Origin of the sequence: Streptomyces sp. PTY087I2, from assembly GCF_001687325.1 — a bacterium.
GTDB lineage: Bacteria > Actinomycetota > Actinomycetes > Streptomycetales > Streptomycetaceae > Streptomyces.
In genome coordinates this window covers 56,276-112,686 of record NZ_LZRD01000019.1, presented here as the reverse complement: position 1 = coordinate 112,686, position 56,411 = coordinate 56,276, and the positions used below count along the sequence as shown (strand labels likewise).

Below are 56,411 nucleotides of genomic sequence, written 5' to 3'. Positions count from 1 at the left end.
CCCGTACCCGAAGGATCTCCTGATCACGACGAAGGTCGGGGTGATCCGCTCCGCCGAGACGGGCGAGTGGGCCCTGAACGGCCGCCCGGAGTCCCTGCGCGCGGAGGTGGACCAGGCCCTGCGCCGCCTCCGCGTCGACCGCCTGGAGCTGCTCCAGCTCCACCGCATCGACCCGGAGACCCCGCTCGCCGACCAGCTCGGCACCCTGCGGGACCTGCGCGAGGAGGGCAAGGTGGGCCGGATCGGCCTGTCCGAGGTGACAGCGGCCGAGCTGGCCGAGGCCCGGAAGACCGTCGACATCGCGAGCGTCCAGAACCGCTACAACCTCACCGACCGCGAACACGAGCCGGTCCTCGCGGCGTGCGAGGCGGCGGACATCGCGTTCCTGCCCTGGCGCACGGTGGCCTGGGGCAAGGCGGGCGACCGTACGGAGGTGGCAGCGGTGGCCGCCGAGCTGAACGCCACCCCCACCCAGGTCTGCCTGGCCTGGCTGCTGGACCACTCCCCGGTGATGCTCCCGATCCCGGGCACGTCGAGCATCGCCCACCTGGAGGAGAACACGGCGGCGGCGGACCTGGTCCTCACGCCGGAGCTGCGGGCGCGGCTGGACGGGATCGCGGGGGCGGCATGACCTCGTCGGCCGACCGGCGTTCCGCGACGCAGGCGGATGCGTGATACGCACCAGAGCCCGGCACCGTACTCAGATCCTGGGCCCCACGCACGCGATGGGGTACCTCCAGGCCGCCTGCTCGTTAGGAGACCACGAACACTTCAACTCGTAGACAGGGAACCCATGGGCAGGAAGAAGCCTGGCAAGCCGCGGCGCCCCAGGAGCAGCATCCCCCGCCAGTACACCCTCCAGGAGCTCCAGCCGCCCGGAGTCGCCTACGACGAGTGGTACCAGGTCGAGCGCGGCATGGACGCCTCGAAGGTGGACGATCCGCGGCTGGGTCCGGAGGCCATCGACCTGATGCGCCGCCTGGCTCTTCTCGCCCCCTCGTACGACCACGTCGTGCCCAGGGCCGCCTTGCTGCTGGACACGATCATCGACACCGGTCAGCTCCCGGTGATCTCACAGGACGGCGCCACCGAGGCGACGCTCGTGCCGATCGGCAAAGTGGCCTCCGAGCGGCCGGGAATGAGCGCAGCGGACGTACGGGAGTCGCTGCACACCCTCCACGCCCATGGCGCCTTCCTCGTCATCCCCGACGAGGAACACGGTGTGCCTCTCATCCGCTTCGTCGCGAAGAAGCCCACCGAGCCCGGCGGAACCTGGCACTTCCAGGGCGAACCGGGTCTGTCCACCCGCCAGGTCTGCATGCCCACCGAGATGTGGGACGAACTGCCCACCGATGTGGCGGCGGCCGTGGGCTTCATCCGCGCCCACAAGGCCCAGCTCAGCGAGCCTGACCCGGAGGTCTACGGAACCCACGCCGGCGTCAACGGCACCCGGCACGCCCGCAAGCTGTTCGCGGCCGCACGGGCTTCCGGGTATGTCGAGTACGCGGGCTGCGACGCCTGCCCCGCCGGCCACCTGTGCACACGAACCGCCGAGGACGACGCCTAGGCCCTGTCCGGGCGATCATGGTCGCTCCCCTGCGGGTTCAGGCGGTGGCGAGGCGGGCGAGGGTGTCCTGGAGCCGAAGGTGTGACTGTGCCGGGCGGGCACGGCACGCCAGTGCAGGATCGGCGTGAGGGCGGTGGTAGCCGCACCGAGGAACCAGGCCATGGGTCCGTGTACGTGACGCACCTTCGTGCGAGCCGGCCCCGCGCAGCCTCACATCCTGGACCTCAGTACGTCGACCTCGCAGCCCGGCGCGAACGGATCGAAGCCGTGCTCGATCAGCCAGCGAACGGCCAGCAGGCTGCGCAACGCCCACCACGCGCCGATCACTTCGAGGTCGACGTCACCGCCGTAGCCGGCGAGGACGTCGTCGAGGTGTTCCTCGTGTCCGAGCGTGAAGGTGGCGAGGTCGTACAGGGCATCGCCCCGGCCCGCCTCGGACCAGTCGATGATGCCGGTGACCTGGTCGCCTTCGAGGAAGATGTGCGCGATCTGAAGGTCGCCATGCGTGAACGCCGGAGTCCACGGCCGGAGCGCGCCCTCGGCGACCTGGCGATTGCGGGTCACCAGCTCGGCGGGCAGAAGACCGTTCCCCACGAGCAGCCCGCACTCGGCGTCGAGCTCCGCAGCCAGCTCGCCGATGTCTCGGCCTGCCCGGCCGGACCTGGGCGGCAGCGGCGCGTCGTGGAGCTTCCGGATGACGGCACCCGCCGCGGCCCACGCCGCCGGTGACCCGGTCGACGGTCCGCCGAGGCGGCCGAGGGTCGTCCCCGGGACCGCGGCGATCGCGAGCACGGGCGGCTTGCGCCACAGGACTTCCGGGGTCGGGACGGGCGCGAGCGACATCGCCCGGACCTCGGCGTCGATACGCGCCTGATCGGCGTCCACCTTCAGGAACACGTCACCGACGCGCAGAGTCACCCGCTCGGAGTGGGCGACGACGACGTGGACCTCATCCATGGGGACCGCCACCTCGGCAGGACCCCTAGAGGGAGCCGTCCTGAACGGCGGCGACGAAGGCCTGCCACTGCTCGGGACCGAAGGTGTGCGCGCCGAGGGTGCGGTCCTTGCTGTCGCGGACCGCGTGGCGGCCGGAGGCCAGGAAGGCATGCTCGACGCAGTTGTTGTTCGACCCGCTGTACGTGCTCTTGTGCCAGCGCGCGCACTCAAGCTCGGTCTTCGGAACGCGAGCCGATCCCTCGATCATGATCTGCTTTCCTCGATAAGGTCGCGAATGTACTGCCGGGATGCGGTGGGCGACAGCGCTGCGGCAGTCAGTTCGTCCCATGCCTTGCCGTACGCCTGCACATCGGGGTTCCGCTCCAGCAACGTACCACCGGTGATGTGCTCCAACCACACCACTTCCACCGGCGGATCGGCTTGCAGCCCGAGGATGGAGAACGACACGTACTGCTCGATCGGCAGGGCAGAGTTCAGCGGCAGCACCTGAATGGTGACGTTCGGCGACGAGCCCGCTTCCAGCAGATGAGCCAACTGCCCCGCAACGAGGTCCGGTCCACCGCCGATGCGGTGCAGGGCAGGGGCGTCGATCACGGCTCGGAGCCGGAAGCCGAGCTTGTTGTCGAGCAACACCTTGCGCTTCATGCGGGTATCGACAAGCGCCTCCACTTGGTCGGCCGGTACCGCCTCCTCGTACAAACGGCGCATGTACGCCTCGGTTTGGAGCAGCCCCGGAATGACCATCGGCTCGAACGCGCGGACCGCCTGGGAGTCCGCCTCCAGCATCAGGTAGTCCTTCAGGGCGTCATGGAGAAACGGCCCCTGCCCGGTCCACCAGTCGACCTTGTGGATCTCCTTCGCCAGCCGCTTGAGACTGGCCCGCTGGCGCTCGTCCTCCAACCCGTACAGGTTGAGCAACGTCGTCAGGTCCAGCGGCCGGATCCCCCGCTTGCCGTTCTCGATCTGGCTGATCTTCGGCTGCCCGCACTCCAGAGCCTCCGCCGCGTCCTGCACCTTGAGGCCGGCGTTCAGTCGGAGCTGTCGCAGTTCGCCGCCGAGTCGGCGGCTCCGCATCGTGGGCATGTCGCTCTGAGCCATGCCGTCATCCTGGCGGCCAAGTTCACCCAGGCACAACACACTTCAGGAACTTGCACCCGCTCGGATGACATCACGTAGGAATATTTGCCTAAGCGATGCTTCACGCTGCACCATCCTCCTCGTGACCGAAAGCACCTGCCCGATCACGGAATGCGAAGCAGCAGGTGCACCACGCACGTCGTTCTGGAGGAACCCATGGCCCCCACCACCGAGCCCGACCCGCCCGACTACCGCCAGGAACTCGTCGCCCGCCCCGAGACGCTCGCGATCATGCGGCGCATCGTCAGCGCCCACCTCGACCTCTGGGACCTGGGCGAACTGAGCGACGCCGCCACGCTCTGCGCCCACGAGTTACTCACCAACGTCATGCGGCACACCGGCTCACCGCTCTGCACCATCACCCTGCGCCGCAGGCCCGACGGCGTACGCGTCACGGTCAGCGACTCCGACACCGCACCGCCCGAGCGGCGCGATCCCGAGTGGAGCGAGGAGAGCGGGCGCGGGGTCCTCCTGATCGCCGCGCTCGCGGCGCAGTGCGGCACAGTGATGCGCCGGGACGGCAAGGACGTCTGGGCCGACATCCGCACCACGACACCGGCGTACGCCACGTGAACGCGAACAGGCCCCTGCCCCGCACCTATTGGTGTCACGCGGACACCGACAGCGCGCCGACCGCGCCACCCCCGGACGACCTCCTCACCACCGCGCCCGGTCAGGCCCTGGCCTGGCTCCGCGCATCCGTGCGACGGCTGACACCGGGGCTCGACCGTGACGCCCGGCACCGGGCCAAGTCCTGGCTCGGCGATCGCCGCGTCGCCGAGGCCGCCATCCGCAGCCTGCGTCGCGGACAGGGTTACGCCTACGAGCTGCCCGCCGCCGACGGAACCTGGCGCTGGACGGCGTACCCGGTCTCCGCCCTCCCCCTGTTACCGAACGACCAGCCACCCAGGAGCCACGCATGACCGACACCGACACGCACACACGCCCGTCGGCCCCGCCGTCACCTTCCTCGGAGCTGCGCGCCGCGCTCAGCGAAGCGGGGCTGCGTGCAGGGGTCGCCGACACCGAGGCGGGGAACCTCGTACGGATCACACCTCTCGACCCGGTCGACGCACAGCAGTTGGCCCGCCTCATCCGCACCGGAACCAAGCGCGCCCTCAAAGCCGCCCGCGCCCTGCGGGAGATCTGCGAGGGGTACCGGATCGACCTCCCCGGCCTCCGGGTCGAGCAAGGCCGCATCACCCTCGGCACCGTCCGGATCGACGACGCGGCACGGCTGGCCCGGCTGCTCGGCGCGGTGCCGCAGACCACCGAACAGCCGAGCACGGCCGCGAACGCCGCCACCGTCAGGACCATGCTCGACCAGGCCTTCCCGCAGGCCACCGGCGGGGCCCTCTCCGTATCCGTACGGGAGAACGCCCCCGACCTCCTGGACCTGGGCTCGATCGACGCCAGGACCGCGCGACGCCTGATCCGCGCCCTTCAGTTCTGAACAGCCGGGCTCAGGCATCACCCGACGGCGGCAACGACAAGGCGTTCAGGAAGACGGCTTATCGGTCGAGGAAGGTTCCTTGCCCCGACCATCAGGCTGGTTCGTGAAGACAACGAGATGCCAGGCCTTCTTCTCCCGTACGGCAGTGAAGGTTTCACGCAGCGGCTTTCCCGACTTGTCCTCGGCCGAGAGGCGGACCGAGGCGACATCCGGCCCCATGTCCTGCTGGGTCTGCACGTCCTTGACCGTGAAGCCGCGTCCACCTCGTTCGGAGAGGATCTGGCCGGCCTCCTGCCGGGACCACTCCTCGTCCTTCACACCTCCGACCGAGACCAGTCCGGAGACGCTACGGGAGTTGAGAGCCTGCACGTAGGCCTCAACTGCCCGGCGTACGCCGCCGGCGGAGCCCGACTCGGAGGGCGAGGCAGCCGAACCTCCGGACGGGCCGCCGTCGTTCTGCGGCGAGCAGGCGCACGCGACGACGAGCGCGGCCGCCACGGCAATGAGGCGTCGACGTTGCACGACACACTCCTGTTCTCTCATGAAGGACGGCGGCGGCAGGGCGCGTCCGGTCCCCCTCGTCGGCACACCCCGTCAGTGGCCTTTACGACGCTCCACGTCGAAGCGGTACAGCACCACTACCAGACGCCATACTCCGACCGCCGCTCCCACCAGGGCTCCCCCGATCAGTACACCTTTGGCCGCCGAACCGGACAGGTCAAAGGCGAGAGTGAGCGCCAGCGCGACGGCGAAGACCGTCGCGGCGAGGACCGCAGCAGTCACCAGGGCGAAGACGATCTCCACCGTCATCGCGTCCTTCTCCCACCGCGACTCGCGACCCATGTCCATGCCGGAAGTCTCGCAGCAAGTTCAGGACCCACCCCGGTCATTGACAGGTCTCGCCCCCGGCGGGATTCTGCGAGAGCGCTCTTCTATCGATGTAAATCGTCACCGCCGCCGCCGTCGCCGTCCGCCGTCCGCCGTCCGCCGTCATCGAATCCCCCCACCCCAGGAGCGAGCCTCATGAGCGACCCCACGCGCAAGCCCCTGCCCCAGTCCAAGAGACCCTTCCGCCGCTCGTCCGCCCTCGGCGCGCTCGCGCTGGTCGGTGCCCTCGCCGCGACGCTCTTCCTGTCACCGCCCGACACCGCCCAGGGCGCACCGCCTGCCCGCGAGGCGACTCCGCAGGGGCAGACCAGTCTGCGGGCGGCCGACCCCAGCGTGCTGCGGGTGGGCAGTACGTACGTCGGCGTCCAGTCGACCGGCGGCGGCATCGTCGTACGGCAGGCGTCGTCCACGGACGGGCTTGCCACCGCGCCCGCCCGGCAGGTCTGGGCCGACAGCCGGGGGCGCGGGGAGGTCTGGGCTCCGGAGATCGTGATGGACGGCGGGCGGTACTACATCTACTTCACGGCCGGTGTCGGGGCCGCCCACCGTATGTTCGTCATCAGCTCAGCCTCGCCGGACAGCGGGTACGGGGCCGAGACCCAACTCGCCCTCCCCGACGACAAATGGGCCATCGACGGCACCCTGTTCACCTTCGAGGGGCAGCGCTGGTTCGTCTGGTCCGGGTGGGCGGGCGACACCAACGTCGAGCAGAACCTCTACATCGCCCGGATGAGCAGCCCGACCCAGCCCACCGGCGCGCGGTACGTCATCTCGCAGCCGCGCGAGAGCTGGGAGCGGGTGGTCGGCAATCCGTTCATCAACGAGAGCCCCGAGGCGATCAAGGACCCGAACGGGCAGCTGCACATCGTGTACTCCGCCAACGGCAGTTGGAGCGAGCAGTACTGTCTGGCGGACCTGCGCCTCCGCAAGGGCGGTGATCCCACGTACGTATGGGACTGGTACAAGTCCAACGGCTGCCTGTTCGGCTCCAACCGGTCGACGATGATGGCGGGTTGGGACCCGACGCTGTACGTGAACGGGCCCGGGCACCACACCTTCGTCCTGCTGCACGGCGACATCGCCACCAGCCCGCCCGCCGGCCCGAAGTTCCCGTCGATGTACCACGCGGTGGCGAAGGGAACCCCGTACTCCTGGGCCAACCGCCATTGGTACACGGGCACGTTCGTCTGGTGGGGCGACACGACGTACTCGCGAGCCAATGTTCCGGGGCCCACGTCCGACAAGGGGTGGAGTCTGAAGTTCTTCGAGTGAGCCGTACGGTCGTCGACCTGGTCACGGTGATGGCGTCGCTGCGCGGCCTCCTGCCCGTCGGCGACACCGGGCGGCCCGGTCAGCCCCGCGTGTTCTCCCTGACCGCCCCGGCCGTCTCCGCTCCCACGGGACGGCGGACGGCAGGGTCCGGCTCATCGGACAAGCCCTAGCCGACGGTGAGGTGTCCGCTCGCCACCATGTCGCGGACGTACGCCGGCCAGTCCGCGTCCAGCTTGTGCTCGAATGCCTCGTGCACCGCTTGGCGTTCTTCGTCGGTCAGCACCTCGCTGCGCCCGTCGGTGTACGTCACCCGGAAGCGCTCGGCCGTATTGATCAGATGGTGGTACGCCCGGCGGCCGACCGTCATGTACAACCCGAGGAAGGGGGGACGCGTCAGTTGTGCGAGTGCGCGCTCCCAGTCCACTCCGAGCGCGCTCCAACTGCTGTCCTTCTCCCACTCCAGCCACCGCGTGACGTCGGTGAACCAGATCACGCGCTGGTCCGGATGCTCGCTCGCGTACACGCCGACGAACCCGAGGAGATCGGCCACATCCGGGGGCAGGCGATCCCGCTGTCCGACCGGGACGGTCGGGGGCGCGATCACGTGGGCCGCCTCCGCCATATCGGCATCCGGGTCCGTCTCCGGCCATGGCAGCGCGTACATCAACCAGTAGCGCGGGTGAGCCAAAAAGCGCTCTGTCTCCGTGTCCAACGACGCTTCCCCCCTTGGTGATTCGGCGACCCTACCCGATCGCCGGAAGGGGCGTCCGCCGATCCCGAACGCGATCGTCCCGGTGATCGGGGAGGGGCTCGCACTGCATACGCACATCGGCCCGCACGGAAGCGAGCAGAGGCGTCAGCGCTCGGCCTCGCCCCACTCCTCCACCGCCACCTCGTCGCCCACCGACAGCTTCCCCGGGCGGACCACGGCGAACTTCGCGCCGAACACCACCCCGCCCGCCGAGAAGCGCCGGTAGTCCGCGAGCGTCCGCAGTGGTTCCGGGCCGCCCCGGGCGCCCGCCTCCTGGTCGACCAGGGTGACCGCGCAGCGTACGGCGAGCTTGGTGTAGCCCAGTTCGGACGCGCCGATGGTCGCGCGGCGGATCCGGTCCTCGGCGTGGGGTTCGGCCGCCCAGTCCGCCGCCCTGTCCTCCCCCTGGCACCCCTCGGGGAGGCTGTCGATGACGATGTTCGGGCGGAAGCGGTCCATGGCCAGGGGCGGGGCGCCGCGCTCCGCCAGCCGCGTGTGCAGGTGGGTCAGGGAGGCGCGGGAGAGCAGGTGGACGGCGCTGCTGTCGGCGTAACCGGAGGTGCCGGGGGTCAGGCCGTCGGTCTTCCGGTCGTGCTCCGGCGGTACGCGGACCAGACGGCTCGGGGTGCCGAGGAAGTCCGTGAGCCAGGCGGCGGCCTCGTCGCCCTGGTCGATGCCCTGGTACGCCGTACCGAACAGGTCGACGTCGCGCCGGGGCGCGGAGGTGGTGACGTCGAGGTGCAGTGCCCCGTGCCCGCCCTCCGGCTCCGGCTCCGCCGAGGCGAGCGTGAGCCTGCTGCCGTCGGCGCTGACGGTGGGCCGGACGAGGGCGAGGCGGGGGTCGCGGCGCTGGGTGCGGTAGACCCCGTCGACGCTGACGACCATGAAACTGCGGTCATGGGCGAGCCCTGCCGGGGTGAGGTGCGTACTGTCCACGGACGTTCCCGCGCAGCCCTTGACGGGGTAGGTGATCAGTTCGACGACCGTGGCCATGCGGCCTCTCCTTCGCAGCGCCCTGCCCGCGGATCTGCTGCCGTCGGGCCCTTACGCCCAGGGTGCCAGGCCGCGCGGACGATGATCGACGGGTTTTGCGCCAGGCTGCGAGGAAGCCCCGGCACCGCGGTACCGGGGTGCCGGGGTGCCGGGGCCGGGGCCACGCGTCAGCAGTTCGGGATCACCGTCCCGTTGTTGTCGCGGGCCTCGTCGTTGCCCCAGCGGGAGAGGTAGTACGCGGAGACGTACGCGTTGCGGCCGTTCTTGCCCGCGTACACGACGTCGAGGTCGGTGCGCAGCCACCAGTGGTTGAACTGGCTCGCCGTGCCGACCCGCGCTCCCCACACCTTGCAGTAGACGTAGTTGGTACCGGCGTTCAGGACGCCCTGCGCGTCCGCCGTGTTGGCGGCGGCGTAGCCGATGGCGTTGGCGAAGGTGTCGACCCAGTACTTGCCGCCTCCGCCGCCACCGCAACCGTTGTCGCTGGTCAGGTACTTGCTGTAGTACGAGCCCGGATACGGCGCGAGAGACTGGCCGTTGATCACGATGGTCTGGCCGACGCCGTTGTAGAGCTGCTCGTAGTGGATGTGCGCGCCGGAGCTGTTGCCGGTGGAGCCGGTGGTGCCGATCTGCTGGCCCTGGGCGACCTGGGCCCCGTTGGCGACGGAGAACGCGGCGAGGTGGAAGTAGTACGTCTTCCAGCCGCCGCCGTGCTCGACGGCGATGTAGTTGCCCGCGCCGCTCGGCTGCGAGTAGCGGTACGCGGTCCCGGCGGCCGAGGCGAGAACCGGGGCGCCGGCCGTGCCCCCGCCGTCGGTGCGGACGAAGTCGAGAGCCTGTCTGACCTCGGCGGAGTGATGGCTGTAGGTCCACTGCTGGCCGCAGGCGTAGGGCGCCTTGAAGTTCGGGGCGGCCGCGGCGGGTGACGCGGTGGCGGTGACGGTGAGCAGGCCTCCGAGGAGCGCGAGCAGGGCCAGGAGGCAGGTGCGGGACGAGCGCATGGGGAATCCTTCGGGGTCGACGACCGAGCCGTGACGAGGGGCAGCTGGTGGCGAAGTGCCCATGGATCTACGCGGGTTGAACGGGATCAGGATGCCGCAACTTCGACGCGGGCGACAGACCGCCCGAGCGTTCGCCCCCGGTACGCCGTCCAGGTCGGGCTGTTCCTCCGCGACCGCGAACATCAGGGCGTGCGGCCCGCGGTCCGGCGGCCCGAACGGGGGGCGGTACGGGCGCCGATGCGGGAGGAGTCCTCGGCGGTCAGCGCATCCATGGCAAGCGCGGTGGGCGAAGGCGTGTCCTTTGCGGTCGCCCCTCGTTCGGATACGCGACCCCCGACGCAGACCGGATACGAGGATCTCCTTGCAGGCACAAGCGGTGTTGACAGGCGCCCGTAGGCCCTACGGCGGGACGACGGGGCGGGGCCGGCGGATGAACTCCGTGGACCGCGCGATCGCGCTCATCCCGAGCACCACGCGTCCGCCCTTGCTGGTGGGGCACGTTCTGGATTTCCCTGCCGGTTCGTTCACACTGGACGAGGTACGCGCCCGGGTGGCCGAGCGAGCGGCGCGTCTTGAAACCCTGCGCATCGCCGCGGTCCGGGGCGGGCGTTCGTGGGTGCTGACCGGTCCGCCCGAAGTCGGGCTGCATGTACGCGAGATGCGGGTGGACGGCCGACTCGGTGAGGAATTGGGTGAGAGAACGGACGCGGTTCTGCGCAGCCCCCTGCCCGGTGGTGCGGCGCCCGGCCGTGCGGCGCCCGGTGACCCGCTGTCCCGCGACCCGGCCCCGGGATGGGATCTGCACCTGCTGACGTGCCCCGCCGAAGGGGTGCAGCGCGTGTGTTTCCGTATCGACCACGCCCTCGCGGACGGCATCGGTACAGCTCATCTGGCGGCCGCTCTTCTGGCCGACGGGCCCGTGCGCGGGCCGCACGCCTACCGCCCTGTCCCGAGGGGCCGGACCTCATCGGCCTGGCTGCGCAACCTGCCGCTCAGGAGGCTCCCTCCGGAGGAGACGGTTCCGCAGGGGTTCGGCGCGGCTCCCGACGGGCTCGAGACCCTGGCGTACGCGGATGTCCCCGACTCCTCGCTGCGGACGCCGGCGTCGCGGCGGGGCGTGTCCGTCAACGACGTCTTCCTCACCGCCGTGACCGGCGCGCTCACGGCCTGGCAGCGTCAGCACGGGGACGGCGTGCGTGACCTCGCGGTGATGATGCCGATGTCGGTCCGCGAGAAGGGGGCGGAACTCGCTCCGGGGAACGCGTCGGTGTCGGTCGTCGTCCGGTTGCCGTGCACTCTCGCGACGCCCGACGACCAGCTGTGCTCCCTCATCGGCCAGAGCACGCTGCACAAGGAGTCCGGGATGCGCGACAGCGGCTGGAGAGCCCTCCTGAAAGCACCTCCCGGACTGCTGCTCCGGTCCGTGCTCCGCCCTGAACTCCGCCTTGCCACCAGCCACATCAACATCAACGACGCTTACAGCGTTCTCGGCGCCCCGCTGGTCGCAGCGAGCGTTCTGGCCCTGAACGGGCCCGGTCTGCTGGGCTACTTCTCCCTCACCCGGACGACGGAGACCGCCCGCATCGCCCTTCTCCACGACCGGGCCCATCCAGAGGCGGCCGAGTTGCCCGGCGCGTGCGTGCGAGCCGTCGAAGAGCTCGCGGAACTCACAGAGGGGCCGTAGGCCGCCCCCGTACCCCTGTACCCCCGTACGCCCATAGGTCAGTTGTACGCCCATAGGTCAGTTGAGCCCCAGGAGGCTGAAGAGCGTGTCCGATGAGGAAGGTTCCGGGAAGTGCCCGGGCGCGAATGGGGAGTCGCGGGTCACGTACTCCCGCGCTCTGCGTTTCTGGCTGGATCCGGCGAATCTCGCGGTGAAGCTCCGGCGGGCGGGTCCCGTCGTCCGCACGAAGAACGGTCCGGCGGTCGCGTTCCAGATGAACGACCCGTCGCTCATCCGGAAAGTCGGGTGCACGGAGGACACCTTCCAGTTCTGGGGCGCGGACCCGAGCCTCCGGGAGGTCGCCGGACGTGGTCTTCCCGGTTCCGAGGGCCAGGCCCACCGTGACCGGCGGGCGGTGATGAGGCCGGCGCTCTCGGCTCCCCACCTGACGGACCTGGGAACGTCCGTGTGGTCCCGGGCCCGGGGCCTGCTCGCCGAGATTCCTGCCGACCGCCCCGTCGACATGCGCTTCGAGATGGGGCGCCTCGTGTCCGGGCTCGTCGCGGAGTGCGTCCTGAACAGCGCGCTGTCCTCGGACACCCTCTCCGCGCTCTCGCGGGCGCGTTCCGCGCTGTCGGGCGGGATGATCTGGAAGTACGCGCTGGCACCGTGGCCATGGGTTCCCGTGCCACGGCAGCGCGCCTTCCGCCGCGCCGTCGCGACACTCCACGAGGCCGCCCGCGAGGTGTACGACCGTCATCAACCGTCCCCGGACGGCGGCGATGTCGTCTCTCTGCTCAAACGCGCCTCCGGTGACGATCAGGACGTGGTGCTGCACGATCTGCACGCGCTGCTGCTGGCGGGCATCGAGGCCACGACGGGGACACTCGCCTGGTCCTGCTACGAACTGGGCCGTCACCCGGAGCACCAGGAAGCCCTCCGGGCCGAGGCCGACGCCCTCCTCGGTCCGGAAGCCTCCGCCGATGCGGTCCGGACCGACCTGATGCCCCGCACGACCGGCTTCATCAGGGAGGTCACGCGTATGCACGGCATCCCGTTCCTGGTCCGCCGCACACGTCACGCCACCTGTCTGGGCGGTCAGACGGTGCCCGCCCGGGCCGTGGTGACCCTGCCGTTGGGGGCGCTGCGCCGCGATCCCGCCCGCTATGCGCGGCCGGACGATTTCGACCCCCTGCGCTGGTCGCCCGACGCCAGTCCGCCGCTCTCCCCCAACGCGCTGTTCGCCTACGGGCTGGGGCCGCGCTACTGCCCCGGCGCCGCGGTGGCCGACATCCTGGTGCCCGTCGCCCTGGCGAGTCTCGTCCACGCACGGACCCTCCGCATGGCACGGCCCGGCGGAACGGTCCGCGTCAGTCTGGAGCTCACCCCCACCCCCAGGGGCCTGTCCATGGTCGCCGCACCCCGCGAGCCGAGCCCCGTTCGTCCCCCGGGCCGTTCGGTCCCGGACCGGTCGGTCCCGGACCGGTCCCGACGGACGAACCACCCCCGCCCGACGCCCCTGAGCGAAAGCGATCCCCTATGACCGGCGCCCTCCTGACCGCGGGTGACGCCCTGCCCGCCCCGATGGCGGCACCCGACGTGCTCCAGCAGCGCATCGACCGGACGGTCCAGCGCCTCGACCACCACATCGACCGCCTCTGTCCCCGTGCACCGGCACAAGCCCGCGCCGCGTGGCTACCGCTCGGCCACCCGGTCGAGACCGAGCCGGCCGACGCGCCGAGCCTCGACGACCGGCTCCACCGCGCGCTGAGCGCACCCGTCCGCCACCTGACCGATGCGGCGGGCCGCCGGTGGAGACCCGCGATGATCTGGGAGACCGTCGGTCTGCTCGGTGGCGACAGCGAACACTGCGGGCCGCTGATCGCCGCGACGGAGCTGCTGCACACCGGGTCCCTCATGGTCGACGACGTCCAGGACGCCTCACCGCTGCGCCGCGGAAAGCCGGCCGCCCACACCGTCTTCGGCACGCCGACGGCCCTGAACGCCGGAACAGCCGCCTACTTCCTGTGGGACCGGGCGGTCGAACTCACCTACCCCGACGACGTACGGCGTGGTGGGGACCTGCGCGCACTGCTGCTCACGGCTCTGCGGGCCGGGCACGCCGGGCAGGCCCTGGATCTCCAGGGGCACCGTGAGGAGATGGACCGGGCGGTGGCCAGGGGTGACCGGGACGTGGTGCTGAACGTCGTCCGCCTGACCCACCGGCTGAAGTCCGGCGCCCCGGTCTCGGCGGGCATGGAGATGGCCGCCGTCGTCACCGGCGCCGCACCGGAGTTGCGTGCGGCGCTCGTGGCCTTCGGCTCGGCGGTCGGCACGGCCTACCAGATCGCCGATGACATCGCCGATCTCCGGGGTGTGACCCGCGCCGGGCAGCCGACCAAGCAGGCCGCCGAGGACCTGCGGAACGGCAAGGTGACCATGCCTCTCGCCCACGCCGTGGGCAGGCTTCCGCAGTCGTGCCTGGAGCGTCTCTGGCACCGGATCGGAGAAGGTTCGCTCGACGACGAGGAGGTGGGCCGGGCACGCGAGCAACTGGAGGACTGCGGAGCCGTCCGGGCCGGCCGCGAAGAAGCCGATCACATGGTCCGCGACGCGTGGGACCGGCTCGCCCCTCTGCTTCCTCGTCCGAACCGCCACCTGCTGCTCGACCTGGCCCTGCTGATCGTCCGGAGCAAGCAGGTCGCCTGAACGGGCGGGGCGGCCTCCCTTGAGGCGGCCTCCCTCGCGGCTGCCATCGAGAGGGGCCTCTGACGCCACCCCCGGCCGGTCTCCATGTAGTACCACGTACTACATGGAGACCACGGCCCGCGAATTCAACCAGCGATCCTCACAGATCCTCGCTGCGGCGGCACGCGGCGAGACCATCACCGTCACCAAGAACGGCACCGCGGTAGCGCGCGTCGTTCCCATCACCGACGACGACATCCCTCCCTACCCCACCGATCCGATGGGCGCCATGGACCTCCCTGACCTCGGCCTCCCCGACCTCACGGACGAGGACATCGAGGACGTGCTCAAGGGGATGGGGTCGTGAGCCTGATCGCCATTGCCGACGCCAACGCCCTCTACAGGCTCCTCGGACCGCCACTTCCGTAGGGTCCGGCCCCTGACCGGCCACAAGGCGTTCAGGTTGCTCCCCGACGACATGTGACAAGGGGCCCGGCCCCCGCCGAAGCCCTACCTCCGGTACAACCCCTCGATCTCCCCCGCGAAGTCCCGCGCGATCGCCTCCCGTTTCAGCTTCAGCGACGGCGTCAAGTGGCCGTTCTCCTCCGTGAAGTCCACCGGCAGGACCGTGAACTTGCGGATCGACTCGGCCCGCGAGACCAGGCGGTTCGCCTCGTCCACCGCCTTCTGCAAGGACGTGCGCAGGTCCTCGTCGTGGATCAGGTCGCGCATCGGGATGTCCTGCTTCTTGGTCATCTGGCGCCAGTGCCGGAGGCCGTCCGGCTCCAGGGTGATCAGGGCGGTGATGAACGAGCGGTTGTCGCCGACCACCATGCACTGGCTGACCAGGGGGTGGGCGCGCAGCCAGTCCTCCAGAGGGGCCGGGGTGACGTTCTTGCCGCCCGACGTGATGATGATGTCCTTCTTGCGGCCCGTGATCGTCAGGTAGCCGTCCTCGTCCAGCGCGCCCAGGTCGCCCGTCGGGAACCAGTCGTCCGCCAGCAGCGCCGGGGCCACCTCCGCCCGCTCCCCGTCCCAGTAGCCCTGGAATACCTGGCCACCCCTCAGCAGCACCTCGCCGTCCTCCGCGATGCGCACCGAGGTCCCGGGCAAGGGCCAACCCACCGTGCCCAGGCGGGGTTTGAGGGGCGGGGTCACCGTGTGGGCCGCCGTCGTCTCCGTCAGGCCGTAGCCCTCGAAGATGCCGATGCCCGCGCCCTCGTAGAACGCGGCGAGCCGGCGGCCCAGCGGGGAGCCGCCGCAGATCACGTACCGGACCTTGCCGCCCAGCGCCGCCCGGATACGGCGGTAGACCAGCGGGTCGTACAGGGCGCGGGCGGCGCGCAGGCCGAGGCCGGGGCCCGGGCCCGTACCGTGTTCGGCGGCCTCCACCGCCTTGCCGTAGCGCTGGGCGATCCGCGCCGCGCGGTCGAACGACGAGGCGCGGCCCATCTTCTCCGCCGTCGCCCGGCCCGTGTTGTAGACCTTCTCCAGGACGTACGGGATGGCCAGCAGGAACGTCGGGCGGAAGCCCGCCAGGTCGGCCAGCAGGTCTTCCGTCTGGATGGAGGGGGCGTGGCCCAGGCGGACTCTCGCCCGCATGCAGCCGATCGCCACCATCCGGCCGAAGACGTGCGAGAGGGGGAGGAAGAGAAGCGTCGAAGCCGGGTCCTTCGAGACCGACTTGAAGACCGGGTGGAGGAGTTCGATCGCGTTGTCGACCTCGGCGAAGAAGTTGCCGTGCGTCAGGACACAGCCCTTCGGGCGGCCCGTCGTGCCCGAGGTGTAGATGAGGGTCGCCGGGCTGTGCGGTTCCAGCGTGGCCCGGCGGGCCGCGACCGCCGCGTCCGGGATGTCCTTGCCGAGCGACTTGAGGTGGCCGATCGCGCCCGTGTCGAACTGCCACAGATGCGCCAGGTCGCCGAGCTGCTTGCGCTCCTGGCTGATCAGGCGGCCCTGCTCCTTCGTCTCCACCGCGCACGCCATCGCGCCCGAGTTCTGGAGGATCCAGCGGGCCTGGAACGCGGACGAGGTCGGGTAGATCGGGACCGTCACCAGGCCCGCCGCCCACGCCGCGAAGTCCAGCAGCGTCCACTCGTACGTCGTCCGGGCCATGATCGCGACCCGGTCCCCCGCCCGCAGCCCCTCCGCCATCAGGCCCTTCGCCACCGCCAGCACCTCGGCGGCGAACTCGGCGGCGCTCACGTCCTGCCACGCGCCCTCGGCGTCCTTGCGGCTGAGGACCAGGTCCCCCGGCGCCTCCCGGGCGTTGTCGAACGGGATCTCGGCCAGCGAGCCGCGCTGCACGGGCGGCGCGAACCTCGGTACGGAGACCTCCTGGACCCTGCCGTCCGGGCCGCGCTTCTTCGTCGGTTCGATCAGGACGGGCCCAGGAGGCGTGGTGGACGTGGGGGCGGAAGGTGGCGTTGACACGTGCGGCTCCTCGGTTCGGGGGTCGGGCGGGTCTCTTCGCCGGGTCGTCCGTCCGGCAAGGGGGCTGGTCCTTACGGGCGTTCCAGAATCGCCGTCACCCCCTGCCCGCCCGCCGCGCAGATCGAGATCAGGCCCCGGCCCGGGCCCTCCCGCTCCGCCAGCAGTTTCGCCAGCGTCGCCACGATCCGGGCGCCCGTCGCGGCGAACGGGTGGCCGGTCGCCAGGGAGGAGCCGGCCACGTTCAGGCGGGTGCGGTCCACCGGGGCGAGGCCCTGCTTCTCCCAGGCGGCGAGGGTCGCCAGCACCTGGGAGGCGAACGCCTCGTGGATCTCGTACAGGTCGAAGTCCTCGATGCCGAGGCCGGCCCGCTCCAGCAGGCGCGGCACCGCGTACGCCGGGGCCATGAGGAGGCCGTCGTCGCCGTCCACGTAGTCGACCGCGCCCGTCTCGTACAGGGAGAGGTACGCCAGCGGCTCCAGGTCGCGGGCCCGCGCCCACTCCTCGCTCGCCAGCAGGACCGTGGCCGCCCCGTCCGTCAGCGGCGTCGAATTGCCCGCTGTCATCGTCGGGTTGGGGTCGTCCGTGCCGAACACCGGCTTCAGGCGCGCCAGTTTCTCGGGCGTCGAGTCCAGGCGCAGGTTCTGGTCGCGGTCCAGGCCCCGGAACGGGACCACCAGATCGTCCAGGAAACCCCGTTCGTACGCGGCGGCCAGGCGCTGGTGGCTCGTGGCGGCCAGCTGGTCCTGGTCCTCGCGGGTGACCGCCCAGCGGCGGGCGGTGACGGCGGCGTGGTCGCCCATCGACAGGCCGGTGCGGGGTTCGGCGTTGCGCGGGATGTCCGGGACGAGGTGGCGGGGGCGTACGGCGGACAGGGCCGCGAGGCGGGCGCCCGTCGTCTTCGCGCGGCGGGCGGCGAGCAGGATGCGGCGCAGGTCGTCGTTGACGCCGAGCGGGGCGTCGCTGGTGGTGTCGGAGCCGCCCGCGATCGCCGAGTCGACGGACCCGAGCGCGATCTGGTTCGCGGCGGCGATGACCGCCTGGAGGCCGGTGCCGCAGGCCTGTTGGATGTCGTAGGCGGGTGTGCGCGAGTCGAGGGCGGAGCCGAGGACCGTCTCCCGCGCCAGGTTGAAGTCGCGGCTGTGCTTGAGGACCGCGCCCGCGACGAACGCGCCGACCCGGTCCCCGGCCAGTCCGTACCGCTCGACCAGGCCGTTCAGCGCGGCCGTCAGCAGGTCCTGGTTGGAGGCGGTCGCGTACGGGCCGTCGGAGCGGGCGAAGGGGGTGCGGCTGCCGCCGATGACCGCCACGCGGCGTGGCTGGGGCGGGGAGAGCGGCACGAACGGGTCCTGGCGCGTCATCGTGACCATCTCGTCTCGGTCGGTCCGGGATTGTTCATCTCGACCAGATCCTGACTCTTCAGTAACCTTACTCAGGAGTAAATCTACGACCGAGCAGGGAGTCAGGACAATGGCCGATCGCTATCTGCACCTCACCGGCACAGCCCCCGGCCGTTTCCTCACCCGCCGGCTCGGCCTGCCGCAGCCCGCCCCGCTGCGCCGCTGGAGCCTGGACACCCCGCGCCTGGACGGGCCGCTGCTGCATCTGACCGCCGGGGGCTCGGCGATCACGGACGAGCTGGCGAAGGTGCTCGCCGCGACCGGGCTGACGGTCGACGCCCAGGCCGCGCGGCCCGCCGGGATCGTGCTGGACGCCACGGGGGTCACCTCCGCGCGGGGTCTCGCCGAGGTGCACGCGGCCCTGCATCCTGTTGTACGGTCGCAGGCTCCCGGTGGCCGGATCGTCGTCATCGGCACGCCCCCGTCCTCCGAGGACCACCATCAGGCCGCTGCGCAGCAGGCGTTGGAGGGTTTCGTCCGGTCGCTGGGGAAGGAGATCGGGCGCGGCTCCACCGCGCAGCTCGTGCGGATTCCGACCGGGGCCGCGCCGGGGGCCGCCGAGTCCACCCTCCGCTTCCTGCTCTCCCCCCGGTCCGCCTACGTCAGCGGCCAGGTGATCGAGCTGACCACCGCCGCCCCGGATCCCGTGGCCGACGAGGACGCCCCGCTCACCGGCCGCACCGCCCTGGTCACCGGCGCGGCGCGGGGCATCGGCGCGTCCGTCGCCTCGGTGCTCGCCCGCGACGGGGCGCACGTCATCGTGCTGGACGTCCCGCAGGCCCAGGACGACCTGGTGCGCACCGCCGACCGGCTCGGGGCCACCGCGCTGCCGCTGGACATCACCGCACCCGACGCCGCCGCCCGGATCGCCGCCGCCGCACCGGACGGACTCGACGTCCTCGTCCACAACGCGGGCATCACCCGCGACCGCCGCCTCGCCAACATGCCGGCCGACCGCTGGGCCCAGGTCATCGACGTCAACCTCGACAGCGTGCTCCGCACCACCGACGAACTCCTCACCTCGGGCACCCTGAACCGGGGCGGCCGGGTCGTCGCCACCGCCTCCATCGCGGGCATCGCCGGCAACAACGGCCAGACCAACTACGCGGCCAGCAAGGCCGGCGTCATCGGCCTCGTCCGCTCGCTCGGCCCGCGCGCCGCCGCCGAACACGGCGTCACGGTCAACGCGGTGGCCCCCGGGTTCATCGAGACGAAGATGACCGCCGCCGTGCCGCTGTTCATCCGCGAGGCGGGCCGCCGCATGAACTCCCTTTCGCAGGGCGGGCTTCCGGTGGACGTCGCCGAGGCCGTCGCCTGGTTCGCGCAGCCCGGCTCCGCCGCCGTCAACGGCCAGGTGCTGCGCGTCTGCGGCCAGAGCCTGCTGGGGGCGTGAGAGCGATGACCTCACTCAGCGCCTCGCTCGTGCGCGGGGCCGTCACGTCACCGTTCAAGCGCGCCGGACGCCCGGACGCCACCCTGCCCCCGGGCCGCCTGACCCGCCCGGCCGCGCCCGTCGCCCCCGGGCCGCTCGCGGCGTACGCCCGGATCTGCGGGTTCGCGGAGTCGGGCCCGCTGCCGCTGACGTATCCGCATGTGCTGGCCTTTCCGCTCACCATGCGGCTGATGACCGGGCGCGCCTTCCCGCTGCCGGTCCTCGGGCTCGTCCACACCTGGATCGAGATCACCCCGGCCCGGGCCGTGCAGCCCACGGAACCGCTCGAACTGACGGTTTACGCCGATGGGTTGACGCCGCACCGGCGAGGGACCGAGGTCACGATGGTGACCGAGGCGCGGGTGGGCGAGGAGCTGGTGTGGGAGTCCCGCAGCGGCTACCTGTCCCGGCATGCGACGGCGAACGCGACCGCCTCGCACTCCGCCACGACGGACGCGGTTGCCTCGCCCCGCACGGCTTCGGCCCCGGACGTCCCCGACGATCTGCCCGCCGTCGCCGAGTGGCGGCTGCCCGGTGATCTCGGGCGGCGCTACGGGGCCGCCTCCGGGGACCGCAACCCGATCCACCTCCATCCGCTCACCGCCCGGCTGTTCGGCTTTCCCCGGGCCATCGCGCACGGCATGTGGACGGTCGCCCGCTGCCTCGCCGAGGTGGACGATCCCGCCGAACTCACTTCCGTACGGGCTGAGTTCAAGGCTCCCGTCCTGCTGCCCGCCACCGTGACGTACGCCGCCGATCCCGCCGGGAACGCCTTCGCGCTGCGCGGGGCGGAGGGGCGCACGCACCTGGTGGGGACGGTGACGCGGTAGGCCGGGGTTCAGCGGCGGGTGGACCGCTCCAGGCCGAGGCGGCCGAGGGCACGGTCGTGGACGCGGCTCAGGAGCAGCAGGGCGCAGGTGGCACCGATCAGGGCGCAGAACATGTCCCACTGGGTGTCCCACACGTCCCCCTGCGTTCCCAGGAACGCGTCCGCGGCCTCGCCTCCGGTGACGGCCGCCAGCCATTCCAGCATCTCGAAGACGGCGCTGAAGGCCAGGCAGGCGCAGACGGTGAGCACGGGGAGCCAGCGGCTGCCGCGCAACGGGGAGGTACGAACGAGCAGTTCGCGTACGAGGATCGCCGGGACGAAGCCCTGCACGAGGTGGCCGAAGCGGTCGTAGGGGTTGCGCTCCCAGCCGAGCCAGTCGCGCACCCAGTCTCCGGCCGGCACCTCCGCGTAGGTGTAGTGGCCGCCCACGATGAGCACCAGGGCATGTGCCGCCAGCAGCCCGCAGAGCAGGCCGCTCAGCGGGAAGCGGTTGCGGAGGAGGATGACCAGCGGCAGGCCCGCCATCACCCACACCGTCTCCAGCAGCCAGGTGGTCGGGTCGGCGGCGCCGAACCTCGACACGACGAGCGCCGCGGTCACCGCGACGGCCAGGGCGGCCGGGAGCCGGCGGCTCGGCGACAGCCTCATGTCCAGCGACGGGGCGGGGGTCGGGGTGGTGGCGGCCATCGCCTGCTCCTAGGAGGTCGGTTCGGGCCCCCAGTCTCAGCCGCACGGACAGGCGCCCTCCTGAGTACACCTACTCAATCGGCCGCTGATGAAGTTGAGTTGCCGCCCACCCTTGACGGGGTTGCCTGCTATGCCGCCGGGGGCGTCCACGGCCGGGCGTGCATCAGGTTCTCCAGGCCCGCCCAGGCGAAGTTCATCAGGGTCGCCGCGGCCTCCCGCGCCGAGACGTCCGGGGTGTCGTTGGCCCAGCCCGCCAGCGACTCCGCGGCCCCCACGAGGGCCTGGGCGAGGCCCGCCACGTCCCGGTCCGCGAGGGCGGGGTCGCTGTGGGCCTCGCGGGCGGCGGCTCCGATCAGGCCCGTCACGAACGCCACGATCTCGTCCCGCATGGAGCCGACCTCGCTGACGAACGGCTCCCCGTGCGAGCGGGCCTGACGGTGCAGGACCGACCAGGCGTCCGGGTTCTCGGCGGTGTGGACGAAGAACGCCCGCAGCCCCGCCCACAGTTGGGCGTCGGCGGGCAGCTCCGGGTCCACCCCGGCCCGTACCGCCTCCAGCAGGGCCTGCGCCTCACGGCGGATACAGGCGGAGAACAGGTCCTCCTTGGAATTCAGATACAGATAGACCAACGGCTTGGAGACGCCCGCCAGCTCCGCGATCTCGTCCATCGACGCGGCCCGGTAGCCGCGCTGCCCGAAGGTCCGCACGGCGGCGTCCATCATCTGCTGCTCGCGCACGGCGCGCGGCATCCGCTTGCTCTTCACAGCACCCACGTCCGGCTTCCTCCCCCGCCCCCACTGCCCTGCTCCTCTTCTCACCCTACGGCGGCGGGCGGCCCGGCGTCGTGCCGGAAGCGATCAGCCGGGCGGTACGGAGGGTCGCGCGCACAGCAGCAGCGGGCCTCCGGCGACGGCCGCGTACAGACGTCCGGCGCGGCCCGCCAGCCCCGTGCAGCCGCCCGGGCGGCCGGTCGCCGAGGGCGGGCCCGGCACCGCGGCGTCCGTGAAGGCGGCGGGGCCGTCCGCCGGGCCCGCCGGGAGGCGGGTGCGGAGGCGGCCGTCGGCGGTGACCGCCCAGAGCCTGCTGTTCAGCGTGGTCAGCGCGACCGCACCGCCCGCGTCCCCCACCGCCTGCCACGGCTCGTCGAGCGCGAGCGCGGAGACGTGGTGGAGCGTGTCGTCGTGCGGGGTCACGGCGAAGATCCCCGCGTCGCAGAGGGCGAGCGCGGTCGTGCCGGCCGGCACCGTCCCGGCCTCCACCCACTCCCGCACCCCCGGCACCGGCCCCGGCACCGGTGGACGGCGCAGCAGCCGGCCGTCCTCCGTCGCCGCGTACAGCTCCAGCGGCAGCCCGCCGGACGCCTCGCGCGCCGAGGCCAGCGCCCGTACCCCGGGGGCGTGCCCGACCGGCCGCCACGGCAGGTTCTGCCCGGACGGCTCCCGGCACAGCAGCCGACCCCGGCCGTCGACGCCGAACAGGGTGTTCGCGCAGACGGCCAGCGCATGCACGTCGTCCGGGTCTCCGGCCGCCTCCCAACCGTCGCCGGGGGCCGTTCCGCCGAGCCGGTCCAGGACGTTGCGGGTGATGCGGTCCGCGACCGGATCGTCCGCCAGGACACTGCCCCAGTTGATCGTGCCCGCGTTGAACACCGTGCCCGCGCCGAGCCGGAAGACGCCCATCGTCGCCGCGCCGCCCTGCCCGTACTCCCGCCAGTGCCGCAGATCCGCGGTGGCGAGGACGACGAACGAGCCCGGTGTCCCGTCCACGCCCGTCGCCCGCGGCACATCGCCGGTCCACTCCAGGTCGCAGGCGTCGGTCTCGTAGCCGAGCGCGCCGCGCGCGAAGGGTTCGCCGTCCGCCAGCCCCGTACCGGCGAAGGCCCAGTGCCCGGCGAACCGGGCCGTGTAGGCGTCCTTGCGCATCACCGCCATGCCCTCGCCCCAGGCTCCCGCGCCCCGGCGGAAGCTGAGGCCGGTCATCGTGTTCTCCGGGCGGTCCACGGGCGAGCTGGACCACTCGACGGTGGTCCGGCGCGGGTCGACCGCCGTCATCGGGTCGGTGAGCGCGTCCCGGTGGCAGACCATGGTGCGGCCGCCGTCCTCCAGCCGCATCTGCCACCAGGCGGTGTTGGCGGCGAAGAAGGCCACGTTGCCGCCGCGCCGCGCGAACGCCTCGACGCTGTCGCGCATCTCCATCGACCAGTACTCGTCATGGCCGTTGACGACCAGCAGGCGGTAGTGGGAGAGGAGTTCGTCGCCGCCGTGGAGGTCAAGGCCGGAGCAGAGGTCCACCGGATAGCCGGCCGTCGGCAGCCAGCGCAGCAGCCCTTCCTCCCAGCGCTCGGGCGGCGGACCGCCGCCGGGCGAGGCGAAGGAGACCCGGGCGGCGCGGTGGGGCTGCTCCGAGTAGTAGAGGCCCCGGTGCGGCTGCCCGGCATGGGTGTACGCGCGCCAGGTGGCGAACGGGACCGGGACGAGGATCCGGGAGGCCGTGCCGGGGCGGGCCGCCCGGACGACGAACCAGACCTCGTGCTCGGCCTCGTCGGTCGTCGGCCGGTCCTCGCCCGGTACGTCGAAGGCGGCGCGGCAGAGCGAACTGGGCCACTCCGGCGGGACGTCCAGGGTCCAGTCGGGGCCGGTCGCCGCAGCCGTGAGGAGCAGTTCGTCGCTCAACCCGTCGAAGACGCGGACCCGGACGTCCGTCGACCGGCCGGCCCCCGTCAGCTGGAAGGCGAGCCGGCCGCCCTGGACGCAGGAGGTCCGGTCGGCCCAGGCCCGCAACGGTTCGCCGGTGGTCATGACCGGGCACCCTCCGCCGACTCCAGCAGTGCGCGGAGGTCCGGGATCGGCGGAGGGCTGCCCGCCGCGCTCGTGACGATCAGCTCCTCCATCGCGTACAGGTGCGCGCGGATCGCCTCCGGCGGCAGATACGCGGTGTCGGCGGTGAGCGAGACCGCCAGCGCGTCGCCCTCCTCGGTGATGTGCAGGCAGTAGCGGCACGCCACCCGGTCCTGGGTCGCGGGGAATCCGAAGGCGGTCCGCCGCCGGGCCTCCGCCAGCTCCCGCGGGGTGGGCCGCGGGCCTTCGGGTACGGGCCGTTCGACCAGGCGCATGTCGTTGAAGCAGCAGTACGGGTGCACCTCGCGCCCGTACTCCGTGCGCAGCCGCTCGCCGAGCGCGTCCCACTCCACCGGGTCGTACACGGCGGCCCGGTAGGCGCGCAGGGCCGCACGGTGGGCGGCGGGGAGGAGGTCCGTGAACCGGGCCGCCCCGGCCCCTTCCTTCTCCCCCTCTCCGTCCTCGGTGTTCCTTTCGGCCGCCGCCAGGTCGAGGACGAACAGGCCGTCCTGCGACAGCGTGGAGACCAGGTCGCGCAGGGCCACGGCGGAGCGGTTGCCGACGATCGGCATCACGGCCGCCGTACGGTGCCCCTCCCCGGCGGCCACCAGCGCGGCCGACGCGGTGAGCAGCACGGTGGAGCCGCTGACCCGGTGCGTGGCGGCGACCGCCGCGACCGCACGGGCCAGGGCCGGCGAGACGATCCGCCCGGTCCAGAAGCGCGGGCTGCGGGGCTCCGCGCACGGCTCGGGGAACATCGTCGGCGGCGCGGCCCGGAAGCCCGCCTCCCAGTGCGCCAGGGCCGCCGCACCGCGCCGCCGCCCGGCCTCGGCGTGCTGGCCGCGCGCCAGGTCCAGCGGGGTGGTGGCGGGCGGCCGCCCGGCCGAGCCGCGCCGGACCAGCAGCCGCAGATCCCGTACGAGGACCTCGGCGGCGTGCCCGTCGGCAGCGAGGTGGCACAGCACCAGCACGGCGTGGGTGACCCGGTCGCCCACGGTGACCAGGGCGGCGCGCAGCGGCCACTCGGCCGGGTAGTCGAAGCGAGTGGCGGACAGCCTGTCGAGGAGCGCTTCCGCCTCGGCCGCCGCTTCCGGGAGGCCGGTGGCCGGGGAGATCGTCACGGGCAGCGAACCGGTGTCCGCGAGCCACTGCGACGGTCCGCCGTCCGCCGCCGGCGGCACGAGGCGGGTCCGCAACGCCTCGTGCCGCTCGATCAGCCGGGCCAGCGCGTCCAGCGTCGCGGCGACCGTGGCGGGGCGGCCCCGGTCGGCCAGCGGCAGGACGCGGCCGATGTTGAAGTAGTGGTCGTTCGGCGCGGTGCGGCGGATCGCGTGCCAGATGGCCCGCTGGCCCCAGGTGAGCGGGGCCGTCCCCGATCGCTCACCGCGGAAGCCCACCTCGGTGGAGATCTTCTCCCCGGCGGAGCAGGTCTTTTCGGTGAGGGTGGTGATCGGTTCCGCCACCGCGGGCTCAGCCATGGTCGCCGCCGCCCGGCTCCGCGCCCAGCTCGGCCAGATGGCCGACCAGGCCGTCAAGGTCGTCCAGGAAGCGGAACGGCCCGTCGAGGTCGAGGAAGATCCCGAACTCCTCCTCCACCGCGTCGATCAGCCGGAGCAGCGCCAGCGACGTCACCCCGAGAGCGGTCAACGAGACGCCCTCGGCCAGCAGTTCGGCCTCGGTCACCTCGCCGTCGGTGGCACGGGACACCATCCCGACGACCCGCACCCGCAGCGCGGCCCCGGCGGCGGCCGGGGCCGTCACCGGCCCTGCTCCGCGAGACGGCGGCGCAGGCCGAGCGGGCGGATGTCCGTCCAGACCCGGTCGACATGGGCCATGCACTCCTCCTCCGACCCGGAGAAGCCCTCCGCCCGCCAGCCGGCCGGCGGATCGGTCCTGGCGGGCCACAGCGCGTGCTGCTCCTCGTCGTTGACGACCACCTGGTACGCGGTTGCGTCACTCATCGCTGCTCTCCTCCTGCTGCTGGAGCTCGCTCACCACGGCCGAGACCTCGGCGAGCGTCGGGGTGTCGAAGAAGACGTCGAGGGGCACCTCGACGCCGAGCCGCTTGCGGATCCGGGCGGCGATGGCGGTGATCGTCAGCGAGTGACCGCCGAGGTCGAAGAGGTCCTCGTCCGGGCCGATGTCGTCGAGCCGCAGCACCTCCTGCCAGATGGCGCGCACCACGGCGGCGGTCCCGGCCGGCGGTGCGCCGGCCTCCTCGCCTCCGGCGGCGACCGCCCCGGCCCCGGCCTTCGCGGCGGCCTCCGGCCGGGTCCTCGGGGCCTGCGGCAGCCGGGCCCGGTCCACCTTGCCGTTCGGGGTGAGCGGCAGCGCGGACAGCGGGACCCAGGTGGCGGGGACCATGGCGGCGGGGAGCGTACGGGCCAGGTGGGCGCGGAGGCCGTCGGCGGCCAGGGCCTGCTGCCCGGCTCCGACGACGTACGCCACCAGCCGGTCCTGCCCGGTCTCCCCGGCCTCGCCGGCGTCGTCCGCGCGGTCCAGGACCACCACGGCCTGGGACACCGCAGGGTGGTCGACGAGCCGGGCCTCGATCTCGCCCAGTTCGATGCGGTGGCCGCGCAGCTTGATCTGCGTGTCGGCGCGTCCGGCGAACTCCAGCCGCCCGTCCGGAAGTCGGCGCACCAGGTCGCCCGTGCGGTACATCCGCGAGCCCGGCGGCCCCCACGGGTCCGGCACGAAGCGCTGGGCGGTCAGCCCGGGGCGGCCCCGGTAGCCGTGGGCCAGGCCCGCGCCGCCGAGGTGCAGTTCGCCGGGGACGCCGTCCGGTACGGGCCCGCCGTGCGCGTCGAGGACGTACGCCCGGGTGGCGGCCAGCGGCCGGCCGATCGTGACCGGGTCGCCGGGAATCAGCTCGGCCAGGGTGGACCAGACGGTGGTCTCGGTCGGACCGTAGACGTTGATCAACCTGCCTACGGACCGGGCCAGTTCGGCGGCCAGCGGCTCCGGAAGCGCCTCGCCTCCCGCCAGGCCGACGAGACCGGGGCAGTGCAGCCCGGCGGCCAGCATCAGCCGCCAGCTGCTCGGCGTGGCCTGGACATGGGTGACGTCATGGGCCTCGATCAGCTTCAGCAGCGCCGCGCCGTCGCGCTGCCGCTCCTCCGGGACGAGGACGACGCGGGCTCCGGTGGTCAGCGGCAGCAGCAGTTCCACGGTGGAGATGTCGAAGGACAGCGAGGTCAGCCCCAGCCAGCGGTCCCCCGGCCCCGCCGTCAGCCGGTCGGCCAGCGCGCCGAGGAGGTTGGCGAGCGCGCTGTGCGGCACCTCGACGCCCTTGGGCCGGCCCGTGGAGCCGGAGGTGTAGAGGACATACGCGGGATCCCCGGCGGCCGGAGCGGTGGGCCGGTCGCGCGGCGGCGCGAGAGCCTCCCGGCGCTCCGAGGACGCCCCGTGCTCCAGGGGTGCCCCACGCTCCGGGGACAGCACCGGCAGGCCATCGGGCAGCCCGTCCGGCACAGGACCTTCGACGACCAGGGCGGCCAGGCGCGCGTCCGCGCGGACGAAGGCGAGCCGGTCGGCCGGATAGCCCGGATCCAGCGGCACGTAGGCCGCCCCCGCCGCCAACGTACCGAGCACGGCGGTCAGTTCGCCCGCCGACCGGGCGACCTGGACGCCCACGAGATCACCGGACCCGATGCCCTCGGCGGCCAGCCGGTCCGCGAACGCCTCTGCGGCCGCGTGGAGTTCACCGTAGGAAAGTTCAGCTCCGTCCGGTGCGACCACGGCCACGGCGGACGGGTCCGCCGCCGCCCGGTCCGCGAACATCGCCCACACCGTGGCATCCGCCGGACGGGCCGCGGGCGTGCCGTTGCCCGCGTACAGCGCCCGGTCCAGCTCGTCGCCCGCCAGCAGCGGCAGGTCGGCGAGGCGGGTGTCCGGTGCGGTGAGCACCGCGCCGAGGAGCGTACGGAAGTGGCCGACGATCCGGGCGGGCGCGCCGGGCGCGAAGGCGTCGGTCCGGTACTGCAACGAGCCGTCCACCCCGTCCGGCCCCTCCACGAGCTGGAGGTGGGCCAGATTGCGGACCGCGTGCGTGAAGCCGATCCAGTCCACGGCGATGTCCGGCGCTTCCCGCGCCTCCCAGCCGGTACGGCGGCGGTAGCTGACCGAGAGCGGGGTGAGCGCGGTGCGCGGGGTGAGGCCGCCGCGCACGGCACGGCCGAGCGGGACCGTGCGGTGGTCGTAGAGGTCCCGCAGCTCGGCGCGGACGTCCTGGGCGAAGTCGGCGAACGGCCGGTCCGGGGCGGGGCGGCTGAAGAGCGGCAGCTCGTTGACGTACAGGCCGATGTGGTCGGGGCTTCCCGGGCGTCTGGTGGAGAGTTCCAGCGCGGTGACGGGCGCTCGGTCGCCGTAGCGGAACAGCAGCGTGTGCCAGAGCGCCAGGAGCAGTTCGAAGCGGGTGACGCCGAGCGACCGCGCGATGTCGGTGATCCGGGCGTGGAGCGGGCCATCGAGCGTGAACGGGACGGCGGAGCCCGGTGCCGGAGCGGTCGTGTCGCGTACGGAGGGCGGAAGGCCGGGGAGCGCGGGCGCGGCCGGGTCCGACCAGCGGCCGGTCCAGAACTCCGCTGCCGCGGCCGCCTCTCCGGCCGTCGGCTCGGCGGGCTCGTCCGGCGGCAGGCCGGCGGTCGTCCCCGCGCCGAGGATCTCCGCGAGCAGGACGTCCTTCGACATGCCGTCGAACACCAGGTGGTGGACCACGACGTGCAGCACCGGGCCGGCGTCCCCGGCCGTCATGAGCGCGAACCGTGCGAGCGGACCGGCGGCCAGGTCGAAGGGCCGGGCGCTCTCCCGCGCGAGGAGCGCGTCGAGTTCGTCCGCCGCGCACGTCAGCCGGCGGAGTTCCGGCGCGCGGCCGGTGGCCGGGGCGAGCGCGGGACCCTCCGGGTCCAGCCGCGACGCCAGCACCGGATGCCGCGCGAGCAGACGGGCGCAGCCTGCGTCGAGCGCCGCCGGATCGGGCGGTACGGCGAACCGCGCGGTCACCGCGAGGTGGTGCGCGGAGCCGGGCCTCAGCACCTGTTCGGTGATCCACATCCCGTGCTGGGCCGGCCCGAGGGCGCGTTCGGGAGAAGGAGGTGCGGAAGGGGAGGGAGACGTCGTCGTGTTCGTCATCGCAGGGCCTCGTCGTCCAGGAGCAGGCGCAGCTCGCGCTTGAGGATCTTGCCGCCCTCGTTGCGCGGCAGGGAGGGGCGGAACAGCAGGCGGGCCGGAAGTTCGTGGGCCGCCAGCCGGTCGAGCAGGAAGGTCCGCAGCTCCGGCACGGTCAGCTCGCCGCGCGGCACGACCACGGCGGCGACGACCGACCCCAGGACGGGGTGCGGAACACCGAACGCCGCCGCGTCCGCCACCGCCGGGTGGGCGTGCAGCGCCTCCTCCACCTGAAGCGTGGAGACCTTGTACGCACCGGACTTGATGACGTCCCGCTCCCGGTCCAGCAGCTCCAGATACCCGTCCTCGTCCAGCCGTCCGAGGTCGCCCATCCGCACCCAGTGCCCCTGGAAGACCTCCGACCGCGCGGCGTCCTCGCCGAGGTAGGCGCGGGGTGCGGCCGAGGTGCGGAGCCGGACCTCGCCCGGTTCGCCGGGCGGCAGCGGAGTCCCGTCGGGAGCGGTGATCCGCAGGTCGCGCAGAGAGGCGGGGCGGCCCGGGGAGTCGGGGCGGTCGGGGTCGAAGAGCAGAGTGATCTGGGCGGGGGCGGCCTCGGTGGAGGTGTAGTAGTTGACGACCTGGGCGCGCGGGAAGGCGCGGGCGAGGCCGAGGGCGACGGGCCCGGGGAGGGCGGCGGCGGTGGAGCCGACGAGCCGGACGCTGTCGGTGGCGTACCGTCGGGCGGCCTCGGAGCCGAGCAGTTCGATGGCCATCGCCGGCACGAGGAACACGCTGCCGACCCCGTACTCCTCGATGAGCCGCGCGAACCGGCCCGGGGTGAACTGCGGTGCGGCCACGGCGGTGGCGGCGGAGTCGAGAGCGTTGACCAGCATCGTCTGCCCGGCGTTGGTGCCGACGGGGAAGGCGTGCAGGAAGTGGCGGGAGTGCCGGAGCGGACGGCGGCGCTCGTCGAGCGTGCAGCCGTACGCCAGATTGCCGTGGGTGGCGGTGACGCCCTTGGGCCTGCCGGTGGTGCCGGAGGTGTAGAGGATCTGGGCGAGGGCGGCGGGGTCGGGCTCGGCGAGCGGCTCGGCGGAGCCCTCCGCACCGGACGATGCGGCCTCCGTACCGGACCACGCTGCTTCCGTCGCCTCGACCTCCTCCGCCGTGGCCGACCGGACTCCGGCCGGGAGCAGGCCGGCGGGTAGATCCGCCCCGGCCGGGTGCAGTACGGCGGTGGCCCCGCTGTCCGCGAGGACGTGGGCGGCGGTCGCCGGGGCCTGCCGGTCCGAGAGCGGTACGGCGACGCAACCGGCGCGCAGGACACCGCAGTACGCGACGGCGTACGCGATCCAGTCGCCGCTGCCGTAGCGGAGCACGACCCGCGCCCCCGGCCCGAGGCCCCGGCTCCGCAGCCCGGCGGCGAGCGCATCGGCCCGGTCGTGCCACGCGCCGAAGGTCAGGGTGCGGGGGCCGCAGATCAGCGCGGTGCGGCCGGGGTCGGCGGCGGCCCGGTGGCCGAGCAGGGCGGGCAGGCTGCGCGGGGCGGTGGTCATCGGGCGTCCTCCAGGATGACCTGGGTGTCCTGGGTGGCTTGTGCGTCCTGCGGGACCCGGGTGTCTCGTGCGCCCCCTGCATCACGGGCGCCCTGTGCCTCCCGCGCCCGCCGCGCCTCCTGTGCCCGGCGTTCGCGTTCCTGGATGCCGACCAGGTCGTCCGGCAACGCGTCCGGGACGTCGAGGTCGAAGCGGGCCAGCACCGGCAGCCGGAGGCCGATCACCACCAGGGCCAGCATGGCCGCGCCGAACAGCAGGTACATGAAGCCGATCCCGCGCCCCGGACCCGTACCGATGAGGGTTCCGACCGTCGAGGTCAGCGAGCCGCCGTCCTCGAACATCGGGCCGAAGACCGACGAGCCCACCGGCGCGATGATCCCGTGCCCGATCGGCAGGGTGGACCAGGCGACCAGCGTGTTCAGCGCGAACACCCGGCCGTGGAACCGCTGCGGGACCTTGATCTGGACGATCGTCGTGTAGACGCCGTTCACCATCGACAGCGCGCAGGACATCCCGAACGCGCCGACGCCGATGATCCACAGGTCCGCCCGGACCCCGACCAGCGCACAGGCCAGCGCGAGCAGCCCGGCCAGGCCCAGCATGCCGCGCATCCGGTCGCGCTTCGGGCCGCCCCAGAAGCCCATCGCGATGCCGCCGAGGATCGCGCCCGCCCCGCCGGCCACCGAGATCCGGGCCACGGCCTCCAGCGAGTCGAACGACAGCACCAAGGGGGTGACCAGCAGGAACAGCGGGGACAGGAAGATGTTCAGCGCCGCGAACCACAGGAGCATGGCCCGGAAGCCCCGGTTGCGCCAGGAGTGGGCGAAGCCGTGCTTGATCTCCGCGACCAGCGACTCCCGCCGCGTCCACGGCAGCGTCTTCGGGAACTTCACGAACGACAGCACACCGATGGCGATGGTGTAGCTGACGACGTCGAGGATGAGGATGCCCTTCAGACCGATCCCGGCCATCAGCGCCACCGCAGCCAGCGGAACGATGAACTGCGCGAAACCGAAGGCCATTTGCGTGATGCCGTTGGCGTGGCCGAGGTACTGCTTGGGCACCAGCTGCGGTACGGAGGAGGCGTACGCGAGCCGTTGGAAGGTGAGCGCGACCGACAGCACGCCGAGCAGGACGTAGATGTGCCAGGAGGCGAGGCTGCCGCTCAGCAGGAGCGTCAGCAGCGCCGCCTGGGTGGAGCCGGCGACCACGTCGCTGGTCAGCATGACCCGTCGGCGGTCGAGCCGGTCGACGACGGCTCCGGCCAGCGGTCCGACGAGGATGCCGGGCAGCATGCCGATGACGGCGTAGAGGGCGTACTTGCCCATCGAGCCGGTCTCCATGTAGATCCACACCGGCAGCGCGAACTCGGTGAGCGCGGATCCGGTGATGGAGAGCAGTTGGCCGAAGGCGACGGCCAGGAAGCGGCCCATGCCGGGCGGCGGCCCGGCGTCGACGGCCTGCCCGGCCCGCTCGGCCTCCCCGGTCCCGTGCGCCGCGCCGGCGGTCTCGGACCGCTCCTCGGCCCGCTTCCCGCCCTTCCCGGCCTTCCCGCTCACCTCGTGGAACCACCACGACCCGTCGTCCGCCTCCTGCGGCAGCTCCCGTACCGCCTCCGGACCGGCCGCGACCGCCGTGTGCGTGCGCGTGATGATCTCGACGAGCTCCCGGGCCCGGTACTTGAGGAAGAAGTGGCCGCCCTCGTCCAGGACCGCCAGCGCCGAGCGCTCCGCGAGCATCTGCCACTCGCGGTAGCGCTCCTGGTGGAAGTCGGTCGCCGGATCGCGGTTGCCGATCACCGAGATCACCGGGGCGCGCAGCAGCGCACCGCCCGCCTCGACCTCGGCCAGTACCTCGGTGAAGTACTCCTCCGCCGCCCGGGAGTCGGCGCGCATGTTGCCGATCATGAACTTCATCTGGGCCTCGTCGAGGTCGCCGACCTCGGCCCCCATGGAGCGCAGCCAGGTGAAGTAGACGCGGTCGCTGAGCAGCGGGTCGAGCGCGGAGACGCGGCTCAGCAGACCCAGCACCCGGCCGCGCGGCCGGGCGAACGGGAACTGCGCCCCGATGTAGACGGCCTCCACCTCCCGGTCCGCCGCTTCGAGGAGCCGGGCGACGGCGACGGTCAGCGCGCTGCCGACGGCGCAGTGCCCGTACAGCGCGACCGGTCCCTCGACCCGTTCGCGTATCTCGTCGGCGATCTTCCGGGCCAGTTCGTCGAAGGCCAGGTGTTCCTCGGTGACGCCCATGTCGTGGCCCGGGATGGCCACGGACCACAGGTCGTGTCCGGCGGGCAGTTCGTCGGCGACCGGCTGGTAGACGACCGCGCTGCCGCCGCCGTACGGGACGCAGACGAAGGAGAGGATCCGGTCGGCGGGCGGTGTGGGGCGGGTGAGCCGGTGGAGCAGGTGGCGCGGGCCGCGTTCGGACTCGTCCAGGTCGGCCAGGGCGGCGAGTTCACGGACCGTACGGGAGGTGAACAGGTCCATGACGCTGACCGGCCGGGCGCCGGCCTCCGGCAGCCGTTTGCGGGCGCGGGCGATGACCTGCGTGGCGAGCAGCGAGTGGCCGCCGAGGTCGAAGAAGTCGTCGTCGACGCCGACCTCGGGCAGATTCAGGATCTCGGCCCAGATCTCGGCCAGCACCTGCTGGGTGGCGGTCTCCGGCGCGGCCATCGCGCCACCGGTACGGCGGGCCTGCGGCGCGGGCAGGGCGCGGCGGTCGAGCTTGCCGTTGGGGGTGAGCGGGAGGGCGTCGAGGGTGACGAAGGCGGCCGGGACCATGTAGTCGGGGAGCGTGCGGCGCAGGGCGGTGCGCAGGAGGGCGGGGTCGGGTTCGGGTCCGGTGTCCGCGTCCCCCGCTGCCTCCGGGCCGCCCACCGTCTCCGGGCCGCCCACCGCGTCCGGGCCGGCGTCCGGGCTTCCTGGGCCCTTCGGGCCGGTGTCCGCGTCCGCTGCGCGCACCACGTACGCCACCAGGCGCTTGTCGCCCGGGGTGTCCTCGCGGACGATCACAGCCGCGGCGGCGATGCCCTCCTCGGCGCGGAGCGCGGCCTCGATCTCGCCGGGCTCGATGCGCAGCCCCCGGATCTTGACCTGCTGGTCGATCCGGCCCAGGTGCTCCAGCTGTCCGTCCGCCCGCCACCGGGCCAGGTCTCCGGTGCGGTAGAGGCGGGCGCCGGGCGGGCCGAAGGGGTCGGGGACATAGCGGGCGGCGGTCAGGCCGGGTCGGCGGTGGTAGCCGACGGAGACCTGGACGCCGCCGATGAGGAGTTCGCCGGGCGTGCCGACGGGGACGGGGCGCAGGTCGGCGTCGAGGACGTACAGCCGGGTGTTGTCGACCGGTGCGCCGATCGGCACGACGGCGAGGTCGCCCGCGCACTCCCAGCTGGTCACGTCGACGGCCGCCTCGGTCGGCCCGTACAGGTTGGCGAGCGCGCAGTGCGGCAGCCGGGCGGTGAACGCTCGGGCCGTGTGCGGGGCCAGCTCCTCGCCGCTGCACACGACCCGGCGCAAGGTGGTGCAGCGCTCCACGTCGTCCTCGGCGAGGAACACGTCGAGCATGGCGGGCACGAAGTGCGCGACGGTGACGCCGCGTTCGGCGATGGTGTCCCGCAGATACGCGGCGTCCTTGTGTCCGCCGGGCTGCGCGACGACCAGCCGGGCTCCGGTGATCAGCGGCAGGAACAGCTCCCAGACGGAGACGTCGAAGCCCGTCGGCGTCTTCTGGAGGACGGCGTCGGCGGGTGTGAGGCCGTACGTACGGGCCATCCACAGCAGCCTGTTGGCGATGGCCCGGTGGGTGTTGGGCACGCCCTTGGGGCGGCCGGTGGAGCCGGAGGTGTAGATCATGTACGCGAGGTCGTCGGCGGCCGGAGCCACGAGGCGTACGCCGTCGCCGCCGGGCCCGCCGTCGTCGTCGCCCCGCTCCACCGGATCGTCCAGCAGCAGGACGCGCGCCGCGCACCCTTCGGGCACCGGCACCCGGCGCTGGGTGAGAAGCGCCTCCGCTCCGCTGTCCGCGAGCATGAACGCCAGCCGCTCGGCCGGGTATTCGGGGTCGAGCGGGGTGTAGGCCGCACCGGTCCTGAGGACGCCGAGGAGGCCCGGGAGCAGGTCGAGCGAGCGCTCGGCACTGACCGCCACCAGGCTTCCGGGACCGACGCCTTCGCGGGCCAGCCGTCGCGCGACCCGTTCGGCGGCCCGGTCCAGTTCGGCGTACGTCAGCGTCTCGCCGCCGAAGTCCACGGCGACGGCGTCCGGCGTCCGGGCGATCTGCGCGGCGACGAGGCCGGTCAGGGTCGCGTCGTCCGGGAGGGCGACGGCCGTGTCGTTCCACGTGTCGAGCATCCGGGTCCGCTCGACGGGATCCAGGAGGTCGTGCGCGGAGACGGGCAGGTCGGGCCGGTCGGCGACGGCGTGCAGCAGGCGGTCGAGGCTGTCGGCGATCCGGGCGATGCCGGACTCGTCGAAGAGGTCGGTGTTGTAGTTGAACGCACCGCGCAGCCCGCCGGGCCACTCCATCAGGAACAGCTCCAGGTCGAACCGGGTCCCTGCGGCGCGCAGCCCGAACGGCTCGACGTCCAGGGCGAGTTCTTCCTGCCGGGCGGCCGGGGCGTAGTTCTGGATCGCCAGCACCGCCTGGAACACCGGTGACCGCGTCACGTCCCGTTCGACGTTCAGCTCGGACACCAGCTGGGCGAACGGCAGCTCCTGGTGAGCGTACGCCTCCAGACAGGTCTCCCGGGTCCGGGCGAGGAGTTCGGTGAAGGACGGGTCGCCGTCGAGCCGGGCCCGCAGTGCCAGGACGTTGACGAACATCCCGACGAGCCCTTCGAGTTCGGGCTCCGGACGTCCGGCCACCGGCGAGCCGACGGCGAAGTCCCGCTGTCCGGAGAAGCGGGACAGCACCAGCTGGAACGCGGCGAGCAGCACCATGTGCACGGTCGCGCCGTGCTGCTTGCCGAGGGCGGTGAGCCGGTCGAGGAGGTCGCGGTCGACGTCGAAGCCGAACCCCGCGCCGTCGAAGGTCTGGCGCTCGGGTCGCGGGCGGGCCGTCGGCAGCTCCAGCGGCCGGACGCCGGAGAGTTCACCGGCCCAGTACGCGACTTCCTCGGCCAGTCGGCCGCCGGTCAGCCGGTCGCGCTGCCAGAGCACGAAGTCGCCGTACTGGACCGGAAGTTCGGTGAGCGGGTCCGGTCCGCCGGTCGCGTACGCGGTGTAGCCGCGCAGCACCTCGGAGACCAGTACCTCGCTGGACCAGCCGTCGCTGACGCTGTGGTGCACGACGAGGAGGAGCACATGGTCGTCGTCGGCGATGCGGACCAGCAGACCGTTGATCAGCGGGCCGGTGACCAGGTCGAAGGGCAGGGCTCCCAGCTCGTCGACGAGCCGGGCCGCGTGCTCCTCGTCGTCCGCGTCGGCGGTGCGCAGGCCGAACGGGGCGGGTGCGGCGATCTCCAGGACCGGGCGGCCGTCGTCGGTGGCCGGATAGCGGGAGCGCAGCGTCTCGTGGCGGGCGATCACCGCGTCGAGCGCCCGTTGCAGGGCGGGGCGGTCCAGCGGGCCGCGCAGCCGGCGGGCGACCGGGATGTTGTACGCGGCGGTGCCGGGCGCGAACTGCTCCATGAACCACAGGCGTTCCTGCGCGAAGGAGAGCGGCGGCACGGCGCCTTCGGGACGCCTCGGCACGGCCTGCGTCGGGCGGGCGCGGCCGCGCAGCCGCTGGGCGAGCAGGGCGCGCTTGGCGTCGGAGAGCTGGGCGGCGGACCTGCCACCGGGTCTCGCGGCGCTGCTCCCCTCGCTGGTGTCGCTTCGACCGGCGGTTCCGGTGCCGCCGGAGCTGTCGCTCGTGTCGCCGTCCCGGGTGCCGTCGGCCGGGCGTGCCTCGGTGCTGCTCATGCCGTGGTCGTTCCGTTTCTCTCCGGGCCGGACTCGGCCGCGAGCAGCTGCTCGGCGTCCTCGTCGGACAGCGCTTCGATCTCCGCCAGCAGCAGGTCCTCCACCGCGACCGCGAACGCCTCGACGGTGCGGTGGGCGAACAGCGTCCGCAACGGCACCGGCAGACCGGCGGCCGCCCGGATCCGGGCGACGACGCGGGTGGCCAGGAGCGAGTGGCCGCCGAGGTCGAAGAAGTCGTCCAGCGCGCCGACCCGGTCCAGGCCCAGCACCTCGGTCCACACTTCGGCGACGAGCCCCTCCGCATCGGTGCGCGGGGCCACGTAACCGGGTCCGAGGTCGGGCCGCTGCTCGGGCGCGGGCAGGGCGCGGCGGTCCACCTTGCCGTTCGGGGTCAGCGGCAGACTGTCCAGGACGACCAGGGAGTTCGGGACCAGGTGGGCGGGGAGCACGGCGGCCAGAGCGGCGCGCAGAGCCCCCGCCGTGAGCCGCTGCCCACCGCTTTCCGGGGCTTCGGGACCGCTGCCTTCGGGACGGCTGCCGTCGCTTGCCGGTACCTCCGGACCATCACCGCCGTCCCGCTCCGGCACCACGTACCCGACCAGCGCCTCGTCCCGTACGGTCACCACGGCCCGGCCGACTCCGTCCAGGGCCAGCAGCGCGGTCTCCACCTCGCCGGGCTCGACGCGGAAGCCGCGCACCTTGACCTGGTCGTCGATGCGGCCGAGGAACTCCAGTCGTCCGTCCGCCCGCCACCGGACCAGATCGCCGGTGCGGTAGCGGCGTGCGCCCGGCGGGCCGTACGGATCGGGCACGAAGGACCGCGCGGTGGCCCCGGGCCTGCCGCCGTAGCCGTACGTCACCCCCGCGCCGCCCACGAGGAGTTCGCCGGGCGCTCCGTACGGCATGAGCCGGCCCAGCGCGTCGCAGACGGTGAGCGTGGTGCCGCCGACCGGGCTGCCGATGGGCGGGCGGTGGATCGCGTCGGCGCGGCCGAGTTCGGCGGTGGCGGCGATGACCGTGGTCTCGGTGGGTCCGTAGGAGTTGACCACCCGCACGGTGTCGCCGAAGCGGGCCCGCCAGGCGGCGACCGCGCGCTGCTGCACCTGGTCCGCGCCGAGGATCAGCAGCCGCAGGCCCGGCGGCCGGGCCTGCGCGCCGAGGTCGTCGACGAGCTCGTGCCAGTACGGCGTGGGCAGGTCCAGGACGGTCGGTCCGGGGCCGTCACCGGCGGCGGCGAGCCGGAGGTGGTCCGGCAGGGTGCTGTCGGATCCGGCGACGACCAGGCGGGCTCCGGCGGTGAGCGCCGGGTAGATCTCCTCGGCGTGGGTGTCGAAGCTCAGGGAGGCGAACTGGAGCACCTCGTCGTCCGCCGTGATGCCGTAGTTCTCCCGCATCCAGCCGACCCGGGCAGCCAGCGCGCGGTGCGGGACGACGACGCCCTTGGGCGTTCCGGTGGAGCCGGAGGTGTGGATGACGTACGCGGGGTCGTCCGGGCCCGCCTCCCAGCGCGGGTCGGGTACGCCGGTTCCGTCCGGGCCGCCCGGCGCGAGCACGGTGACGCGCCCGGCGAGGCCGTCGCCCACCGCCCCGATCCCGGCCCCGGTCTCGTCCGGGTCCGCCACGACCACGCGTACGCCGGTGTCCGCGACCATGAACTCCAGGCGGGCCGCCGGATAGGCGGGGTCCAGCGGCAGATAGGCCGCGCCCGCCCGCCAGGCGGCCAGCATCGCGGTGACCGCCCGCGTACCGCGCGGCAGCAGCACGCCGACGACGTCCCCGCGCCGTACGCCCGCCTCCCGCAGCCGCACCGCGAGCGCCCCGGCCGCCGCCCACAGTCCCCGGTACGTCAGCCCGCCTGCCGGCTCGCCCGGCTGCTCTTCCGACGCGTCGCGCATTGCCGTGCGGTCGCCGTACGTCTCGGCCGCCCGGCCCAGGACGGCGGGCAGCGCCTCGGTGTCGGCCGCCGGGACGTCCGCGCCGGTGCCCAGGGCCAGCAGCTCGTCCACCTCGGACCGTGCGAGGAGCGGCAGTTCGGACACCGGCGCGTCCGGGTCGGCCAGCGCACCGCGCAGCAGCGTCTCGAAGTGCCGGGCGAACCGGGTGACCCAGGCGTCGTCGTAGAGGTCGGTGCGGTAGCCGAACACCGCGATCAGATCGTCGCCCTCGCGGCGCAGGTCGAGCATCACCTCGAACTTTCCGGCCGCGTGACCGCCGTCGGCGTCTTCACACCGCAGCCCGGCGAAGTCCCGCTCCACGCTTGCTCGTCCGTCCTGGGTGTGGACGGTCAGCAGGGTCTGGAAGAGCGGGCTGACGCCGAGGCTGCGCTCGATGCCCAGCTCGTCGATGAGCCGCTCGAACGGCACACGGTCATGGGCGAATCCGGCCAGCGCGGAACGGCGGACGCGCCGCAGGAGCTCACCGAAGGACGGCGAGCCGGAAAGCTCGGCGCGCAGCACGAGCGTGGTGGAGAAGTAGCCGATCAGCTCTTCGAGTTCGGGCTCGTTGCGACCGGCCGCCGGCACCCCGACGCAGAAGTCGTCCTGTTGGGTCCAGCGGTGCAGCAGCACCTGGTAGGCGGCGAGCAGCACCATGAACGGCGTGCACCGCTTCTGCCGGGCCAGCGCGTCGACCGCCGCGCCCGCCCCGGCGATCCGCCGGGTGTGGAACGCCCCGCCGGCGGCCCCGGCCCCCTCCGCCACCGTGGGCCGCAGATCGAGCACCGGCGCGCCCGCGAGCCGATCGCGCCAGTGGGCGAGCGCGGCCTCGGCATCGGAACCCTCGCCGCCCTCGGCGAACTCGCGTTCCCTGCGGGCGTACGCGGTGTACGGAAGCAGCTCGGGCAGAGCGACGGCGCGGCCTTCGAGGTGCGCGGCGTAGCGGGTGGCCAGCTCGGCGCGCAGCAGATTCAGCGACCAGCCGTCGGCGACGATGTGGTGGAGGACCAGGCACAGCAGATGCTCGTCCTCGTCCGTACGCAGCAGGCTCACCCGCAGCAGCGGGCCCCGCGCGAGGTCGAAGGCGGCGTTGGTCCGCTCCGCCAGCAGCCGGGCCGCGTCCATGGGGCGGCCGCGCAGGTCGATGCTCTCGACGGGCACCGGCGCGGGCGGCTCGACCAGCGCGGCGGGCCGGCCGTCCAGGTCCGGGAACCGGGTACGCAGGGCCTCGTGCCGGGCGGCGGTCCCGTCGAACGCGGCGCGCAGCGCCGGTTCGGAGAGCGCACCGGTCAGCCGGAGCACGAGCGGGATGTTGTACGAGGCGTCGTCGGGCTCCAACTGCTGGAGGAACCAGAGGCGTTCCTGCGCCGGGCTCAACGGCAGCCCCTCAGCGCCCCCGTGCCCCGCGTCGGCACTGCCGTAAGTGTCCGCCCCGGTGTCGCCGGCCGTACCGATCATGTGCGGTGCTCCCCTGTGTGCCGACCGTTGGTGACGGCACCGCCGAGGACGGCGGGCAGCACCGGACGCAGTTGCCGACGGGTCATCAGAAAGCAGTGCGGGGGGCGACAGTGAAGCGTTCCGGCCTCCCCCGCGACCTCGGCCCCGGGCAACGGTCACGGTAGGAGGAGGGGGCCACCCAAGTCAATGGTCTGGACCACGTAGAGGTGGCCGGTACTGGTCGCGTGGATGGCGACGAACCACCAGAAAGGGCGCGGCAATACCTGCTTCACTGGCCGAAATCGCCCGGCCCGAACGGCACGTACGTCCCCCGGTATCGGTGTCGGCGCCGATACCGGCACCGACGTGGCACCGGCGCACCGGCCACCGGAGGCGCTGCCCCCGCCCTCCCCCGCCCGACAGCCGCCGTCCTCCCCTGGTCCGACACCGGCTCCATCCGGCGTCGGATGCGGGCGGCCCGGACCGCCGCCTAGCGTGGCGGGCATGACGATCTTCCCTCGCAACCGACGGGCCGGGGCCGCCGCGACCGCCACGGCGCTGGCCCTGGCCTCCCTGGCCGCGCTCGCCGGGACGGCCGCACCCGCCTCCGCGTCCGGCCGGGCAACGACGGCGACAGCGACGGAAGCGGAAACGGCTTCAGCGCCTGCGTCGCCCGCGGCCTCGAAGCCCGCTTCCCCGGCCGCCTCCGCCCCGCCCGCCTCCGGCGACCCCGCCCCCGCCGCCCCCTCCGCGCTCACGCTTTCCCGCCCCACCGGGCCGTACGCCACCGGCCGCGACACCCTCTTCCTCACCGACCACACGCGCGCCGACCCCTGGGTGCCGGCCGCCGGGCCGCGCCGGCTGCTGGTGTCGCTGCACTACCCGGCGCGTCCCGGCAGCGGCGGTGACCCGGCCCCGTACATGCCGGAGACGGAGGCGCGGCTGATGCTCGCGCAGCGCGGGCTCGACGACCCGGAGCGGCCCGGTCTCGTCGCCGCCACCCGGACCTTCTCCCGTACGGACGCCCGGCCCGCCCCGGGGCGCTTCCCGCTGGTGCTGCTCTCCCCCGGCTTCGGCACGCCCCGGGCCACGCTGACCGGGCTCGCGGAGGAGCTGGCGAGCCGGGGGTACGTCGTGGCGACGGCGGACCATCCGTACGAGTCGACCGGTACGGAGCTGCCCGACGGGCGGGTGCTGACCTGCGCCGCCTGCGACGAGGTGGACGCGCAGCCCGACGAGGCCGGGCGGCGCGAGGTGCTGGCCGCCGTCTCCGCCGGGCGGGCCGCCGACTTCTCGTTCCTGCTGGACCGGCTGACCGGGCCGCGCCCGGCGTGGCGGCACGCCGGGGCGATCGACGCGCGGCGGGTGGGCATGGCGGGCCACTCCATCGGGGGCAACGCGGCCGCCTCCACGATGGCCGCCGACCCCCGGGTGGACGCGGGCGTCAACATGGACGGGACGTTCTTCGACCCGGCCCCGGCCCGAGGGCTCGACGGGCGGCCGTTCCTGATGCTGGGGACCGACCCCGGGCACGCCCCGGGCGCGGGCGACACGTCCTGGGACGAGGGCTGGACCCGGCTGGACGGCTTCAAGCGGTGGCTGACGGTCCGGGACTCCGGGCACTTCACCTTCACGGACACCCCGGCGATCGGGGAGCAGCTCGGCATCGTGGACCCGGACGCGCCGCTCTCCGCGGCCCGTTCGACGGCGATCACCCGCGCCTATGTGACCGCGTTCTTCGACCGGAGCCTGCGCGGCCGGCCGGCCCGGCTGCTCGACGGCCCGTCCCCGGCCCACCCGGAGGTGCTGTTCCAGCGTCCCTGACGGGGAACACGACAAGCGCCCCCGGGCCGTCCACGTACGGATACGTGGCGGACCGGGGGCGCTGTCGCGTCCGGCGGGGCGCTACGCGGTGGCGGGCACCGCGGTCTTCGGCTCCGCGTCGCGGATCTCGTCCCGGCCGGCGTCGTCGCCGAAGGAGTCGATCGGGGAGGCCGAGGCCGAGTTGTACGCGTCGTGGTCGAGGATCTTCTCGCGGGCCGCGACGATCACCGGGACCAGGGCCTGACCGGCCACGTTGGTGGCGGTACGGATCATGTCCAGGATCGGGTCGATCGCCATGAGCAGGCCGACGCCCTCCAGCGGGAGGCCCAGCGTGGACAGGGTGAGGGTCAGCATGACCGTCGCGCCGGTGAGACCGGCGGTGGCCGCCGAGCCGATCACCGAGACGAAGGCGATCAGGAGGTAGTCGCCGATGCCCAGCTGCACGTCGAAGATCTGCGCGATGAAGATCGCCGCCAGCGCCGGGTAGATCGCGGCGCAGCCGTCCATCTTGGTGGTCGCGCCGAACGGCACGGCGAAGGAGGCGTACTCCTTCGGAACGCCGAGGCGCTCGGTGACCCGCTGGGTGACCGGCATGGTGCCGACCGAGGAGCGGGAGACGAAGGCGAGCTGGATCGCGGGCCAGGCGCCCTTGAAGAACTGGAGCGGGCTGACCTTGGCGACGGTGGCCAGGAGCAGCGGGTAGACGCCGAACATCACCAGGAGGCAGCCGATGTAGACGTCGGCGGTGAACGTGGCGTACTTGCCGATGAGGTCCCAGCCGTAGTCGGCGATGGCGTAGCCGATGAGGCCGACGGTGCCGATCGGGGCGAGGCGGATGACCCACCACAGGGCCTTCTGGAGCAGTTCCAGGACCGACTGGCTGAGGGTCAGGATCGGCTTCGCCTTGTCGCCGAGCTTGAGGGCGGCGATACCGGCCACGGCGGCCATGAAGACGATCTGGAGCACGTTCAGCTCGGTGAACGGCGTGATCACGTCACCCGGGACGATGCCGGTCAGGAAGTCGATCCAGCTGCCCTTGGTCTCGGAGAGCGCGCCGTCCTTCGGCGTGAGGCCGGTGCCGGAGCCCGGGTTGGTGACCAGGCCGATCACGAGGCCGATGGCGACCGCGACCAGCGAGGTGATCATGAACCAGAGCAAAGTGCGGGTGGCCAGCCGGGCGGCGTTGTTGACCTGGCGCAGATTGGTGATCGACACGAGGATCGCGAAGAAGACCAGCGGGGCGACGGCCAGCTTCAGCAGCTGGACGAAGAGCGAGCCGACCTCGTCGAGGGTGGTGACGAGCCAGCCGAGGTCCTGGCTGCGGGCCAGCCAGCCGAGCAGCACACCGAGGACCAGACCGGTGACGATCTGGGCCCAGAACGGGACCTTGGGTATACGGGGACGGGACCCGGAGCCGGAGCCCGTGGGCTGCTCGGCCTCGGGGGCGGCGGACGCGGAATTCGCGGACACGGACACACTCCAGTGGGGACGCATCGGGACGCACGGATGCCGTCCGTGCGGTCGTGCGGTGGAACGGGGACGGGGTCGCGGCGCCCGCGTCGAGGGGCGGCGCCGCTGCATGATGCCGTATCAGACCTCGCGGCAACAGACCGCGGACATACAGCGGCAGAGGTCGACATGCAGGCGCGCCACGAGCGGGGGGCTCGCGGCATGACGGAGGCGCACAGCTGTCTTCACGTCGAATACGTTAACACTTGAACTTTGAGAAGCTCAAAGCCTTTCTTTGGCTCGGGGGCGGCGCTCCCACCGCGCACCTGGCCGGAAAACGCCGTCGGGCCCTGGGCCGGAGCGGTTCGCTCCGGCCCAGGGCCCGACGGAAGGAAGAGGTGACGCGCGGCGCGCGTGTGAGGAACCTTACTGAACGGCGTCCTCGCGGGTGCGGTTGGCGTCCAGGCGCGCCTTGGTGCGGTCGACGCCGGCGACGATCTGCTCGGACATCTCGTCGCGCTGCTTGCGCAGCAGCACATAGCTGAGCGGCGCGGAGAGGACGAGGCCGAGGAGGATCACCCAGATCATGTTGGAGCCGCCGAGGCCCGAGGGGATCAGCCCGAAGTGGACGGCGACACCGGCGACGAAGAAACAGCCGACGAAGATCAGCAGGCGCAACGCCGTGTAACGGATCAACGCGCTCGGCTTGGCAACGGACACGGCTGGCCCTCTCTTCCCGTGGACGGTCGGCACACTTCTGCCCGTCCAGTGAAGCATGGCCCGAATTCTCTCGGTTCAGGGGGTTGCCGGGCCTCCGAGCGGCAGCAGCATGATGATGTCCTCGCGGTCCTCGCCGGGGGCGACGCGGATCGCGTCGGGGACGCGGCCGACCTCCTTGTATCCGCAGGAGGCGTAGAAGCGGTCGTTGCCGGTGCCGCCCCGGCAGGTGAGCCGGATGGCCTCGATGCCCTCGATGGAGCGCGCGGCGTCGGCGGCGGCCGCCATGAGGTCGCGGCCGTACCCCTGACCCTGGAGGCGGGGGTGGACCATGACGGTGTAGAGCCACAGCCAGTGCTTCATCAGCCGGTGGTCGTTGAGCGTGAGGAAGGCCGTGGCGGCGACCGTGCCGTCCTCGTCCCGGCCGACCAGCAGCCTGACCGTCCCCCTCTCCATGGCGGTGAGGTGCTTGAGCAGATCGGGCCGGATCTCCTCGGGGGTGACGGGCGGGACGAAGCCGACGGAGCCGCCCGCGTTGGTGACGTCGACCCACAGGGCGAGGATGCCGTCGCGGAGGGCCGGGGTGAACGAGGGATCCAGCTCGAAGGTAAGTGCCATAAATGAAGGCTAACCATTACATCTGGGCGGCTCAAACCCGTCCGGCACGCGAGAAAGCCCCGGCCGGGGACGGCGGCCGGGGCTTTCGTACGTCACGGGATACGCCTCAGACGCGCATCGGCTGCGGCGACTCGCGCAGGTCCGCGTCCGGGCCCGGGTACTCGCGCAGGATCTCGTAGCGGGTGTTCCGCTCGACCGGCCGGAAACCGGCGTCGCGGATCAGGTCCAGCAGATCGTCGCGGCCGAGCTTGTTCGGCGTACCGAAGTCGTCGGCGTCGTGCGTGATCTTGTACTCGACGACCGAGCCGTCCATGTCGTCCGCGCCGTGCTGGAGCGCGAGCTGGGCGGTCTGCACGCCGTGCATCACCCAGAACACCTTGACGTGCGGCACGTTGTCGAAGAGGAGACGGGAGACCGCGAAGGTCTTCAGGGCCTCCGCGCCGGTCGCCATCGTCGTGCGCGCCTGGAGCTTGTTGCGGACCTTGCCGTCCTTCATGTCCACGAAGTCGTGCTGGTAGCGCAGCGGGATGAAGACCTGGAAGCCGCCGGTCTCGTCCTGCATCTCCCGCAGCCGCAGCACGTGGTCGACGCGGTGACGGTGCTCCTCGATGTGCCCGTACAGCATCGTCGCGGGGGTCTTGAGCCCCTTCTCGTGCGCCAGGCGGTGGATGCGCGACCAGTCCTCCCAGTGGGTGCGGTGGTCGACGATGTGCTGGCGGACCTCCCAGTCGAAGATCTCCGCGCCGCCGCCGGTCAGCGATTCGAGACCGGCCTCGATCAGCTCGTCGAGGATCTCGGAGGCCGAGAGCCCCGAGATCGTCTCGAAGTGGTGGATCTCCGTCGCCGTGAACGCCTTCAGCGCCACGTTCGGCAGGGCTTCCTTCAGCGCGCTGAGCGAGCGCGGGTAGTAGCGCCACGGGAGGGTCGGGTGGAGGCCGTTGACGATGTGGAGCTCGGTGAGGTTCTCGTTCTCCATCGCCTTGGCGAGGCGGACGGCCTCCTCGATGCGCATCGTGTACGCGTCCTTCTCGCCCGGCTTGCGCTGGAACGAGCAGTACGCGCACGAGGCGGTGCACACGTTCGTCATGTTGAGGTGACGGTTGACGTTGAAGTGCACCACGTCGCCGTTCTTGCGCGTGCGCACCTCGTGCGCCAGACCGCCCAGCCACGCCAGGTCGTCGGACGCGTACAGGGCGATCCCGTCCTCGCGGGTCAGCCGCTCGCCGGCCCGGACCTTCTCCTCCAGCTCGCGCTTGAGTCCCGCGTCCACCCGTCCGCCTCCCATATCTCCGTGAATCAGGCTCCGACCAACGGTACGCCTACGACTCCTCGGGAAGTTCCCCGACCCGGTTCTCCCACTTGGTGGAGAGCACGATCGTCGTACGCGTCCGCGAGACGCCCTTCGTGCCGCTGAGCCGGCGGATCGTCTTCTCCAGGCCGTCCACATCGCCGACGCGGACCTTGAGCATGTACGAGTCGTCGCCCGCGATGAACCAGCAGTCCTCGATCTCCGCGAGGTCCTTCAGCCGGCGCGCGACGTCCTCGTGGTCGGCCGCGTCCGAGAGCGAGATCCCGATCAGCGCGGTGACGCCGAGGCCGAGCGACGCGGAGTCGACGGTGGCGCGGTAGCCGGTGATGACACCGGCGGTTTCCAGCCGGTTGATGCGGTCGGTGACGCTGGGCCCGGAGAGCCCCACGAGCCGTCCCAGCTCGGCGTACGAGGCCCTGCCGTTCTCCCTGAGGGCCTGGATGAGCTGCCTGTCCACCGCGTCCATATGACTGAAACCTTCCATTGTTCAGCAGTACCGCGAGTCTACGTGTAGAATCTAAGGCATGCGGGGCCGACGTCCTGCAAATCTTCTAGAACATCCAAGAAACGCTTTCGAATCTTCAGGAGTGAACTTCACCGTGTACACGATCGAGATGGCCTACGCCCGGATGCGCGAGCTACAGGACCTGGCCAACCGCTCGCGTGCCCACCAGCCCGCCGCCGCGCACCGCGTCGACAAGACCCGCTCCCCGCGCTCGCACAAGAAGCGCTGACCCGGACCTCTCAGTCCTCGGGGCTGCGGGAGCCGCCACCGAGCTCTCCCTCCCAGCGGCGGTACAGCCGGTGTTCCACCCCGGCCGCGTCCAGCACCCGCCCCGCGACGAAATCCACCAGGTCCTGGATGTGCGTCGCGCCCGCGTAGAACGCCGGAGAGGCGGGCAGCACGACCGCGCCCGCCTCGTCCAGGGCCACCATCTGCTTCAGCGTCTGGCCGCTCAGCGGGGTCTCGCGCACCGCGACGACGAGCGGGCGGCGCTCCTTGAGCGTCACGCTCGCGGCCCGCTGGAGCAGATCCTTCGACAGACCGAGCGCCACTCCGGCCACACAGGCCGTCGAGGCCGGCACGATGAGCATCCCCTTCGCCGGGTACGACCCGGAGGACGGCCCCGCGGCCAGATCACCGGCCGGCCAGTGGCGTACGCGCTCCAGCTCCGCGTCCGCCACCGCGAAGGCGTCCGGCTTCCCGTCGGCGCCGCGATCCAGCCAGGCCCGCAGGTCCTCGCGCCAGTGCCCGTCCCGGAACGCGATGCCGGTCTCGTCCAGCAGCGTGAGACGCGAGGCCCGGCTCACCACCAGGTCCACGCTCTCGCCGGCCGCCAGGAGCCCGCGCAGAACGGCGGCCGCGAACGGGGTACCCGAAGCGCCGGACACCCCGACAATCCAAGGCCGCCGCTGCCGCTGAGTCACTGAAGTCCTGGGTTCCACATCCGCGAGCCTATCCGGCGCACCTCCGCACGCGGCACCCGGAACCGGGCGGACGCCACAGACGTTCTCCGGGTGACGGGCAACCCGGGGGCAGGGGCAGACCATGGGCGACTACTGGACGAGCGACCGCACCACGGACCACGGCACCACCGGCAGCGCGCGGGCCCTGACCGCCGGGCTGCTGATGGCGGGCTGGGTGGCCCTGCTGTGGATCCTCGAAGGAATCGACGTGGCCACGGGCCACGCACTGGACACGTACGGGATCAGCCCGCGCGAGATGTCGGAGCTGCGGGACGTGGTGCCCGCCGCGTTCCTGCACAGCGGCTGGGAACATGTGGCCTCCAACAGCGTGCCGCTGCTGGTCCTCGGCTTCATAGCCGCCCTCGCGGGGCTGCGCCGGTTCGCCGCCGTCGTCGCGACGATCATCGTGGCCAGCGGCCTCGGCGTCTGGCTGACCGCCCCGGAGAACACGATCACGCTCGGCGCGTCCGGCGTGGTCTTCGGGCTGCTGGGCTATCTGCTGGTCCGCGGCTTCGTGGACCGCCGCCCCTGGGACATCCTCATAGGCGTCGGCGTCGCCGTGGTCTACGGCTCGCTGCTCTGGGGCGTCCTGCCGACCCAGTCGGGCGTCAGCTGGCAGGGGCACCTGTTCGGGCTGATCGGCGGGGTGGCGGCCGCGTTCCTCTTCCGCCGCCCGTCGGCGCGTCGCGGCCCGGACAACCTGGTCACGGTCTGAGCCGCGCTCGACGTCCCGGATGCGTTACGGGGTCAGGCCCCGCACCAGCAGGTCCAGCAGCGCGCAGGCGAACAGCGCGATGCCGATGAAGCCGTTCACCGAGAAGAACGCCCGGTTCAGCCGGGACAGATCGTGCGGGCGCACGACCCGGTGCTCGTAGACGAAGGCCACCGCGACGATCGCCATGCCGATCCAGTAGAAGACCTCGGCGTCCGTCGCCAGCCCGAACCACACCAGCAGCCCGGTCGTGATCGCGTGGCAGACCCGCGCGCCCCACAGCGAGGCCGGGATCCCGAAGCGCGCCGGGAAGGAGAGCACCCCGTGGGCCCGGTCGGCCTGGACATCCTGGCAGGCGAAGATCAGGTCGAAGCCGCCGATCCAGATCCCCACCGCGAGCCCGAGGATCACCGCGTCCCACGACCAGCTGCCGGTCACCGCGAGCCACGCGCCGACCGGACCGATGGCCTGCGCGATCCCCAGGATGGCGTGCGGGAAGTTCGTGAACCGCTTGCCGTACGGGTAGACGACCATGGGGACGACGGCCACCGGCGCGAGCACCAGGCAGAGCGGGTTGAGCAGGGCGGCGGCGCCCAGGAAGACGGCCAGCGCGACGATCGCGCCGGTCCACGCGGACTTCACCGACACCGCGCCCGTCACCAGCTCACGGCTCGCGGTGCGCGGGTTCCGGGCGTCGATCTCCCGGTCGATGATCCGGTTGGCGGCCATCGCGAACGTCCGCAGCCCCACCATCGCGAGGGTGACCAGCAGCAGGACGCCCCAGTGGATCGTGCCGTCCAGCTGGAACATCGCGGTCAGCGCGGCGATGTAGGCGAAGGGCAGCGCGAAGACCGAGTGCTCGATCATCACGAGCCGCAGGAAGGCCTTGACCTTGCTGCTGGAGGGTGCGGGGCCCTGGACGGACGCCGCTTCTGCCGCACTGCTCACAGCCCGTATTCCTTCCAGCGGCGGTCGACCTTCGCCGCCGTCTCGGGGTCGGAGACGACCATCTCCGGCCAGCCGCCGTCCCGGGTGTAGCCCTCGGTGGGCAGCTTCTTCGTGGCGTCGATGCCCGCCTTGCCGCCCCAGAACTGCTGGTAGGAGGCGTGGTCGAGGTGGTCGACCGGGCCTTCGGTGACCGTGAGGTCCCGGGCGTAGTCGGTGTTGCCGAGCGCCCGCCAGGCCACCTCGTGCAGATCGTGGACGTCGCAGTCGGCATCGACGACCACGATCAGCTTGGTCAGCGACATCATGTGCGCGCCCCAGATCGCGCTCATCACCTTCTGCGCGTGCTTCGGGTACTTCTTGTCGATCGAGACGATCGCGCAGTTGTGGAAGCCGCCCGCCTCGGGCAGGTGGTAGTCCACGATGTCCGGCACGATGATCTTCAGCAGCGGCAGGAAGAACCGCTCCGTGGCCCGGCCCAGCGGCCCGTCCTCGGTCGGCGGGCGGCCCACCACGATGGACTGGAGCAGCGGCCGCTTCCGCATGGTGACGCAGTCGATGGTCAGCGCGGGGAACGGTTCCTGCGGGGTGTAGAAGCCGGTGTGGTCCCCGAACGGGCCCTCGGGCAGCATCTCGCCCGGCTCCAGCCAGCCTTCCAGGACCACTTCGGCCTGGGCGGGGACCTGGAGCGGCACGGTCTTGCAGTCGACCATCTCGATCCGCTTGCCCTGGACGAACCCGGCGAAGAGATATTCGTCGATGTCCCCGGGCAGCGGCGCGGTGGAGGCGTACGTCACGGCGGGCGGGCAGCCGAAGGCGATGGCGACGGGCAGCCGCTCACCGCGCCGGGCGGCGACCTGGTAGTGGTTGGCGCTGTCCTTGTGGATCTGCCAGTGCATCCCGATGGTGCGCTTGTCGTGGCGCTGGAGCCGGTAGAGGCCCAGGTTCCGGACGCCGTTCTCGGGGTGCTTGGTGTGGGTGAGGCCGAGGTTGAAGAACGAGCCGCCGTCCTCGGGCCAGGTGAACAGCGCGGGCAGCTTGTCCAGGTCGACGTCGTCGCCGGTCAGCACCACTTCCTGGACGGGCGCGTCGCCGGACTTCACCTTCTTCGGCGGCACGTGCACCATCGAGCCGAGCTTCCCGAAGGCCTCCCGTACGCCGACGAAGCCCTGCGGCAGCTCCGGCTTGAGGAGCCCGCCGATCTTGTCGCTGATGTCGCTGTACGACTTCAGCCCGAGCGCCTTGAGCAGGCGCCGGTCGGTACCGAAGACGTTCATGGCCAGGGGCATCGAGGACCCCTTGACGTTCTCGAACAGCAGGGCCGGGCCGCCCGCCTTGTTGACCCGGTCGACGATCTCGCCGACCTCCAGGTGGGGGTCGACCTCGACCTTGACGCGCTTGAGATCACCATCGCGCTCAAGGGCCCGGAGCAGGGAGCGAAGATCGTCGTAAGCCATGCGGTCCAGTTTGTCATCCCCGCCCCCGCGGGCCCGCCGGGGCTCCCCCGTCCCACGCCCCGGATCCTCGTCGCCGAGCCGGTACCCTGGCCGCGATACGGGGCAATCGTCCCGCCCGCCGCCACTTCCTGGGGGACGCACCATGAGAGCCCTGATGTTTCTCGTGCCGCTGGCTCTGACGATCTACGCGTTCATCGACTGCCTGAACACCTCCGAAGAGGACACCAAGCATCTGCCGAAGATCGCCTGGGTCTTCATCATCCTGCTGTTCTGGATCGTCGGCCCCGTCGTCTGGCTCATCGCGGGCAAGGCCCGCCACACCGCGGCCGGAGGCGTTTCCGGGCCGTCCTCGTGGCAGCGGAACAGGCGGCAGCAGTGGGTGGCCCCGGACGACAACCCGGACTTCCTGAAGTCCCTCAAGGACGACCGTAAGCCGGAGGCGGAGGCCGAGGAGGAGCCGGGCCGTCGCGACGGCGGCACGAGCCCCGACGACAAGACCCCGCCCACGTCCTGACGGCGCACCACCCCCATACGAAAGGCTCCCCGGACGGGATTTCGTCCGGGGAGCCTTTTCGCGTCGTGCGCGGGTCGCTCAGACGCCCGCGTAGGAGTGCAGGCCGGAGACGAAGATGTTCACGCCGTAGTAGTTGAACAGCCAGCAGGCGAAGGCGACGAGCGCCAGGTAGGCGGCCTTGCGGCCCTTCCAGCCGGCGGTGGCGCGGGCGTGCAGATAGGCGGCGTAGGCGACCCAGGTGATGAAGGACCAGACCTCCTTGGGGTCCCAGCCCCAGTACCGGCCCCAGGCGTCGCCCGCCCAGATCGCCCCGGCGATGATCGTGAACGTCCACAGCGGGAAGACGGCCGCGTTGATCCGGTACGCGAACTTGTCCAGCGAGGCCGCCGACGGCAGCCGCTCCAGGACCGAGGACGCGAACTTCCCGGGCGTGCCGCCGGAGGCGAGCTTGTTCTCGTAGCTGTCGCGGAACAGGTAGAGGATCGTGCCGACCGCGCCGAGGTAGAACACGGCGCCGCAGAGGATCGCGGTCGAGACGTGGATCCACAGCCAGTACGAGTGCAGCGCGGGCACCAGCTGGTCGCTGTCGGTGTAGAGCGTGGTGACCGCGATACCGAGGTCCAGCAGCACGGTGGTGACCAGCGGGAGGCCGATCCAGCGGACGTTCTTCTTCAGCGCGAGCAGCACCAGGTAGGAGCCGACCGCCACCGTGGAGAAGGTGATGGAGAACTCGTACATGTTGGCCCAGGGGGCCCGCTGCACGGACAGGGCGCGGGTGATGACCCCGCCCGCCTCGACGAGGAACGCCACCACGGTCAGCGAGACCGCGATCCGGCCGTACAGGTCGCCCTTGAACGTGCCGCCCGCCGCACCCGGGCCGTCGGGCACGTCACGCGTACCGGCGGCGGAGCGGGTGATGACCTCGGGCCGCTCCAGCACGGCCGTGCCACCGGCCTGCGCCTTCACCGCGGGGGTGGCGGCGGAGGCTTTGGCCGAGGAGGCGGACAGCGCGGCGGCCGTGCGGCCGACCTTGCTGCGGCTGCCGAAGACCCACTCCGCGATGTGCGCGAAGAACGCCAGGGTGTAGACGGCCATCGACGAATAGATCAGCACATTGCTGGCTTCGGCCAGGCTCTCGTTGGTTGCGGCGGCGAGATTCACTTCTCAGCCCCTTCGGCAGGTGCTTCGGCAGGGTGTACGGGCCGGCTCCCGGCCTCGTTGGTGGCGTCGGTGGTGGCATCGGACGCGGCGGGGGCGACGGGCGCCGTCGCGACGAGGGCGGCCGACAGGTCGCCCAGTTCCTCGGGGAGCTTCGCGGACTCGCTGCGGCCCAGGCCCGCCATCTCCACGACCGTGACGCCGTCGGCGCCCCGGACGGCCCGCACCCACACCCGGCGGCGCTGGATGAACAGCGACGCGGCGAGTCCGGCGATGGCGGCGATGGCTCCGCCGAGCGCCCAGCCGTTGCCCGGCTGCTGCGAGATCTGGAAGCTGGCCCACTCCTCGACGCCGTCGAAGGTGATGGATCCGGCGCCGTCGGGCAGGTCCAGCTTCTCGCCGGGCATCAGCATCTTCTTGAGCAGCTCGCCGTCCTTGTCCTTGAACTCCTTCATCTTGGACGTGTCGAGCTGGTAGACGTTCTGCGCGAGCCCGGAGTCGACCCCGAGGGAGCCCTGGTAGGCGCTGAGCGCCAGCACGGGGAAGTCCAGGGCCGGGAACTGCGAGAACATCTGGCCCTTGCCGTGACCGGCGAAGGTCGGCACGAAGAACGCCTTGAAGCCCAGCTGGGTCTTGACGCCCTTCTTGTCCTTGTAGCCGTCCATCACCTTGATCGCGCCGGACGAGGTGATGTTGTTGTCGATCGGCAGGAGCGGGACGGCGGACTTCGAGACGACCTTGCCCCGGCCGTCCCGGACGGTGACGACGGGCGCGTAGCCGTGGGCGATCAGATAGACCTTGGTGCCGTCGACGACGAGCGGTTCGTTGACCTTGATGACGCCCTTGCGCTCCGCGCCCTCGGCCCCCTCGGTGTACGTCACCCGGGCCTCGAAGGTCCGCGGGGTGCCGCGCTGCGGGCCGCTCTTCTCGTACGTACCGACGAAGTCGTCCAGGACGAAGCTGAACGGGGACAGCGAGTCGGAGTCGTAGAGCGAGCCCGACTTGAAGTCGTCGTACTGGGTGAGCGTGTTGGAGAACCCGTCGCCCTCGACGACCAGCTTGCCGCCCTCGGACTTGAAGAGCTGCCCGGAGGCGAAGGCGATCAGCATCACGATCAGGGCGATGTGGAAGACCAGGTTCCCGGCCTCGCGGAGGTAGCCCTTCTCGGCGGCGACCGCGTCGCCCACCTCGTGGCCGCGGAAGCGCCGCTTGCGCAGCATCGCGAGGGCCGCCGCGCGGACCTCCTCCGGCTCGGCCTCCGTGCGCCACGTGGTGTACGCGGGCAGCCGGGTCAGCCGTTTCGGCGCGCCCGGCGGGCGGCTGCGCAGCTGGCCGACGAACTGGCCGGTGCGCGGCACGATGCAGCCGATGAGCGAGACGAACAGCAGGATGTAGATCGCGGAGAACCACACCGAGCTGTAGACGTCGAAGAGCTGGAGCGCCTCGTAGACCGGGGTGAGCGTGGTGTGCCGCTCCTTGAAGGCCTGCACCTTCATGTCGTCGACGCTGGTCTGCGGGATCAGCGACCCCGGGATCGCCCCGAGGGAGAGCAGGAAGAGCAGGATCAGCGCCACCCGCATCGAGGTCAGCTGACGCCAGAACCAGCGCACCCAGCCGATCACGCTCATCGCGGGCACGCCCGCCCCGGTGTCGGGGCGCTCCTCGCGGGGCGCGGTGGAGAGCTGTTCCCCGGCCGCGCCGTGGGCGGAGCCCGGGTCGTGCTCCTCCTCGGGCTGCCGCGTCCTTGTGCTGTTCGCCTTGCTCATTGGACTCAGATCCCTACAACGAAGCCGCTGGACCAGCTCTGCATGTGCTGCATGAGCGTGGCCCACGCACCGGTCAGCAGCAGGATTCCGGTCACGATCATCATGCCGCCGCCGATCCGCATCACCCATGCGTAGTGGCGCTTGACCCAGCCGAACGCGCCGAGCGCCTTGCGGAAGGCGACCGCGGCCAGGACGAACGGGACACCGAGTCCGAGACAGTACGCGACGGTCAGTATCGCGCCGCGTCCGGCGGTGGCGCTCTGGGTCGACAGCGCCAGCACGGAGGAGAGGGTCGGGCCGATGCACGGCGTCCAGCCGATCCCGAACAGGGCGCCGAGCAGGGGCGCTCCGGCCAGTCCGGTCACCGGCCGCTTGTGGAAGCGGAACTCGCGCTGTGTCACGCCCGGCAGGAGCCCCAGGAAGAAGACGCCCATGAGGATCATGAGGACGCCGAGGACCTTGTTCAGCACCTCGGCGTGCATCTGGAGTTCCTGGCCGAAGTAGCCGAAGAGCGCGCCGGTGGAGGCGAACACCGCGGTGAAGCCGAGGACGAACAGCGCGGCGCCGGCCACCACCCGGCCCCGGCGGGCGTCGGCCAGGTCGGTGCCGCTGACCCCGGTGACGTAACTCAGATAGCCGGGGACCAGCGGCAGGACGCAGGGCGAGAAGAAGGAGATGAGACCGGCCAGCAGGGCGAGCGGCAGGGCGAGCAGCAGCGCCCCGGACAAAACGGTCTCGTTGGTCGCGGCGAGCGTGACGGCACCTTCGTACGCGGCGAGCGTGGTCACCGGATCACTTCTCCGCGATGATCGGGTCGATCATCTCGCGCAGTTCGTCCGCGTTGAGCGCCTGGAGCGTGCGGGCCGCGATCTTCCCGTCCCGGTCGATGACCACGGTGGAGGGGATGGCCTGCGGGTTCAGGGTGCCCTTGGGGAAGCGGAGGATGAGCTTGCCGATCGGGTCGTAGAAGCTGGGGTACTTCACCCCGTAGTCCTTCTCGAAGTTGATCGCCTTGTCCCGCTCGGGGTCCCGGGTGTTTATCCCGACGAACTCGACGCCCTGGGCCTTCGTCTCCTCGGAGACCTGCGCGAAGTACTTCGCCTCCAGCCGGCAGGGGCCGCACCAGGAGCCCCAGACGTTGAGCACGACGACCTTGCCCCGGTGGTCCGCGAGGTCGAGCGGCTTGCCCTCCAGGGTGTTGCCGTCGAGCTTCGGCGCGGCCACCCGGTCCGCCTTCGCGACGGTGGAGATGCCCCCGCTGCCGGTGATGAAGTTGGTGTTGCCGCCGCCCCCGGCCTTGTTGCCGTCGCCGCACGCGGACAGCGTCAGGGCACCGGCCACGGCGGTGGCGGCGAGCAGGGTGAAGCGGTGTCGGGACGCGCGGCCAAAGCTCATGTGAAAAGTTTCGCATGGCAGTTTCCGGCGATCTGCGCGCCCCCCTCGGTGCCCGTAAAGCCCCTTGTCAAGCCTGTTTAAAGAAGGAGTTCCAGCCGCCTGCGGGCGCCTGTCCGACGTCCAGCGTCCGGAGCTTGGCGAGCACCTCGGGATCCTGGGCGTCGAGCCAGTCGACGAACTGCCGGAACGAGACGAGACGGACGTCGTCCTTGTCCGCGACCTTCTTGATCACTTCTTCCACGGCGTCCATATAGATGCCGCCGTTCCACTCCTCGAAGTGGTTGCCGATGTAGAACGGCGCGCGATTCGACTCGTAGGCGCGCTGGAATCCGGCGAGATAGGCGCCGGTCGCCTGCTCCCGCCAGCCGGGATAACGCGAGGGCATGCCCTTGGTCGAATTCTTCGACTGGTTGGCGAGGATGTTGTAGTCCATCGAGAGCACCTCGAAGGAGTGCCCGGGGAACGGCATCGCCTGGAGCGGCAGATCCCAGACGCCGCCGCGCTTCACGGGCCAGGTCTGGCGGCCGCCGGGCGAGCTGGCGTCGTAGCGCCAGCCCAGCTTGCGGGCGGTCGGCAGGAGATTGTCCTGGCCGAGCAGACAGGGGGTGCGGCCGCCGACCAGTTCCTTGCGGTAGTCGAACGGAAGCGGTTCCTCGTTCTCCCAGCCGGTGTTGGTCCGCCATTCCGTGACGAACGACACAGCCTGATTGATCTCGCTGTGCCATTGGGCCGGAGTCCAGCGCTCCACGGATCCGGAACCGCCGCAGAAATGCCCGTTGAAGTGGGTGCCGATCTCATGGCCGTCGAGCCACGCCTGACGCACGTACTTCAGTGTGTCCTTGACGTGATCGTCGGTGAGATATCCGATGTCGGAGGCGCCGCGGGGGTTGTTCGGCGGACGGTAGAGGGACTTCTTCGACTCGGGCAGCAGATAGATCCCGGAGAGGAAGAACGTCATCGCCGCGTCGTGTTCCTTGGCGAGTTCGAGAAAGCGCGGGAAGAGCCCGTTGCCGACCTCGCCCGCACCGTCCCAGGAAAAGATCACGAACTGCGGCGGCTTCTGGCCGGGTTCGAGCGGGACGGGGGCCTCGGGCTGATGCGGCTGCTTGCCGGTGTCGGCGGTCGAGCCGTCGCCGATCAGCCGGACCTTGTTCTTCGG

50 protein-coding genes (2 of these 50 running past the window's edge) are annotated in these 56,411 nt (G+C 72.1%); 17 read left to right on the top strand and 33 right to left on the bottom strand.

Going from position 1 to position 56,411, the window contains the following annotated elements; all coding sequences use genetic code 11:
• Positions 1-631 carry the 3' portion of an aldo/keto reductase gene (locus A3Q37_RS21395; RefSeq protein ID WP_065487094.1) on the top strand. Its footprint begins 209 nt before the window's first position, so only the last 631 of its 840 coding nucleotides appear in the window; the start codon falls outside the window, past its left edge; its stop codon occupies positions 629-631.
• Between the two features lie 162 nt (positions 632-793).
• Entirely contained in the window at positions 794-1,567 is a 774-nt protein-coding gene (locus A3Q37_RS21390) for a hypothetical protein (protein WP_255311889.1), read from the top strand.
• 210 nt (positions 1,568-1,777) lie between these two features.
• On the opposite strand, the gene A3Q37_RS21385 is transcribed toward A3Q37_RS21390, so the two are convergent.
• Genes A3Q37_RS21385 through A3Q37_RS21375 form a run of 3 tightly spaced genes read right to left on the bottom strand, consistent with a single transcriptional unit; the run spans position 1,778 to position 3,622 of the window.
• Positions 1,778-2,524: a phosphotransferase family protein gene (locus tag A3Q37_RS21385; RefSeq protein ID WP_065487092.1), complete on the bottom strand. Its 747-nt coding sequence runs from the start codon at positions 2,522-2,524 to the stop codon at positions 1,778-1,780.
• A 25-nt stretch (positions 2,525-2,549) separates the two neighbouring features.
• On the bottom strand, positions 2,550-2,771 hold the full coding sequence (locus tag A3Q37_RS21380) for a DUF397 domain-containing protein (RefSeq protein WP_065487089.1): 222 nt from the start codon (positions 2,769-2,771) through the stop codon (positions 2,550-2,552).
• Positions 2,768-3,622 (bottom strand): helix-turn-helix transcriptional regulator, encoded by an 855-nt coding sequence (locus A3Q37_RS21375; protein ID WP_065487087.1) that lies wholly within the window; start codon positions 3,620-3,622, stop codon positions 2,768-2,770. The genes A3Q37_RS21380 and A3Q37_RS21375 overlap by 4 nt, the downstream gene beginning before the upstream one ends.
• Positions 3,623-3,817: 195 nt before the next feature.
• On the opposite strand from A3Q37_RS21375, the gene A3Q37_RS21370 reads away from it, so the two are divergent.
• The 3 genes from A3Q37_RS21370 to A3Q37_RS21360 are packed head-to-tail and all read left to right on the top strand — an operon-like array spanning position 3,818 to position 5,114.
• Entirely contained in the window at positions 3,818-4,234 is a 417-nt protein-coding gene (locus A3Q37_RS21370; RefSeq protein WP_065487085.1) for an ATP-binding protein, read from the top strand.
• Entirely contained in the window at positions 4,231-4,584 is a 354-nt protein-coding gene (locus A3Q37_RS37920; RefSeq protein ID WP_255311888.1) for a hypothetical protein, read from the top strand. The genes A3Q37_RS21370 and A3Q37_RS37920 overlap by 4 nt, the downstream gene beginning before the upstream one ends.
• Positions 4,581-5,114 (top strand): hypothetical protein, encoded by a 534-nt coding sequence (locus tag A3Q37_RS21360; protein ID WP_065487083.1) that lies wholly within the window; start codon positions 4,581-4,583, stop codon positions 5,112-5,114. Before A3Q37_RS37920 ends, A3Q37_RS21360 begins: the two co-directional genes overlap by 4 nt.
• 45 nt (positions 5,115-5,159) lie before the next feature.
• On the opposite strand, the gene A3Q37_RS21355 is transcribed toward A3Q37_RS21360, so the two are convergent.
• Both A3Q37_RS21355 and A3Q37_RS21350 read right to left on the bottom strand, forming a co-directional pair.
• Positions 5,160-5,612 carry a hypothetical protein gene (locus A3Q37_RS21355; RefSeq protein WP_065487081.1) on the bottom strand — a complete coding sequence of 151 codons (453 nt, stop codon included), beginning with the start codon at positions 5,610-5,612 and terminating at the stop codon, positions 5,160-5,162.
• A 96-nt stretch (positions 5,613-5,708) separates the two neighbouring features.
• Complete coding sequence (locus tag A3Q37_RS21350; protein WP_079137911.1) at positions 5,709-5,963, bottom strand: DUF6332 family protein; 255 nt, start codon at positions 5,961-5,963, stop codon at positions 5,709-5,711.
• 174 nt (positions 5,964-6,137) lie between these two features.
• On the opposite strand from A3Q37_RS21350, the gene A3Q37_RS21345 reads away from it, so the two are divergent.
• Both A3Q37_RS21345 and A3Q37_RS37915 read left to right on the top strand, forming a co-directional pair.
• Positions 6,138-7,274 carry a glycoside hydrolase family 43 protein gene (locus tag A3Q37_RS21345; RefSeq protein WP_065487079.1) on the top strand — a complete coding sequence of 379 codons (1,137 nt, stop codon included), beginning with the start codon at positions 6,138-6,140 and terminating at the stop codon, positions 7,272-7,274.
• The gene (locus tag A3Q37_RS37915; protein WP_255311887.1) at positions 7,271-7,444 is read left to right on the top strand and encodes a hypothetical protein; all 174 of its coding nucleotides are present in this window, start codon (positions 7,271-7,273) and stop codon (positions 7,442-7,444) included. The genes A3Q37_RS21345 and A3Q37_RS37915 overlap by 4 nt, the downstream gene beginning before the upstream one ends.
• On the opposite strand, the gene A3Q37_RS21340 is transcribed toward A3Q37_RS37915, so the two are convergent.
• From A3Q37_RS21340 to A3Q37_RS21330, 3 genes are all read right to left on the bottom strand, one after another.
• Complete coding sequence (locus tag A3Q37_RS21340; RefSeq protein ID WP_141693586.1) at positions 7,441-7,986, bottom strand: hypothetical protein; 546 nt, start codon at positions 7,984-7,986, stop codon at positions 7,441-7,443. The genes A3Q37_RS37915 and A3Q37_RS21340 overlap by 4 nt on opposite strands.
• A 144-nt stretch (positions 7,987-8,130) precedes the next feature.
• Positions 8,131-9,018 (bottom strand): MOSC domain-containing protein, encoded by an 888-nt coding sequence (locus tag A3Q37_RS21335; protein WP_065487075.1) that lies wholly within the window; start codon positions 9,016-9,018, stop codon positions 8,131-8,133.
• 167 nt (positions 9,019-9,185) lie between these two features.
• On the bottom strand, positions 9,186-10,019 hold the full coding sequence (locus A3Q37_RS21330) for a M23 family metallopeptidase (RefSeq protein ID WP_065487074.1): 834 nt from the start codon (positions 10,017-10,019) through the stop codon (positions 9,186-9,188).
• A 430-nt stretch (positions 10,020-10,449) separates the two neighbouring features.
• Between A3Q37_RS21330 and A3Q37_RS37910 the strand changes: the two genes are divergently transcribed.
• From A3Q37_RS37910 to A3Q37_RS21310, 4 genes are all read left to right on the top strand, one after another.
• A complete protein-coding gene (locus A3Q37_RS37910; protein WP_079137910.1) occupies positions 10,450-11,703 on the top strand; it encodes a hypothetical protein in 1,254 nt (417 codons plus the stop codon).
• Positions 11,704-11,788: 85 nt separating this feature from the next.
• Complete coding sequence (locus tag A3Q37_RS21320) at positions 11,789-13,225, top strand: cytochrome P450 (RefSeq protein ID WP_065487072.1); 1,437 nt, start codon at positions 11,789-11,791, stop codon at positions 13,223-13,225.
• Positions 13,222-14,391 (top strand): polyprenyl synthetase family protein, encoded by a 1,170-nt coding sequence (locus A3Q37_RS21315; RefSeq protein ID WP_065487070.1) that lies wholly within the window; start codon positions 13,222-13,224, stop codon positions 14,389-14,391. The genes A3Q37_RS21320 and A3Q37_RS21315 overlap by 4 nt, the downstream gene beginning before the upstream one ends.
• A gap of 103 nt (positions 14,392-14,494) precedes the next feature.
• Positions 14,495-14,737 carry a type II toxin-antitoxin system Phd/YefM family antitoxin gene (locus A3Q37_RS21310; protein ID WP_065487067.1) on the top strand — a complete coding sequence of 81 codons (243 nt, stop codon included), beginning with the start codon at positions 14,495-14,497 and terminating at the stop codon, positions 14,735-14,737.
• A 143-nt stretch (positions 14,738-14,880) separates the two neighbouring features.
• Here the strand turns inward: A3Q37_RS21310 and A3Q37_RS21305 are convergent, their stop codons facing one another.
• Positions 14,881-16,803, bottom strand: a complete 1,923-nt coding sequence (locus tag A3Q37_RS21305; protein WP_065487065.1) for a long-chain fatty acid--CoA ligase — start codon at positions 16,801-16,803, stop codon at positions 14,881-14,883.
• Positions 16,804-16,874: 71 nt separating this feature from the next.
• Positions 16,875-18,170 carry an acetyl-CoA C-acetyltransferase gene (locus tag A3Q37_RS21300; protein ID WP_176711475.1) on the bottom strand — a complete coding sequence of 432 codons (1,296 nt, stop codon included), beginning with the start codon at positions 18,168-18,170 and terminating at the stop codon, positions 16,875-16,877.
• A 100-nt stretch (positions 18,171-18,270) separates the two neighbouring features.
• Between A3Q37_RS21300 and A3Q37_RS21295 the strand changes: the two genes are divergently transcribed.
• Positions 18,271-19,593 (top strand): 3-oxoacyl-ACP reductase, encoded by a 1,323-nt coding sequence (locus A3Q37_RS21295; protein ID WP_065487063.1) that lies wholly within the window; start codon positions 18,271-18,273, stop codon positions 19,591-19,593.
• Between the two features lie 5 nt (positions 19,594-19,598).
• Positions 19,599-20,462 (top strand): MaoC/PaaZ C-terminal domain-containing protein, encoded by an 864-nt coding sequence (locus A3Q37_RS21290; RefSeq protein ID WP_065487061.1) that lies wholly within the window; start codon positions 19,599-19,601, stop codon positions 20,460-20,462.
• Between the two features lie 8 nt (positions 20,463-20,470).
• Here A3Q37_RS21290 and A3Q37_RS21285 read toward each other — a convergent pair whose 3' ends face one another.
• The 10 genes from A3Q37_RS21285 to A3Q37_RS21240 form a co-directional block, all read right to left on the bottom strand.
• On the bottom strand, positions 20,471-21,148 hold the full coding sequence (locus A3Q37_RS21285) for a DUF2238 domain-containing protein (protein WP_065487059.1): 678 nt from the start codon (positions 21,146-21,148) through the stop codon (positions 20,471-20,473).
• A 128-nt stretch (positions 21,149-21,276) separates the two neighbouring features.
• A complete protein-coding gene (locus tag A3Q37_RS21280) occupies positions 21,277-21,921 on the bottom strand; it encodes a TetR/AcrR family transcriptional regulator (protein ID WP_065487057.1) in 645 nt (214 codons plus the stop codon).
• Between the two features lie 84 nt (positions 21,922-22,005).
• Positions 22,006-23,946, bottom strand: a complete 1,941-nt coding sequence (locus A3Q37_RS21275; RefSeq protein ID WP_065487054.1) for a N,N-dimethylformamidase beta subunit family domain-containing protein — start codon at positions 23,944-23,946, stop codon at positions 22,006-22,008.
• Entirely contained in the window at positions 23,943-25,463 is a 1,521-nt protein-coding gene (locus A3Q37_RS21270; protein ID WP_079137909.1) for a condensation domain-containing protein, read from the bottom strand. The genes A3Q37_RS21275 and A3Q37_RS21270 overlap by 4 nt, the downstream gene beginning before the upstream one ends.
• Positions 25,456-25,746 carry a phosphopantetheine-binding protein gene (locus A3Q37_RS21265; protein ID WP_065487053.1) on the bottom strand — a complete coding sequence of 97 codons (291 nt, stop codon included), beginning with the start codon at positions 25,744-25,746 and terminating at the stop codon, positions 25,456-25,458. Before A3Q37_RS21265 ends, A3Q37_RS21270 begins: the two co-directional genes overlap by 8 nt.
• Entirely contained in the window at positions 25,743-25,946 is a 204-nt protein-coding gene (locus tag A3Q37_RS21260) for an MbtH family NRPS accessory protein (protein ID WP_030088163.1), read from the bottom strand. Before A3Q37_RS21260 ends, A3Q37_RS21265 begins: the two co-directional genes overlap by 4 nt.
• The gene (locus tag A3Q37_RS21255) at positions 25,939-29,118 is read right to left on the bottom strand and encodes a non-ribosomal peptide synthetase (RefSeq protein WP_079137908.1); all 3,180 of its coding nucleotides are present in this window, start codon (positions 29,116-29,118) and stop codon (positions 25,939-25,941) included. The genes A3Q37_RS21260 and A3Q37_RS21255 overlap by 8 nt, the downstream gene beginning before the upstream one ends.
• Entirely contained in the window at positions 29,115-30,650 is a 1,536-nt protein-coding gene (locus A3Q37_RS21250) for a class I adenylate-forming enzyme family protein (RefSeq protein WP_065487049.1), read from the bottom strand. The genes A3Q37_RS21255 and A3Q37_RS21250 overlap by 4 nt, the downstream gene beginning before the upstream one ends.
• Positions 30,647-36,550, bottom strand: a complete 5,904-nt coding sequence (locus A3Q37_RS35850) for a non-ribosomal peptide synthetase/MFS transporter (protein WP_079137907.1) — start codon at positions 36,548-36,550, stop codon at positions 30,647-30,649. The genes A3Q37_RS21250 and A3Q37_RS35850 overlap by 4 nt, the downstream gene beginning before the upstream one ends.
• Positions 36,547-39,942, bottom strand: coding sequence for a non-ribosomal peptide synthetase (locus A3Q37_RS21240; RefSeq protein ID WP_065487047.1), 3,396 nt, complete (start codon positions 39,940-39,942; stop codon positions 36,547-36,549). Before A3Q37_RS21240 ends, A3Q37_RS35850 begins: the two co-directional genes overlap by 4 nt.
• A gap of 483 nt (positions 39,943-40,425) precedes the next feature.
• On the opposite strand from A3Q37_RS21240, the gene A3Q37_RS21235 reads away from it, so the two are divergent.
• Positions 40,426-41,745, top strand: a complete 1,320-nt coding sequence (locus A3Q37_RS21235; protein WP_065487397.1) for an acetylhydrolase — start codon at positions 40,426-40,428, stop codon at positions 41,743-41,745.
• Between the two features lie 81 nt (positions 41,746-41,826).
• On the opposite strand, the gene A3Q37_RS21230 is transcribed toward A3Q37_RS21235, so the two are convergent.
• The 5 genes from A3Q37_RS21230 to A3Q37_RS21210 all read right to left on the bottom strand — a co-directional run bounded on the left by A3Q37_RS21230 (position 41,827) and on the right by A3Q37_RS21210 (position 46,304).
• The gene (locus A3Q37_RS21230) at positions 41,827-43,215 is read right to left on the bottom strand and encodes a dicarboxylate/amino acid:cation symporter (protein WP_065487046.1); all 1,389 of its coding nucleotides are present in this window, start codon (positions 43,213-43,215) and stop codon (positions 41,827-41,829) included.
• A 405-nt stretch (positions 43,216-43,620) separates the two neighbouring features.
• Positions 43,621-43,914 (bottom strand): DUF4229 domain-containing protein, encoded by a 294-nt coding sequence (locus tag A3Q37_RS21225; RefSeq protein WP_065487044.1) that lies wholly within the window; start codon positions 43,912-43,914, stop codon positions 43,621-43,623.
• Positions 43,915-43,989: 75 nt separating this feature from the next.
• Positions 43,990-44,529, bottom strand: a complete 540-nt coding sequence (locus A3Q37_RS21220; RefSeq protein WP_065487042.1) for a GNAT family N-acetyltransferase — start codon at positions 44,527-44,529, stop codon at positions 43,990-43,992.
• 106 nt (positions 44,530-44,635) lie between these two features.
• The gene (gene mqnE, locus A3Q37_RS21215; protein WP_006125407.1) at positions 44,636-45,799 is read right to left on the bottom strand and encodes an aminofutalosine synthase MqnE; all 1,164 of its coding nucleotides are present in this window, start codon (positions 45,797-45,799) and stop codon (positions 44,636-44,638) included.
• A 49-nt stretch (positions 45,800-45,848) separates the two neighbouring features.
• Positions 45,849-46,304, bottom strand: a complete 456-nt coding sequence (locus A3Q37_RS21210; RefSeq protein WP_010063935.1) for an Lrp/AsnC family transcriptional regulator — start codon at positions 46,302-46,304, stop codon at positions 45,849-45,851.
• Positions 46,305-46,425: 121 nt separating this feature from the next.
• Here A3Q37_RS21210 and A3Q37_RS37290 point away from each other — a divergent pair, with 121 nt between their 5' ends.
• On the top strand, positions 46,426-46,572 hold the full coding sequence (locus A3Q37_RS37290) for a hypothetical protein (protein ID WP_164873450.1): 147 nt from the start codon (positions 46,426-46,428) through the stop codon (positions 46,570-46,572).
• Positions 46,573-46,582: 10 nt separating this feature from the next.
• On the opposite strand, the gene A3Q37_RS21205 is transcribed toward A3Q37_RS37290, so the two are convergent.
• The gene (locus A3Q37_RS21205; RefSeq protein ID WP_065487041.1) at positions 46,583-47,266 is read right to left on the bottom strand and encodes a UbiX family flavin prenyltransferase; all 684 of its coding nucleotides are present in this window, start codon (positions 47,264-47,266) and stop codon (positions 46,583-46,585) included.
• Positions 47,267-47,387: 121 nt separating this feature from the next.
• Between A3Q37_RS21205 and A3Q37_RS21200 the strand changes: the two genes are divergently transcribed.
• Entirely contained in the window at positions 47,388-48,020 is a 633-nt protein-coding gene (locus A3Q37_RS21200; protein ID WP_065487039.1) for a rhomboid family intramembrane serine protease, read from the top strand.
• A 24-nt stretch (positions 48,021-48,044) separates the two neighbouring features.
• On the opposite strand, the gene mqnP is transcribed toward A3Q37_RS21200, so the two are convergent.
• Together mqnP and A3Q37_RS21190 are read right to left on the bottom strand one after the other, a co-directional pair.
• Positions 48,045-48,965, bottom strand: a complete 921-nt coding sequence (mqnP, locus tag A3Q37_RS21195) for a menaquinone biosynthesis prenyltransferase MqnP (protein ID WP_065487037.1) — start codon at positions 48,963-48,965, stop codon at positions 48,045-48,047.
• Positions 48,962-50,419 carry a menaquinone biosynthesis decarboxylase gene (locus A3Q37_RS21190; RefSeq protein WP_065487035.1) on the bottom strand — a complete coding sequence of 486 codons (1,458 nt, stop codon included), beginning with the start codon at positions 50,417-50,419 and terminating at the stop codon, positions 48,962-48,964. The genes mqnP and A3Q37_RS21190 overlap by 4 nt, the downstream gene beginning before the upstream one ends.
• A gap of 154 nt (positions 50,420-50,573) precedes the next feature.
• Here A3Q37_RS21190 and A3Q37_RS21185 point away from each other — a divergent pair, with 154 nt between their 5' ends.
• The gene (locus A3Q37_RS21185; protein WP_079137906.1) at positions 50,574-50,933 is read left to right on the top strand and encodes a PLD nuclease N-terminal domain-containing protein; all 360 of its coding nucleotides are present in this window, start codon (positions 50,574-50,576) and stop codon (positions 50,931-50,933) included.
• A 78-nt stretch (positions 50,934-51,011) separates the two neighbouring features.
• On the opposite strand, the gene ccsB is transcribed toward A3Q37_RS21185, so the two are convergent.
• The 5 genes from ccsB to A3Q37_RS21160 form a co-directional block, all read right to left on the bottom strand.
• Positions 51,012-52,094, bottom strand: a complete 1,083-nt coding sequence (ccsB, locus tag A3Q37_RS21180) for a c-type cytochrome biogenesis protein CcsB (protein WP_065487031.1) — start codon at positions 52,092-52,094, stop codon at positions 51,012-51,014.
• Complete coding sequence (locus tag A3Q37_RS21175; protein ID WP_065487029.1) at positions 52,091-53,857, bottom strand: cytochrome c biogenesis protein ResB; 1,767 nt, start codon at positions 53,855-53,857, stop codon at positions 52,091-52,093. The genes ccsB and A3Q37_RS21175 overlap by 4 nt, the downstream gene beginning before the upstream one ends.
• A 5-nt stretch (positions 53,858-53,862) precedes the next feature.
• Positions 53,863-54,645 (bottom strand): cytochrome c biogenesis CcdA family protein, encoded by a 783-nt coding sequence (locus tag A3Q37_RS21170; protein ID WP_065487027.1) that lies wholly within the window; start codon positions 54,643-54,645, stop codon positions 53,863-53,865.
• A gap of 4 nt (positions 54,646-54,649) precedes the next feature.
• Positions 54,650-55,252, bottom strand: a complete 603-nt coding sequence (locus A3Q37_RS21165) for a TlpA disulfide reductase family protein (RefSeq protein ID WP_065487025.1) — start codon at positions 55,250-55,252, stop codon at positions 54,650-54,652.
• Positions 55,253-55,319: 67 nt separating this feature from the next.
• Positions 55,320-56,411: the 3' portion of a hypothetical protein gene (locus A3Q37_RS21160; protein WP_065487023.1), read on the bottom strand. Its footprint extends 165 nt past the window's final position; only the last 1,092 of its 1,257 coding nucleotides appear in the window; its start codon lies beyond the right edge, outside the window; its stop codon occupies positions 55,320-55,322.

Bases quoted from the DNA above. Each gene is read 5' to 3' on its own strand.
- A3Q37_RS21390 (WP_255311889.1), top strand. From the start codon at position 794: ATGGGCAGGAAGAAGCCTGGCAAGCCGCGGCGCCCCAGGAGCAGCATC.
- A3Q37_RS21385 (WP_065487092.1), bottom strand. From the start codon at position 2,524: ATGGATGAGGTCCACGTCGTCGTCGCCCACTCCGAGCGGGTGACTCTG.
- A3Q37_RS21380 (WP_065487089.1), bottom strand. From the start codon at position 2,771: ATGATCGAGGGATCGGCTCGCGTTCCGAAGACCGAGCTTGAGTGCGCG.
- A3Q37_RS21375 (WP_065487087.1), bottom strand. From the start codon at position 3,622: ATGGCTCAGAGCGACATGCCCACGATGCGGAGCCGCCGACTCGGCGGC.
- A3Q37_RS21370 (WP_065487085.1), top strand. From the start codon at position 3,818: ATGGCCCCCACCACCGAGCCCGACCCGCCCGACTACCGCCAGGAACTC.
- A3Q37_RS21360 (WP_065487083.1), top strand. From the start codon at position 4,581: ATGACCGACACCGACACGCACACACGCCCGTCGGCCCCGCCGTCACCT.
- A3Q37_RS21350 (WP_079137911.1), bottom strand. From the start codon at position 5,963: ATGGACATGGGTCGCGAGTCGCGGTGGGAGAAGGACGCGATGACGGTG.
- A3Q37_RS21345 (WP_065487079.1), top strand. From the start codon at position 6,138: ATGAGCGACCCCACGCGCAAGCCCCTGCCCCAGTCCAAGAGACCCTTC.
- A3Q37_RS21335 (WP_065487075.1), bottom strand. From the start codon at position 9,018: ATGGCCACGGTCGTCGAACTGATCACCTACCCCGTCAAGGGCTGCGCG.
- A3Q37_RS21330 (WP_065487074.1), bottom strand. From the start codon at position 10,019: ATGCGCTCGTCCCGCACCTGCCTCCTGGCCCTGCTCGCGCTCCTCGGA.
- A3Q37_RS37910 (WP_079137910.1), top strand. From the start codon at position 10,450: ATGAACTCCGTGGACCGCGCGATCGCGCTCATCCCGAGCACCACGCGT.
- A3Q37_RS21315 (WP_065487070.1), top strand. From the start codon at position 13,222: ATGACCGGCGCCCTCCTGACCGCGGGTGACGCCCTGCCCGCCCCGATG.
- A3Q37_RS21310 (WP_065487067.1), top strand. From the start codon at position 14,495: ATGGAGACCACGGCCCGCGAATTCAACCAGCGATCCTCACAGATCCTC.
- A3Q37_RS21300 (WP_176711475.1), bottom strand. From the start codon at position 18,170: ATGGTCACGATGACGCGCCAGGACCCGTTCGTGCCGCTCTCCCCGCCC.
- A3Q37_RS21295 (WP_065487063.1), top strand. From the start codon at position 18,271: ATGGCCGATCGCTATCTGCACCTCACCGGCACAGCCCCCGGCCGTTTC.
- A3Q37_RS21290 (WP_065487061.1), top strand. From the start codon at position 19,599: ATGACCTCACTCAGCGCCTCGCTCGTGCGCGGGGCCGTCACGTCACCG.
- A3Q37_RS21285 (WP_065487059.1), bottom strand. From the start codon at position 21,148: ATGGCCGCCACCACCCCGACCCCCGCCCCGTCGCTGGACATGAGGCTG.
- A3Q37_RS21275 (WP_065487054.1), bottom strand. From the start codon at position 23,946: ATGACCACCGGCGAACCGTTGCGGGCCTGGGCCGACCGGACCTCCTGC.
- A3Q37_RS21270 (WP_079137909.1), bottom strand. From the start codon at position 25,463: ATGGCTGAGCCCGCGGTGGCGGAACCGATCACCACCCTCACCGAAAAG.
- A3Q37_RS21260 (WP_030088163.1), bottom strand. From the start codon at position 25,946: ATGAGTGACGCAACCGCGTACCAGGTGGTCGTCAACGACGAGGAGCAG.
- A3Q37_RS21255 (WP_079137908.1), bottom strand. From the start codon at position 29,118: ATGACGAACACGACGACGTCTCCCTCCCCTTCCGCACCTCCTTCTCCC.
- A3Q37_RS21250 (WP_065487049.1), bottom strand. From the start codon at position 30,650: ATGACCACCGCCCCGCGCAGCCTGCCCGCCCTGCTCGGCCACCGGGCC.
- A3Q37_RS35850 (WP_079137907.1), bottom strand. From the start codon at position 36,550: ATGAGCAGCACCGAGGCACGCCCGGCCGACGGCACCCGGGACGGCGAC.
- A3Q37_RS21240 (WP_065487047.1), bottom strand. From the start codon at position 39,942: ATGATCGGTACGGCCGGCGACACCGGGGCGGACACTTACGGCAGTGCC.
- A3Q37_RS21235 (WP_065487397.1), top strand. From the start codon at position 40,426: ATGACGATCTTCCCTCGCAACCGACGGGCCGGGGCCGCCGCGACCGCC.
- A3Q37_RS21220 (WP_065487042.1), bottom strand. From the start codon at position 44,529: ATGGCACTTACCTTCGAGCTGGATCCCTCGTTCACCCCGGCCCTCCGC.
- A3Q37_RS21210 (WP_010063935.1), bottom strand. From the start codon at position 46,304: ATGGACGCGGTGGACAGGCAGCTCATCCAGGCCCTCAGGGAGAACGGC.
- A3Q37_RS21200 (WP_065487039.1), top strand. From the start codon at position 47,388: ATGGGCGACTACTGGACGAGCGACCGCACCACGGACCACGGCACCACC.
- A3Q37_RS21190 (WP_065487035.1), bottom strand. From the start codon at position 50,419: ATGGCTTACGACGATCTTCGCTCCCTGCTCCGGGCCCTTGAGCGCGAT.
- A3Q37_RS21185 (WP_079137906.1), top strand. From the start codon at position 50,574: ATGTTTCTCGTGCCGCTGGCTCTGACGATCTACGCGTTCATCGACTGC.
- A3Q37_RS21175 (WP_065487029.1), bottom strand. From the start codon at position 53,857: ATGAGCAAGGCGAACAGCACAAGGACGCGGCAGCCCGAGGAGGAGCAC.
- A3Q37_RS21165 (WP_065487025.1), bottom strand. From the start codon at position 55,252: ATGAGCTTTGGCCGCGCGTCCCGACACCGCTTCACCCTGCTCGCCGCC.